Below are 56,415 nucleotides of genomic sequence, written 5' to 3'. Positions count from 1 at the left end.
CACCGGCCCTTCGGTGGCGACGAAACAATGGCGTGTCGGGTTGTGCGCGACCCAGAGCTGCATGTTGGTCGAGTCCGTCGCGTAGCGGATGTTGACCGGGTCGTAGAGCAGGGCGCCGGCATAGTCGCGGCGCTTCAGCTCGGCACGAATGCGGTCCAGCCGGTATCTGCGCGTGGCGGGCAGATCGGGCGCGGCGATGCCGGCGGCGGCCCATTCCGCCTCAGCTGTCTCGCCATAGCCCAGCACATGCTGGTTGAGCGAGGCCGCCTTCCCGCGCGAGGCCTCGCGCAGCGCTTCGACCGAGCCTGGTTCGAAGGGCATGATCTTGCGGTGGCGGCCGAAGCGTTGCGTGTCCATTCGTTCCCCTGAAACCTACTGCGCGGCCTTCTTGTGCAGTTTGGTGATTGTGACCTTGCGCGGCGGGAAGCTGAGTGCCTGCGGCACTTCAATAGTGCGGTGGACGGTGTCCATCGCGTAGCCGGCCCTCGCCAACTCTTCGAAGACGTCCGAGGACGATTCCCTGTCGTCGGTAAGCACAAGCACCGCCGGTTCGCGGATCGATCTGGCGAAATCCGGCGTCTCGTCGTCGAGCGCGATGAGACCGGCATCGACCAGGCGCAGATTGCCGACCCAGAACCAGCTCGAGACCACGGTCTTGACCGGCCCGTCGGCATTGATCTGGTCGTAGAGCGACCGGTAATCCATGCGCACGATACCGCCGCGGCTGTCGCCGCCATGCAGGTGCATGTACCAGCTCAGCGGCAGTACAAGGATGGCAAGCACTGCGCCGACGAAGACGATGGTGGCTTGCGTTTTCCGGCCCTTCTGGCCCATGGCGTCGAAACGCATGGCAAGGGCCGCGGGCAAGAGGATAAAGACGGGAAGCATCCAGCGGTCGCGAAACTGCGTGATGCCGGCTGCCAACACGACCGTCACCATGACCAACAAGCCAAGGACGATCGCCCGCCACAACAGCTTTTCCGGCCATCTTACCGGCTGAGGCGGCTCCGTCCGTTTCCTTGTCGCCAGGACATAAGCGACGGCAAAAATCGCTACCGGCAATACAGCGAAATTGGCGATCGCATTGACCAGTCTGCGGATGCCGAGAAATGCCGTATGCGCGACGCCGCCGCCTTCGGCCACGCCCAGGCCCCCTTGATGCGAGAGCAGATCCTCCAGATGCGTGAGGCTCCAATAAAGCGTCGGCAGGCAGGCCAGGACCGCCAGCGCCACGCTGATCAGGAAACGGCGGTCGAGGATCGCCTGGCGCGTTTCGCGAACCGAAAGAGCCGCCAGGAACAAGGCGGCGAGGAAGATGACGATGTTGTATTTCGACAGCATCGCGGCAGCCGCCGCCAGGCCCAACAACGCGTAGGCGATGGCCGATCGCCGCTTCTCGACCTCGACCAGCGCCAGAAGCAGCACCGAGGTGAAACAGAATATGGCGACCGAGTGGGTGAGGGCGTGCTGCATCTCCCAGAAAATCTGTGGAAACAGAAGCAGCCCGAACATGCCGGCCGTAGCGGCGCGGTTCGAGTAGCCGAGGCGGCGTATGGCGGCGAAATAGGCGACCAGCCCCGCGGCCAGCAGGCCGTATTTGACGATCTTGAGGGCAAGGACGCTGGTTCCGACCAGCGAGGCCGCGAGCATCGCCAGCCAGGTGTACAAAGGCGGCTGCGAACTGCCGTAGCCGGCGGCCAGGAACCGCATTTCCATCAATTGCTCGGAATCGTCGACGCCGACACCCGTGCCCGCAGCATGGGACAACAGGGCCATCACGACGATCTGGGTCAGGCAGTAGAGGAGGACCGAGGCGACCGCGGCGCTGAATGGACCGACCCGTTCATCGCACAGCCAATCGGTCCATTTCTCTAGCTGCCGCAAGGGGGTGGTCTTCTCATGCTGATGCGCCGGTAGCGGGCTCGGACCATGCCATAGCAACCGACGCAATCCAACAATTCGTAGGGCTTCAGGTCCGCATCTTCTCGCCGCTCGGGTCGAAAGGCGGCTCGACATTGATGCGGGCCGGGCGGCGATGGCCGAGGATTTCGATCTCGAACAGGCCGGCGCTCTCGTCCTCGGCAAGGGCCGCGGGGACATAGCCCTGCGCCATCGACTTCTGGACGTAATGCGCGTAGCCGCCCGACGTGACCCAGCCGACGACGCGCCAGTCCCCGTCGACGATGCCGCGCACGGCGGAAGCGCCTTCCGCGGCTTTCGAGCCACGCACTTCCTTGCCGGATGTGTCGAAGCGCGGCGCGCCATAGCCATGCGGCTTCTCGACCGTGCCGTAGTCCTTGCCGACCTTGGCCCAGATCGGCTCGTCGCCCATCACGTCGGCATCCGCCGCGTCTACGATGAAGGAGACCCGGCGCAGCTTCGGCCCGTCGGCATGCTCCTTCGCTGACGCTTCGCGGCCGATGAAGTCGTTCTTCTCGAGCTTGATGAAGCGGTCCATCGAGCCCTCGAACGGTCCGTAGATCGGGCGCAACTCGCGGAACCAGGTCGGGAAGTTCTTTTCCAGGCGCATCGACAGCAGAGCGCGCATGCCGAAATCGACCAGGCCGAATTCCGCGCCCGCTTCCTTGATCGCCTTGTAGACCAAGCGTTGATAGGCGGGCGCCATCCAGATCTCGTAGCCGAGGTCGCCGGTATAGGTGATGCGGTTGACCATGCAGGGCGCGCCGCCGACCGCCATCTCGCGGAAGTCCATGAAGCGGAAGGCCTTTGTCGACACGTCGACATCGACCAGCTTCTGCAACAGGTCGCGCGACTTCGGCCCGGCGATCGACAGGCCGACCAGCGTCTGGTCGAAGCGGTGGATGCGCACCTCCGACGCCCTTGGGCCGTCCTTCGGCAGGTGTTTCTCGAACCAGCGCATATGGTATTTCTGCGCGGCGGAAGAGCCCCAGATCATGAAGCGGTCCTCGCCGGTCTTGGCGATGGTGAAGTCGCCGATCAGCTTTCCGAATTCGTTGACCATCGGGGTCAGCACGATACGGCCGACCTTCGGCATGCGGTTGGTCATCAACCGGTTGAGGAAATCCTCCGCGCCCGGTCCCGAGACCTCGTATTTGGCGAAGTTGGCGATCTCGGTGACGCCGACCTTGTCGCGCGTGGCGCGCACTTCCTCGCCGATCGGTCCGAAATCGTTGGAGCGGTGGAAGGAGACGATGTCCTTGGGCTCCGTGCCCTTCGGCGCGAACCAGAGAGGCGTCTCCAGGCCCCAGGAGTCGCCCATCACGGCATTGTTGGCGAGCATGATGTCGTAGAGCGGGGTCGTCTGCGCCGGGCGGGCGGCGGGAAGCTCCTCGTTGGGGAAGCGGATCGAGAAGCGGCGCGAATAATTCTCGCGCACCTTTGCGTTGGTGTAGCGCAGGCTCGCCCATTCGCCGAAGCGGGCGACGTCCATGCCCCAGACGTCGAAGCCCGGATCGCCATGCACCATCCAGTTGGACAGCGCCAGGCCAACGCCGCCGCCCTGGCTGAAGCCCGCCATGACGGCGCAGGCGCACCAGAAATTGGTCAGGCCCTGCACCGGACCGACCAACGGGTTGCCGTCCAGCGCGAAGGTGAAGGGGCCGTTGATGATCTGCTTGATACCGGCCTTCTCGATGCCGGGGAAATGCTTGAACCCGATTTCCAGCGACGGCGCGATGCGATCGATGTCGGGTTGCAAGAGCTCATGGCCGAAATCCCACGGGGTGTTGACCGGCGACCACGGCTTGCAGGCCTTCTCGTAGGTGCCGAGCAAGATGCCGTTGCGCTCCTGGCGGGTGTAGATCTCGCCCTTGAAGTCGAGCACGCCGATCATCTCGCGGCCGGTCGACTTGTTGAATTCCTCGACCTCAGGCATCGGCTCGGTCAAGAGGTACATGTGCTCCATGGCCAGCACCGGCAGCTCGACGCCGACCATGCGGCCGATCTCGCGCGCCCACAGGCCACCGCAATTGACGACATGCTCGGCATGGACGGTGCCCTGTTCGGTGACGACGTTCCAGGTGCCGTCCGGCTGCTGCGTGAGGTCGACGACGCGGTTGCGCAGCACGATCTCGGCGCCGAGCTTCTTCGCAGCCTTGGAGTACGCGATGGTTGTGCCGGACGGGTCGAGATGGCCTTCGACCGGGTCCCACATGGCCCCTACGAAATTGGTCTCGTCCATCAGCGGGAACATCGCCTTGGCTTCCGAAGGCGTGATCAACTCGGTGTCCATGCCGAGATAGCGGCCCTTGGCGTGGGCCAGCCGCAGGAAGTCCATGCGCTCCGGCGTGTCGGCCATCATGACGCCGCCGGTCAGGTGCAGCGAGCAGGACTGGCCGGAAATCTCCTCGATTTCCTTGTAAAGCTGCACGGTGTAGGCCTGCAGCTTGGCGACGTTCGGGTCGCCGTTCAGCGTGTGGAAACCGCCCGCCGCATGCCAGGACGAGCCGGAGGTCAGCTCCGAGCGCTCGATCAGCATGATGTCGGTCCAGCCGGCCTTGGCGAGGTGATAGAGCACCGAGCAGCCGACGACGCCGCCGCCGATGACAACCGCTTTTACGTGGGATTTCATGAAGATAGGTCCGTGTTTGAAAATACTGGTTCGAGTGATCGAGGGGTGAAAACAAAACGGAGATCCGATGCCGCGATGTTTTCGGTCAGCCTCCCGTCAAGCGCGGCGAGGATGGTTTCACAGACGGAAGCACGATGTTTCAGGACGTCATGGTTCCAAACACGCAGGATCGAGTAACCTTCGGCCTGCATGAAGTCGTCGCGGCGCCGGTCATATGAGCTGTCGGCATGTTGGGATCCATCGACCTCCACGACGAGCCAACGCTCGCGGCAAGCGAAGTCCGCAAAAAAGGGGCCGATGGAGAATTGGCGCGTGAAGCGATAGCCGCCGAGCTTGCGTGCCTTCAGTTCAAGCCAAAGCAATGCTTCCGCCTGGTTGCCGGCTTGCCGCAGATTTCGCGCCCGCTGGGTCGTGCCAACTTTGCGGCGACTGCGGGTTTGAGCAGCGCCTTCCCCCACTCCGTCGCCGCTTCGCGGCGCCACCTCTCCCCCCTCCGGAGGGAGAGGAAGGGCGCCAACTGGAATCGCCTCGCGCCTTTCCTCTCCCCCGTCGATCGGGGGAGAGGTGTCGAGCGCAGCTCGACGGAGTGGGGGTCGACTATTCATCCTCAACACAGATGATCAGAAATCCGTCGGCGCGCCGCCTTCGGCGCGGCGCTTCTCGACGAAGTCATTGAGTTCCTCGCGGATGGCCGGATCCATATAGGGCTCCTCGTAGGAGGCAAGGCGCTCCTTCCAGACCTTGTTGGTCCGCTCCATCGCCGTCGGCGAACCAGCCTCGGTCCAGGTCTCGAAGTTGCGCCAGTCGGACACGATCGGCGAATAGAAGGCGGTCTTGTAACGCGCCTGCGTGTGCGGGGTGCCGAAGAAATGGCCGCCGGGACCGACCGACTGGATGGCGTCGAAGCCGAGCGCGTCCTCGGAGAGGTCGAGCGGGGTGAGGAACTCGGCCACCATCTGCAAAAGATCTATGTCGAGGATGGTCTTTTCGTAGGAGCAGCGCAGGCCGCCTTCAAGCCAGCCGGCGCCGTGCATCATCAGGTTGCCGCCGCCCTGGATGGCGCCCCACAGCGAGAACACGCTTTCATAGGCGGCCTGGGCGTCGACCGTGTTGGCGGCGCAGGTGTTGGAGGTGCGGTAGGGGATGTTGTAGCGGCGGGCAAGCTGGCCGCCGACAAGCTGCGCCTTCATATATTCGGGCGTGCCGAAGGCTGGCGCGCCGGACTTCATGTCGACATTGGAGGTGAAGCCGCCATAGCCGACCGGCGCGCCCTTCTTCACCATCTGCGCGAAGGCGACGCCGGAGAGGGCCTCGGCGTTCTGCTGCACCAGCGCGCCGGCGACGGTGACGGGCGCCATGGCGCCCGACAGCGTGAACGGCGTGACGATCACGACCTGGCCCATGCTCGACATCTGGATGATGCCTTCCATCATCGGCACGTCGAGCTTGAGCGGCGAATTGGTGTTGATGATGGTGAAGACCGAAGGCTCCTGCATCAGTTGCTCGCGGCTGATGCCGCGTGCGATGCGGGTGATCTCGATGCCGTCGACGTTGCGCTCCTTGCCGAGCGAATAGATGTGGAAGACCTTGTCGGTCAGCGTGGCGAGATCGCGGATGCATTCCAGGTGCCGGACCGACGGATGGATGTCGATCGGCTCCACCGGATAGCCCCCGGTGCAGTGCAGGATGTTGTGCATCTGCGCGAGGCGCAGGAAGTTGCGGTAGTCGGCCTGGTTGCCGGGCCTGCGGCCGCGGTCGAGGTCGGAGCAGTTCGGCGCCGACGCCATCATCGACAGGATGACGTTGTTGCCGCCGAAACGCAGATTGTGCGCCGGGTTGCGGGCATGCAGCGTGAATTCCGACGGACAGTGCGAGACAAGCTCGAGGATCATGTCGCTGTCGAAGCGCACGCGCTCCGAGCCTTCGCGCACGTCCGCGCCATGCGCCTTCATGATGCGGCGGGCTTCGTCGTGCAGGACGTCGACGCCGATCTCCTTCAGCACGCGCAGCGAGGCGAGGTGGATCGATTCCAATTCGTCGTCGGACACGAGCCTGGTCGGCGACAGCGGGTTCTTCAGCTGCCGGAAGGCGGGCTGCTCGAAAGCGGCCGAGCCGCCGGCGCGCTTTCCCGCGCGGCCGCCACGGCGGGCGCGATCTGTTGCCAATGCCGGTTCGGCGGGATGGAGGGCGGCAGTCATGAGAAGCCTCGTGAGGATGCGAAATTGGCGGCATAATGAACTGGCGGCAATGTCGCCGGTGAGGAGGCGGCGACCACTAGGGCGAGGGAAGCGACATGACGGAAGGGGAGCGGACTGGATCGCCGAATTGCTTCCGCTGAGGCATCAGGAGGGCTCTCGCCACTGATAATGATGCCGTGATTGTTCAAGTGCGAGCCACGATGACCGCTTCCGTCCAGACCGCCGAAGATCGACCGCAATGGGCAGCCCTTGCCGGGGTCACGGCCGCGCTCGCCATGTTCGGCGCGGCGCAAGGGTTGAGCTCGCCGCTGTTCACCCTGCTGATGCAGGGCCAAGGCTTTTCGCCGGGCTTGATCGGACTGTCCGCGGCCATGATGCCGGTCGGGCTGATCCTGTCGGCATCCTTCGTGCCGGCGGCCGTGCGGCTGGTCGGCGCGCGAAACCTGGCGGTCGGCTGCTCCCTGCTTGGTGCACTGTGCTTCCTGGCTATTGGCTATCTGCAGAACTGGGTCGCCTGGTACGTCATCCGCTTCATCATCGGCGTGGTCATCAACCCGCTCTATGTGCTTGGGGAGGTCTGGGCGCTGTCACTGGCGCCGCCATCGCGGCGCGGGCGTGTCATGGGCGTGTTCAACACGCTGATGGGCGCCGGCTACGCGGCGGGGCCGTTTACCCTGACCCTTGTCGGCACCGCCGGCTGGGCGCCTTTCGGCGTCGGCATTGCCGGTTTCGCCCTTTGCGCGGTCATTCTGCGCCTCGTCTCCTCCAAGCTCACCGGTTTCGAGGACGATGGCCAGCCCGCCGGTAGTCTTGTCGGTTTCGCGCGGCTCGCACCGGCGCTGCTTTTGGCCGTGCTGGTCTCCGCCGCCGTTCAGCAGAGCACTTATGCGTTGGTGCCCGTCTTCGGCGCGGGCTACGGCCTGCCCGAAGCGGCGCTTGCCGCCCTGGTGATGATGCTTTCGCTGGGCAACATCGTCCTGCAGATCCCGCTTGGCCTGCTCGCCGAACGCTTCGGCGGGCGGCCGATGATCCTCGCCTGCGCGGTGGCGACGACGGGCTGCGCGATCCTGTTGCCGCTGCTGATCGCCACGCCGCTGATCTGGGGCGTGCTGCTGGTGATGGGGGCGGTCGGCTACGGCGTCTACACGATGGCGCTGGTCGAGCTCGGCAGCCGCTTCAAGGGCTCGCTGCTGGTCACCGGCAATGCAGCCTTCGCGTTGCTGTGGGGCGTCGGCGGCATTGTCGGCCCGCCCGGCGCCGGGGCCCTGATGCAGGCGATCGGCCCGCTCGGGCTGCCTGCCGTCATCGTTGGGCTCGACGTTCTGCTGGTGGCGTTCGCCTTGTACCGTACCTTGCAGCGTCAGCGCTCCTGACAGGGACTGGCTGGAACATGCGCTTTCGCCGCCAGTTGGCTCTTACGGCAGCCGGCCATACCGGCTAAGCCTCCAGGCGATTGGAGCAAGACCGATGGCTCTGGCTGGTTCGGAGAGCGGCGAGACGGTGCAGTGGGCCGCGATCACCGGCGTGATCGCGACCGTGTCTGTCTTCGCCATCGCGCAAGGACTTTCCTATCCGCTCCTCAGCTTCATCCTGCAGCGTCAGGGCGTTTCGCCGGCGATGATCGGGCTGTCGGCGGCGATGACGCCGGTCGGCTTCATCCTGTCCTCGCCGCTGATCCCGGGATTGGCGCGCCGGTTCGGGGCAGGGCGCACCGCGCTCACTTGCGCCGCGCTCTCGGCGCTGGTGTTGGCGCTGGTCGGCTGGACACAAAATGTCTATCTGTGGTTTCCGCTGCGCCTCCTGATCGGCGTCGTGACCAACCCGCTCTATGTCTTGAGCGAAATCTGGGTGATTGCGCTAGCGCCGCCGGCGCGGCGCGGCCGCGTCATGGGCATCTATTCGACAATCATCTCGGCGGGCTTCGCGACCGGCCCGCTCTGCCTGCTTGCCGTCGGCACCGAAGGCTGGCCGCCTTTCCTGGTCGGCATTCTGGCCTTCCTCTTCTGCGGCGGTTGCCTGGCCGTGGTGGTGAAGCGGCTGCCGAAGGTCGACGAGGCCGATAACAAGGTGTCGGTGCTGGGCTTCATACCCTTGGCCTGGTTGCTTCTGTCGGCGGTCGTGGTCGCGGCCGGGTTCGAGCAGGCTATACTCGCGCTGCTGCCGGTCTATGGAACGCATCACGGCATTCCCGAGGCGCGCATGTCGGCGCTGCTGTCAGTGATGATCGCCGGCAACATCGCCATGCAGGTGCCGCTCGGCCTCCTCGCCGAAAAACTGACGGCGCGCCTGGTGCGGTTCGGCTGCGTGGCGGTGACCATCTTTGGATGCGCGCTTTTGCCGGCGCTGATCGAGACGCCGCTGATCTGGGGCTGCGTCTTTATCTGGGGCGCCGTTTCCTACGGCATCTACACGATGTCGATCATCGAGCTCGGCGAACGCTTCACCGGCTCGGCGCTGGTCGCCGGCAATGCCGCCTTCTCGCTGATGTGGGGTTTTGGCGGCATCATCGTGCCGCCGCTCACCGGTGGCGTTATGGATGTCATCGGCGCCGCCGGCCTGCCGGTCACGCTTGGCGCAATCTGCGCGGCGCTGGCGGCGGCGACGATCGCGCGCCGGCGGGTTTTGTAATCGGTCCCGACATGGCTCTTGAATATCAAGGCAGCGAACGCGATGTAGGCGGGGCCGCCAGATTGAGACCTGCATGACCAGCACGATGACCAGAACCCAGCCCGAGTTGACCGCCAACGATCCCTACCTCTGGCTTGAGGATCGCAACGGCAAGGAAGCGCTGGACTGGGTCCATCGCCAGAATGCGCTGGCGGTCGCCGAACTGCAGGGCGATCCTTCCTATCAGGCGACATTCGAAACCGCGCTCGACCTGATGACCGCGGAGGACAATATGCCGGTCGGGGCCGCGCTTGCCGGCTACGTCTATAATTTCTGGCAGGACAAGACCAACGCGCTTGGACTGTGGCGGCGCACGTCCGTCGCTTCCTACAAGACCGACAAGCCGGAGTGGGAGACGATCATCGATTTCGACCAACTCTCGGCGAAGGAAGGCATCAAATGGGTGTTCGGCGGGGCGAGCCGGCTCTATCCCGATTTCAACCGCTGCCTGCTCCACATGTCGCCCGATGGCGGCGACGCCAGCGAGATGCGCGAGTTCGATATCGCGACGAGGTCCTTTGTCGATGGCGGGTTTTCCGCGCGCGCCTCCAAGTCGGGCTTTTCCTGGCTGGACAAGGATACCGTCATCGTCTCCGCCGCTTTCGAGGAAGACGACAAGACGCAGTCCGGCTATCCGCGCGTGATCAAGCTGTGGCGGCGCGGCACCAAGCTCGAGGACGCGACGCCGATCTTCGAAGGCGAAAAGCACCATCTCGCGGTCGGTGGCGGCGTGGAGCATGACGGCGACAAGCGGCATGTGCTGCTCGGCAAGACGCTCGACTTCTTCACCTCGCACAGTTTCCTGCGGCTGGCTTCGGGCGAGAACCGGCGCATCCCGCTGCCCGACGACGCCACCGACACGGCGATCTTCAAGGGCCAGCTTATCTTCGGCGTGCGCAGCCCCTGGACGGCGCCGGACGGCACGCGCTGCCTGCCGGATGGGCTCTATTCGGTTGATTTCGATCGCTGGATTGAAACGGGTGCGTTCGAACGGATCGAGACGCTCCTCGAACCGGAGCACCGCGTTTCCATTGCGGGCCTCGCCAGGACGCAGGACCGGCTGTTCATCAACCTGATGGACAATGTGCGCGGTAAGGTCATCGCCTGCGACCGCGCCGCAGATGGCTGGTCGCTGAAACGGATCGCGCTGCCCGACAACGGCAATGTCGGCATCAGCCATGTCGAGCATTTCGGGTCGAGCGTCTCCTTCTCCTTTACCGATTTCCTGACGCCAAGCTCGATCATCTGGTCGGACGACAATGGCGAGACGCTTAAAACGGTGAAGTCGCAGCCGGCCCGCTTCGACGCCTCGCCTTATGTTTCGGAGCAGTTCGAGGCGCGCTCGAAGGACGGCACGATGATCCCGTATTTCGTGGTGCGGCGCCGCGACCAGAAAGGGCCGGTGCCGGCATTGCTCTACGGCTATGGCGGTTTCGAGGTGCCGTTGCTGCCGGGCTATGCCGGCATCCGCGGCAAGCTCTGGCTGGACAAGGGCAACGCCTATGTCCAGGCCAACATCCGCGGCGGCGGCGAGTTCGGTCCGGCCTGGCACCAGGCCGCGCTCAAGGGCAAGCGCCAGAACGCCTTCGACGATTTCGCTGCCGTCGCCGAGGATGTGGTCAAGCGCGGCATCACCACGGCGGCGCAGCTCGGCATCCACGGCGGCTCCAACGGCGGCCTGCTCACCGGCACGTCGCTGACGCAGCGGCCGGAGCTGTTCGGCGCCGTCATCATCGACGTGCCGTTGCTCGACATGCTGCGCTACACCGAACTGCCGCCCGGCGCCTCGTGGATCGCCGAATATGGCGACCCGTCGAAGCCGGAGGAGGCGGCCTGGCTCGGCGCCTATTCGCCCTATCAACATATCGCGGCCGATGCCGCCTATCCGCCGGTGCTGTTGATGACGTCCACCGCGGACGACCGGGTCCACCCCGGACATGCGCGCAAGATGGCGGCGCGGCTGCAGGAGGCAGGTCACGGCCAGACGCTGTTCTTCGAGGAAACCGAAGGCGGCCATGGCGGGCGCGGCGACCGCCGGCCGCAAGCGGCGCAGACGGCGATGCGCTATATGTTCCTCAAGCGGTCGCTCGGCAAGACTGCCTGACTGGAACCGCTTGAATTTTGGGGCTCAGGCGGCATAAGCTGCCGCCATGATCCGCTTCAGCACATCAGGCGCCTTCGGGGTCGCGGTGACGCCGTCACCGCGGACGTTGCGCGCCGAGCTTTTGCGGCTGTGCGCCCGCATCGGCTATTCGCCGCCTGCCTTCCTCTGACGAATCCGCCTCCGGCTCCCGCCGGATTGGTTCAAGAGGAAAGATCAAACCCATGACCTATCAGAATTATTCGCTGAAGCAGCTTCAGCAGATCGATGCCGCGCATCACCTTCATCCCTTCACCGACCACAAGGAACTGCGTGAGGCAGGCTCGCGCATCATCACCCATGCCAACGGCCCGTTCATCTACGATGCCGACGGCACCGAAATCCTCGACGGCATGGCGGGCCTGTGGTGCGTCAATGTCGGCTATGGCCGCGACGAGCTGGCCGAGGCGGCTTACGCGCAGATGAAGGAGCTGCCTTACTACAACTCCTTCTTCAAATGCTCGACTCCCACTCCGGTGTTGTTGTCGAAGAAGCTGGCGGAACTCGCGCCCAAGCATGTCAGCCAGGTCTTCTACGGCTCGTCCGGCTCGGAGGCCAACGATACGGCGCTCAGGCTCGTCCGCCACTATTGGGCGCTCGAAGGCAAGCCCGAGAAGAACCGCATCATCTCGCGCAAGTCGGCCTATCACGGCTCGACGATCGCCGGCACGTCGCTGGGCGGCATGGAGCCGATGCACAAGCAGCTCGGCGGCGCGGTGCCCAACATCGTCCATGTGATGATGCCCTATGCCTATGAGCTCGCTCTGCCCGGCGAAAGCGACCATGATTTCGGCATCCGCGCGGCGAAGGCGGTCGAGGATGCAATCCTCGAAGCCGGCGCCGACAAGGTCGCCGCCTTCATCGGCGAACCGGTGATGGGCGCGGGCGGAGTGAAGATCCCGCCGATGAGCTACTGGCCGGAAGTCGAGCGCATCTGCCGCAAATACGATGTGCTGTTGATGCTGGACGAAGTCATCACCGGCTATGGCCGCACCGGCGAGTGGTTCGCGGCACAGACGTTCGGGGTCGAGCCCGACACCATCACCACCGCCAAGGCGCTGACCTCGGGCTACCAGCCGCTGTCGGCGCTGCTGGTCGGCGATCGTGTGGCGAGGACGCTGGTCGAAAAAGGCGGCGAGTTCTATCACGGCTACACCTATTCCGGTCATCCGGTGGCCTGCGCGGTGGCGCTCAAGAACCTCGAGATCATCGAGAAGGAAGGGCTGGTCGAGCGGGTCAAGAACGACACCGGCCCCTATTTCGCGCAGGCGCTGCAGGAACGCATCGCGGGCCACAGGCTGGTCGGCGAGGTGCGCTCGATAGGCCTGATGGGCGCGATCGAGATCGTCAAGGACAAGGCGACCAAGGAACGCTATCTGCCGTCAGGAAGCGCTGCCGTCGTCGTGCGCGACCATGCGGTCGCGAACGGCATGATGATGCGGGCCACCGGCGACACCATGATCCTGTCGCCGCCGCTGATCTGGACGCGCGACACGATCGACATGGCTTGCGAGCGCATTGCCAAGGCGCTCGACCTGGCGGACGCGGACCTGCGCAAGCGCTGAAGAACGGTCGGGCGTCCGGTGTTCGGGCGCCCGACCGCCACCATCCGCGCCAGGTACGGGGAACAATGCATGCGCCCGCGCGTAATAGACTGGGCCTGAGAGACGGGTCCGGCTGAGGACTTACGCGATGAAGAAAACCCGCAAGACCCGTGGCGCAAGGAAAGCCGCGCTGATCGGCGGCGACCTGATGTTGGCGCCGATGGTGATGATGATGCGCATGCCCCTGCTTGTCGCGGATGCGCAAAGCGACCGGAAACTCGGCAGGGAAACCGTGCGAGCTGTTACTGAAAAGACTGCTGCCGCGGCCCAAGGCGCCATCGCAGCACAGGTTTCGCTTCTGCAATCGGCCGCCCGGTTCTGGCCGGAGGTGCTGTCGGGACGCGTTCCGTCCCTGGTCAACGGCGAGGCCGCGCGACAATCCCTGGGTGCCGCCCTCAAGCCCGCCGGCCGTACCGTACGGGCGAATTTCCGGCGTTTGTCCAGCAAGAGCTGATCTCGGCCGGGACCATTTCCACTGTTGTTGGATTGCCTTGAGAAACGCAAAAACCGCGCTCCAAAAGGAACGCGGCTCTGCCAGATACGCATGGCATTTCGCGACAAGAATACTTGCGAAACTTACGGGCTCCGGTACGCGAGACCTGATCCGGAGCGCCGGGCAGACGCGATGTCCGCCTCGCAGTCCGTTTTAAAGGCACATCGTTACCGGTGAGTTAGCGAGACCTTAAGCAAATCTAAATTTGCCGGCTTCTGGCCGGCGGATATCGAAAATAACCTTAGAAAATCAGTATCTTACGCCTGGTTTCCGCGCAGGAAATTAATAATTCCGGAAAAATCGGCGCCGGCATGACCTTGCGCGTTGAACAAGGCATAGAGCTGCGTGGCTTCGGCGCCGAGCGGGGTCACGGCGCCCGCGCCCTGCGCGGCTTCCTGCGACAATTTCAGGTCCTTTAGCATCAGGGCCGCGGCAAAGCCGGGCTTGTAGTCGCGGTTGGCCGGCGAGGCCGGAACAGGGCCGGGGACCGGGCAATAGGTGGTCAGCGACCAGCATTGGCCCGACGAGGTGGAGGCGACGTCATACAGCGCCTGGTGCGACAGGCCGAGCTTTTCGGCGAGCACAAAGGCTTCGGCGACGCCGATCATCGAGATGCCGAGGATCATATTGTTGCAGATCTTGGCCGCCTGGCCCGCGCCGTCGCCGCCGCAATGGACGACGCGTCCGGCCATCGGCTTCAGGATCGGCTCGGCGGCGGCAAAAGCGTCATCCGAGCCACCGGCCATGAAGGTGAGCGTGCCGGCGGTGGCGCCGCCCGTGCCGCCGGAGACCGGGGCATCGATCGACTGCAAGTCATGTTTCCCGGCAATCGCATGCGCCTTGCGTGCCGATTCGACATCGATCGTTGAGGAATCGATGAACAGCGCGCCTTTCTTCGCCTTGGGTGCGATGTCCTCATAAACCGACAGCACATGCTTGCCGGCCGGCAGCATGGTGATGACGACATCAGCGTCCTTCACCGCGGCGACGGCATTGGCCATGACTGTAATGCCGTGCTCCTTCGCAACCGTGAGGTTTTCAGACACAAGGTCGAAGCCCAGCACCGCATGCCCCGCCTTGACGAGATTGGCGGCCATCGGATTGCCCATGTTGCCCAAGCCGATGAAGGCGATCGTCGTCATAGTGGTGCTCCCAGGTTAGGCAGTAGGCAGTAGGCAGTAGGCAGTAGGCAGTAGGCAGTAGGCAGTAGGCAGTAGGAGTCTATTCGGGTGCGAGCTTGATAATAAGCTGGCGAAGCATTTTTCCGATGGCCTCGGTGACTGACAGCATATGATGGACCTCATTGCGAGTGGCCAGGCCGATGCGTTCAGCGATCTGGAGATGCGTCTCAAGCTCCTTAAGAGAGCCTTGGGCTATCCTGAGAAACTGTTGGTAAGAGCCGGTGTTGTCTCGGCCGTAACCTTCAGCAATGTTTGCAGGAATAGACGTGGCTGAGCGACGAACTTGGCTGGTCAGTCCATACAACTCCTCTTTTGGCCATGCCTTGGTCAAGGAGTAGGTAGCGACGGCCAAGTCCACGGCCTGTTGCCAGACGATCAAATCCTTGTACGAGTTGATCTCGCCGGTCATCTTTCCCTACTGCCTACTGCCTACTGCCTACTGCCTACTGCCTACTGCCTACCAATCAGCGCCCGCGCGATGATGACGCGCATGATCTCGTTGGTGCCTTCGAGGATCTGGTGGACGCGCAGGTCGCGGACCAGCTTCTCGATGCCGTAATCGTGCAGATACCCATAGCCGCCATGCAGTTGCAGCGCCTGGTTGGCGATGTCGAAGCCGATATCGGTGACGAAGCGCTTGGCCATAGCCGACCATTTGCCGGCGTCGGGCGCCTTGCGGTCGAGCTTGGAAGCGGCGGCGTAGAGGAAGATGCGGGCCGCCTGCAGCTCCGTCTCCATGTCGGCCAGCCTGAACTGCAGTGCCTGGAACTGGTTGATCTGGGAGCCGAAGGCCTTGCGCTCGGCCGTATAGGCCAGCGCCTTGTCGAGCGCCGACTGCGCGCCGCCCAGCGAACAGGCGGCGATGTTGAGCCGGCCGCCATCGAGCCCCGCCATGGCAATGCCGAAGCCGGCGCCTTCGGCGGCAAGCAGGTTCTCGGCCGGCACCTTGCAGTCCTCGAAGACGACCTGGCGTGTCGACTGCATGTGCCAGCCCATCTTGTGCTCGTTGGCGCCGAAGGAAAGGCCAGGTGCGTCCTTCGGCACGACGAAGGTCGAGATGCCTTTCGGACCGTCGGCACCGGTGCGCGCCATCACGACATAAAGGTCGCTGTCGCCGGCGCCGGAGATGAACTGCTTGGCGCCGTTCAAGACATAGTCGCCGCCGCTCTTCACCGCGCGCGTCTTAAGCGCCGCTGCGTCCGAGCCCGAGCCGGGCTCGGTCAGGCAATAGCTCGCCAGCCATTCCATCGAGGTCAGTTTCGGCAGGAAGCGCTGGCGCTGCTCGTCGCTGCCGAAGCGGTCGATCATCGAGGCGGCCATGTTGTGGATGGAAATGAAGGAGGAGAAGGCCGGGTCGGCGTGGGCCAGAGCCTCGAAGATCAGCACCGCATCGAGCCGCCCAAGCGCCGAGCCGCCGACATCGTCGCGCACATAGATGCCGCCGAGGCCGAGCGGCCCGGTTTCGCGGATCACATCGGCGGGGAAGTGCTTTACCTTGTCCCAGTCGAGCGCATTGGGCGCGACGCGGTCCGCCGCGAAGGCCTGGGCCATCTCCTGGATGGCGCGCTGTTCCTCGTTGAGTTCGAACTGGCCAGTGTCCGCATCGACTGTCGCGTCCATGGCGTGCTCCCTGTCGTTTCAGGCCTTCTGGCCTGTCGTTTTTGGCTTTGCGCACCATCCAATCTAGACCAATGATGCCGCCGCGCAACCCGGCTTCCTGCGGACCGGCTGTGCGTGAAATGACCAACGGAGCTCGTACGTGCCGACAATTTTCGATGAGTTGCTGGACCGGTTCCACACATATCTCGCCGGCGTCGACAATAATCTGGTCGCGGACGAAGTCGCGCGCATCGGCTGGGACATGCCTGTCCGTTCGCTCGAACCGCGGGCGCTTGGCTGCCTTGGCTATCTCGATCGCGTCGCCGAGCTTGCGTCGGCCGACGCCAAGCCGCTGGCGCGATTCGTTGCCGACCATCGGGATGAGTTACGCTGGGGGCAGACCTATACCGCCGCCGATTTCGGGCAGGGCTTTGTCGACAGTTACGGCTGGCTGGAAGTGTTCGGCACGCGCGGGCATTTCGTCAATGACGCGGTTGCGGCCGGGCTGCTGATCCTCGGGCCGGACATCGTCTATCCCGACCATCACCACATCGCCGAGGAAATCTACGTCCCGCTGACCGGCGGCACGGAATGGCGGATGGGCGAAGGCGGTTTCCATACTCGCGACGCCGGCGAGGTTATTCACCACGCCTCCAACGTCAGCCATGCCATGCGCACGGGCACGGAACCGCTGATGGCTCTCTATCTCTGGCGCGGCGGGCCGCTGGCGCAGAAGTCGACGATCGGCTCGGGAGGCAGGGGCTGATGGCCAAAGCGATCATGCTGCAGGGCACCGGCTCGGATGTCGGCAAGACCGTGCTGGTCGCGGGGCTTTGCCGCGCCGCGAAGAATCGCGGGCTGAAGGTCAGGCCGTTCAAGCCGCAGAACATGTCGAACAACGCCGCCGTCGCCGACATTCCCGGCGGCGACAAGGCCGGCGAGGGCGAGATCGGCCGCGGGCAATGGCTGCAGGCGCTGGCCTGCGGCGTCCGGCCGACTGTCCATATGAACCCGGTGCTGCTCAAGCCGCAGAGCGATATCGGCTCGCAAGTGGTGGTTCAGGGCAAGGTCTTTGGCGAGGCCCGGGCGCGCGACTACCAGGCGATGAAAGCCGGACTGATGGACGCGGTGCTCGATTCCTGGGCCAAGGTGGGCGAGGGCGCAGACCTCGTCATCGTCGAGGGCGCGGGCTCGCCAGCCGAGATCAACCTCCGCAGCCGCGACATCGCCAATATGGGCTTTGCCACCCGCGCCCATGTGCCGGTGATCCTGGTCGGCGACATCGATCGCGGCGGCGTCATCGCGTCGATCGCCGGCACGCATCTCATCCTGCCGGAGGAGGACCGGCGCATGATCGCCGGCTATCTCATCAACAAGTTCCGCGGCGACGTCTCGTTGTTCGACGACGGGATCAAGGCGATAGAAACCTTCACCGGCTGGCGCTGCTTCGGCGTCGTGCCGTGGCTGAGGGCCGCCGTCCGGCTGCCTTCGGAGGATTCGGTCATGCTCGAGCGCCTCGCTTCCGGCGAGAAACGGGCGCTGAAGGTGGCAGTGCCGATGCTGGCGCGCATCGCCAATTTCGACGATCTCGACCCGCTCAAGGCCGAGCCGCAGGTCGAGGTCGTGTTCGTGCCGCCGGGCAGGAAGCTGCCGGAAGATGCCGGGCTGGTTGTCGTCCCCGGCTCGAAGTCGACGATCGGAGACCTGCTCAAATTCCGCGAGAACGGCTGGGACCGGGATCTTCTCGCTCACCGCAAGCGCGGCGGCCATGTCGTCGGCATCTGCGGCGGCTACCAGATGCTCGGCCGCATGGTGCGCGATCCGGAGGGCATCGAAGGCAGCGTCACCGAAGCCGAAGGCCTCGGCCTGCTCGATATCGAAACGGTGATGGAGCCCGAAAAGACGGTGCGCAATTCAAGCGCGCAGTCGGTGCAGTTCGGCCTGCCGCTCGAAGGCTATGAAATCCATCTCGGCCGCACCACCGGCCCGGACACGGCGCGGCCGTCGACGATCCTCAACGGGGTCGAGGACGGCGCGGTTTCCGCCGACGGCAAGGTGATCGGCACCTATCTGCACGGGCTGTTTTCCGCCGACGCCTTTCGCGCCGCCTACCTGGAGAGCCTTGGCATGAGGGGAGGCGGCATCGACTATCGCGCGGACGTCGAGAGGGCGCTGGACGAGGTCGCGTCGGAGCTCGAGAGACATGTCGACTGTGACGCGATTTTTGGGCTGGCGCGATAGGCAGACCATAGAAATCCATTCGGTGACGTCAAGGCGTTGCAACGGTGCAGAATTCTGCTCCGCTGCATCCCTCGCGCGAGGTCACGGAATGGATCCTCGGGTCTGCGCGCGTCGCTTCGCTCCTTGCTTCGCCCGTGGATGACGAAGCGCTGTTGCCAATCCCCAACGTCGGTGAGACTTCCTACGCCTTTTCCCCCGCCTTCGGCCAATAGGTGCCGAAGGACCAGACATTGCCTTCCGGGTCGAGGCAGATGAACTCACGGCTGCCATAGTCGCGGTCAACCGGTTCCTGGATGATTTTCGCGCCGGCCTGCTTCGCCTTGGCATAGGCGGCATCGGCGTCGCCGACGGCGATGTAGATGGACTTGCCGCCGCCACCGCCGGGCTCGCCGACCATCTTGCCATAGTCGTCGTCGCGTGCCGTGCCCAGCATGATCATCGAGGAGCCGAAGGTCAGCTCGGCGTGGTGGACGATGTCACCTTCGCCATAGCGGGCGCGGACCTCGAAGCCGAAGGCTTCGCCCAGCCAGTCGATCATCTTGGCGGCGTTTCTGTAGCGCAGCGCAGGATAGATACGGGGTGCTTCGGTTGACGAGGGCATGGCGATCTCCTTGTTCGTGTCGATGAACCCAATCTCGACCAAGGCTGTTCCGGCGTCTTGAAGAAATGTTACCTCAGCTCAGGCCTAGATCGACGCCGCGAGCGCCTTCGGTGTTTCGCCGGCAAGCTGGCGGAATTCGCGCACCAGATGCGCCTGGTCGGCATAGCCGCAATCGGCGGCGATGCCGGCCCAGTCATCGTCCTGCTGCTTCGACAGGGAAAGCGCGCGGTTGAAGCGCACGATGCGCGACAAGGTCTTCGGGCCTATGCCGATCGCGTCGGTGAATTTGGCCGCCAGGTGCTTGCGGCTCCAGCCGATCTCGCCGGCAAGCGCCGCAATGCGGGTGCGGCCGCCCGATGCGATGACCGCCCTGTAAGCCCAGGCGATTTCGGACGAAAGCGCATTCGCCTCCGCAAGGCGGGCGGCGATGAAGCCCTCGGCTATGTCGAAGCGCGCGTTCCAATCCGATGCCTCGCCAAGCCGTGCGCGCAATGCCATGCCGTCAGGGCCCAGCGCGTCGTCCAACCCGACCATGCGGTCGCGCAACTCGCTCATCGGGAGGCCGAAGAACCGCCTGGCGCCAAGCGGCGTGAAATTGACCTGGACGCAGCAGGAGCCGCCGAAGGATTCGATCATGACCGGCCCGGCATACAGACCTGCGGCGAAACTGGCGTAGCGATCGTTGTCGCCCGGGCTGTGGCCGAGCCCGATGGCGAAGGCTTCGGCGAAGCTGATCACCAGCGGCACGGTCAGCGAAGCATATTCGACGATGCGGAAATGGCCGGGCAATGTCTCGCGATAGCCGCAGATATCCGTGACGATGCCCGCCAGCGAGGCGGCGGGCTTGCGCCGCACCATCTCGAAATGGAGGGTGGGAGAGCGGTTATCCTGTCGATGGCGCTCTGTCTCGTCGGACATGCCGAGAGCCTATCAGAACATGCTCGCAAGAATCAAAAGCGCCCGGCAGGGCCGGGCGCTCCGAGTTGCCTGAGATTGGCTATCAACGGTTTAGGCACCGCGCATCAAACAGCCGGCGGCAAGCACGATATAGGCGATGAGCATGATCCAAACGGACGCAAGCGGAATGAATGCAAGAACGCCAAGAGCGGCGAGAAGGCCGATGACGGCGATGACCAACGAAATAATGAACACGATCTGGGTGGGTGCACTGAGATTCATGTCTGGTCCCTCCAACATGATTCGCAACACCCGAATTCTACCAGCATACGCCTCACATACCAATGAGCCGGCGTAAGGGATTGGCCGGGTCGCCTAGCAGCTTCACAGCGAGCGCCAGGCAGACGACCACCAGCAACGGCTTGATCAGTTTGGCGCCGATGCGGATGGCAAGGCTCGCGCCGACACGGGCGCCGATGAACTGCGCCACGCCCATCATCAAGCCGATCTTCCAGTCGATGACGCCGACGGCGGCAAAGACGACGAAACCGCCGATGTTGGAAGCGAAGTTGAGCAGCTTGGTATGCGCCGTCGCCTTGAGCACGCCGTAGCCGGCAAGGGTGACGAAGGCGAGCATGTAGAAGGAGCCGGCGCCAGGACCGAAGACGCCGTCATAGAAGCCGACCAGCGGCGGGACGATCAGCCCGAACAGGAAAGGCGACAGCCGCTCGGCGCGGTCGACGTCGTCCATGTTCGGCTTCAGCGCGAAATAGAGGGCGATGGCGATCAGGAGCAGCGGCAGAAGGGCGCGCAGGAAATCGCCGGGCACGACGGTCGCCAACAGGGCGCCGACCGCGCCGCCGACAAGCGCCAGCAGCGCCGACGGCAGCTGGCGGCGCAGGTCGACCTGACCGTTGGCGGCATAATGGATGGTGGCCGAGCCGGAACCGAACATGCCCTGCAATTTGTTCGTGCCAAGTGCCGCGACCGGCGAAAAGCCGGCGAGCAGCAGCGCCGGAATCGTGATCAGCCCGCCGCCGCCGGCGATCGAGTCGACGAAGCCGGCGCCAAAGGCGGCGGCGATGAGGACGAGGACGGTCTGCAGGGTAAGGTCGATCATCGGGGAGGGGTGCTTGGAAGGAAGCCGCAGCTTCCATCACGCTCCACCAGTTTGCGCAAGACCAATTCCACGCCAGATCGGTTCGACGTTTCAATACGCCGAACCGCTCTATTCTTCTTTCCCGCAATTCCAGATGGAAAACAGCTTCACACTTTTCCTGGAATTGCTCTAACAATCCAATCGGAATCGCAAAAGGGAGCTTGGTGGCGATGGCGCTGCTCGACCAGATACGTTCGATCTTCGACGGTGACCCAGGTGTGCGCAAGGTGGCGGACGACCCGGTGCTGTCGGCGGAACTCTTGATGCTGTTCCGCATGATCCTGGCCGACGGCTCGGTCTCGGAGAGCGAGATGATCGTCTTCCGGCGCATCTGCAGCGAAGCCTTCGGCATCCCGGAGGCCTCGATCGACAGCGTCATCGAATATCTCAACGATTTTGGCTACGAGACCAACGGCTCGCAGGCGATCGCGCTGTTCCGCGACCTCGATGTCGAGCGCCGAAAGCTGCTTGCGCGCCACATGGCCGAGATCGCCAAGGCCGATGCCAAGCTGGCGGAGAGCGAAGTCCGGCTCCTGCGCCGCACACTCGACCTGCTCGATATCAGTCCGGTCGATGTGGTGAAGTCGGAGGACTAAAGCAATTCCAGGAAAAGCGTGAAGCGGTTAGGCTCGGCGACTTCGCCGTAGCCTTCCGTCCGGAATTGCGGCAAACAAGGAGGCTGAACTACCCCTGTTCCTGCAGGCGCCGCGCGATGGCGCGGTGGAGGTCGGGCGCCGCCGCGACCAGCGCCTGCGCCGCTTCCGAGCGCGGATGGTCGAGCACATCGGCCGCCCGGCCGCGCTCGACGATCTTGCCTTCGTGCATGACCAGCACCTCGTCGGCCATGGCGCGGGCGACCGTCAGGTCGTGCGTGATGAAGAGATAGGCGATGCCGAGCTTCTGGTTGAGCTCGGCGAAAAGGTCGAGGATCTGGGCGCGGATCGAGACGTCCAGCGCCGAGACCGGCTCGTCGGCGACCACCAACTTCGGCCGCGTGATGATGGCGCGGGCGATCGACAGGCGCTGGCGCTGGCCGCCGGAGAACTCATGCGGGTATTTGTCCATGTCGCGCGGCCCAAGGCCAACTTCATCGAGGGTATGCGCGACCATCTCGCGGCTCTCGGCCTTTGCCGGCTGCTTTTCCAGAAGATGCAGCGGCTCGGCCACCAGCTTGTCCACCTTCTGGCGCGGGTCGAAGGAGCCGTAAGGATCCTGGAACACCACCTGCATGTCGCGCCGGGCCGGCCTCAACGCCGATTCCGGCCTGTCCGTGATGACCTCGCCGCGAAAGCGGATCGTGCCCGCCGTCGGCTTGTCCAGCGCGAGGATCATGCGGGCAAGGGTGGACTTGCCGCAGCCCGAGCGGCCGACCAGCGCCACCGATTGGGCGGGCTCGATGGTGAGCGAGACATCGTCGACGGCACGGATCGATTGCGCCGGCCGAAACAGAGATATGCGCCGTCCCGGATAGTCCCGGCCGACGTTTTCGACTTCAAGCAGGGGTTTTGCCGAGCCGGCAAGGTGCGGTTTCGGGCGCGCCGGCACATGCATGGAGGCCAGCGCCAGCTCGCGCGTGTAGGGGTGGAGCTGTTCCGACAGTGTGCGCGCGGTGTCGCCGGCTTCCGTCACCTCGCCGCGGCGCAGGATGGTCAGGCGATCGGCCATCTCGGTGACGACAGCGAGGTCGTGCGAAATGAGCAGCAGGCCGATGCGGTTCTCGCTGACCAGATCGCGCAGCAGGTCGAGGATCTGCGCCTGCAGCACTACGTCGAGCGCCGTCGTCGGCTCGTCGGCGATCAGCAATTTCGGTTTAAGCGCGCAGGCGATGGCGATGACGACGCGTTGGCGCTGGCCGCCCGACAGTTCGTGCGGGTAGCGCGATAGTGGGAATTTGGCCTCCGGCAGCCCGACGCGGTCGAGCATCTTTCGCGCGCGGTCCTCGGCTTCGGCGCGGCCCGCCCTGGTGTGCCAGCGGATGCCTTCGGCGACCTGCTCGCCGATGGTCTTGACCGGGTTCAGCGCTGTCATCGGTTCCTGGAACACCATGCCTATATCGTCGCCGCGCAGGGCGCACATCTGAACTTCGCTCGCGGCAAGGATATCGATGCCGTCGAAGGCGACGCGGCCTTCGGCGCGGGCCAGATGCGGCAAAAGCCGCATGATCGTCAGCGCCGTCATCGATTTGCCGGAGCCGGATTCGCCGACCAGGCCAACCACCTCGCCGGGCGCGATTGTCAGCTCGACGCCTTTGAGGATCGGCGTATCACCGATCGAAAGCGACAGGTTTTCGATCTCGAGCAGGCTCATCGGCGCCGCCGTGATTTCGGATCGAGGATATCGGCAATGCCGTCGCCGAGCAGGTTCAGCCCAAGCACGGTGACGACGATCGCCATGCCGGGGAAGATCGCCATCCAGGGTGCGGTCACCATGCGCGTCTGGGCGTCGAACAGCATGCGGCCCCAACTCGGCATCGGCGGCTGGGCGCCGAGGCCGACATAGGAAAGCCCGGCTTCGGCCAGGATGCCGAGCGCGAACTGGATCGTGCACTGGACCAGCAGCAGCGTGGCGATGTTGGGCAGGATGTGCTCGATGCTGATGCGCGTCATGCCCTTGCCGGCGGCGCGTGCGGCAAGGATGAACTCGCGCGGCCAGATGGCTAAAGCGCCGGCCCGCGCCACGCGGGCGAAGACCGGGATGTTGAAGATGCCGATGGCGATGATGGCGTTGACGGCGCCCGGGCCGAAGATCGCGGTGATCATGATTGCCGAGAGCAAGGCCGGAAAGGCGAAGACGAGATCGTTGACGCGCATCAGCGCCTCGTCGACTATTCCGCCGCGCGCCGCCGCGAAGGCGCCAAGCGGCACGCCGATGCCCATGCCGATGCCGACCGCGACCAGCGCCACGGCGATCGAATTGCGGGCGCCGACCATGATCATCGACAGGATGTCGCGGCCGAAATGATCGGTGCCGAACCAGTGCGCCCAGGAGGGCGCCTGCGTCTTGTCGGCGATCACCAGTTTTGTGACGTCGTAAGGCGTCCACAGGAATGAGACGAGCGCGACGGCCACGATCAGCAGTGTGATGACCAAACCGATCAGGAAGGAACGGTTGCCAAAGGCCTTGGCCAGCACGCCGGCAAGGGTTTCCTCGGGCAGATCGACGCGCATGGTCATTGCCGGCCCCTGAGGCGCGGGTCGACGATGGCGTAGGAGAAGTCGACAACGAGGTTGATCAGGATCACGGCGGCGACCAGCAGCATGACGATGCTCTCGACGACGATCAGGTCGCGCTGGGTGATGGCCTGGAAGATCAGCCGGCCCAGCCCAGGCAGGTAGAAGACATTCTCGATGATGATGGTGCCGGCCAGCAGGAAGGCGAATTGCAGGCCGAGGATGGTCAGCACCGGGATCATGGCGTTGCGCAGCGCGTGGCGCCACAGCACGGCGCGATAGGGCAGGCCCTTGGCGCGCGCGGTGCGGATATAGTCTTCGTTGAGCACCTCGATCAGCGCCGAGCGGGCGACACGCGCCAGGATCGCCGCCTGCGGCAACGCAAGAGCGACGGCCGGCAACAGCAGGGACTTCAGCGCCGTCCAGATACCGGCGCTCCAGCCCGGAAAGCCGCCGGCCGGCACCAGACGCAGCCAGACGGCGAAGAGGTAGATCAGCATCAGAGCGAACCAGAAATTGGGCACGGCGACGCCGAGCTGGGCGGCGCCCATGGCGAGCGTGTCGCCGGCGCGGCCCTGGCGGCTGGCGGAGAAGACGCCGACCGGAATGGCGATGACGGTCGATAGCGCCAGCGCGATCAGCGCCAGCGGCAGGGAGACGACGACGCGCTCACGCACGAGGTCGATGACAGGCACCGAATAGGTGTAGGAGCGGCCGAAATCGAGGCTGAGCAGCCCTGCCGCCCAATGCAGGTAGCGCAGGACCAGCGGCGCGTTCAGCCCCATCTGGTCGCGCAGCAATTCAACCTGCTCGGCGCTGGCATTCATGCCCAGCATCAGGCGCGCCGGGTCACCGGGCAGGATCTCCATGACCGCGAATACCACCATCGAGGCCAGCACGAGCGTGAGGGCCGCGATGATGAGGCGCTTTACGAGGTATGCGGTCATGGAGGCGATCGGGCGATCGCGCCGGCCTCAATCCGTCCACTTCACCTTGGTGAGATCGTCAGCCTCGATCGGCCAGTTCGTCCACATGCCCTGCAGCTTGGCGTCCCAGACGCCGATCTTCGGCAGTTCGAACAGGTACACGGCGGGGACGTCGTGCGCGAGAATCTTCTGCGCCGCACCCAGCAGCTCCAGCCTCTTGTCCTTGTCGACCGTGGCGCCGAGCTGCTCGATGACATCGTTGAACTTCGGATTGTCATACTGGAAATAGTAGCCGGGCCGCGAATAGATATCGATGTCGTTCGGCTCGACATGGGAAACGATCGTCAGGTCGTAGTCCTTGTTGGTGAAGACTTGGCTCAGCCACTCCGCCCATTCGACCGGAATGATCTGCAGATTGACCCCGATCTCCTTCAGTTGGGACTGAATCACCTGGCCGCCATCGCGTGCGTAAGGTACGGGCGGCAGCTTGATCGTGGCCGAAAAGCCGTTCTCCAACCCCGCTTCCTTCAGATACTCCTTGGCCTTGGCGATGTCGTGCGGGTAGATGCCGGTGAGATCGACATAGCCCGCATCGCCTGGCGAAAAATGAGAGCCGATCGGCTTTCCAAGACCGTTCGAGGCTGCATCGATGATGGCACTGCGGTCGATCGCCGAGGCGAGCGCCTGCCGCACCGCAAGCTTGTCGAAGGGCGGCTTCTTGTTGTTGATCGATAGGATTGTTTCGCCCTCGGTCGAGCCGATCACGACGCTGAAGCGCGGATCTGACTGGACCTGTGCAAGCGCGTCCTGTGCGGGCATGTTGGCGAAAGCCTGGATATCGCCCGAGAGCAAGGCGGGGACGGCCGCGGCGGCGTCGGGAACGATGCGGAATGTCGCCTTGTCGAGCGCGGCGGGCGTACCCCAGTAGTCCGGGTTCTTGACGAGCGTGATCTCGGAACCCTTGGCCCAGTGATCGAGCTTGAACGGACCGGTGCCGATCGGCTTGTCCTTATTGCCGTCGGCCGATCCCTTCCCCACGATCACCGCCGCAACCTGGCCCATGTCGTAGAGGAAATTGCCCTGCGGACCGTCGAGAGTGACCTTGACCGTCGCTGGATCGACCGCCGTGACATCGGCGATGTGCGCAAAGAGCGGCTTTTGCGGATTGAGCGTATCCTTGGCGCGCGCTCGGTCCAGCGAGAATTTCACGTCGTCGGCGCTGAAGGCCGAGCCATCGTGGAACTTCACGCCGGAATGCAGCTTGAACGTGTAGACCTTGCCGTCGTCGGAGACGGCCCAGGTCTCGGCGAGACCGGGCTGAACCTGGCCGTTGTCGTCGATGCGCGTCAGCCCTTCAAAGACATTGGCATAGGTGATTTCGCCGATGGCCGCGGCCGCGCCGGCAGTCGGATCAAGATGCGGCGGCTCAAGCACGATGCCGAGCGTGAGATCGGTGCGGGCGGCAAAGGCCGACGTGGCGGCGGCAAGCGACAGCACGGCCGCGGCCAGGATGGTCTTCCACAGTTTCATCGCTGAACTCCCATTGCTCAAACGTGCTCAAGCTGGCGGATAGAAGCGTGATTTCGCGCGCGAGTAAATCGCGTTTCATGCTGCCTTGCCGCGCCGGGGGAAAAGTTTTTCCAGCTCGTCCCGATCAGTCCGTCGTTCCTCTCAAAAGCACATTGAGGCCGATCGCCATCACCTTGGCCGATTCCACCATGTCGGCGATGCCCACCCATTCGTCCGGCCTATGCGCAAGGTCGAGAATGCCCGGGCCATAAGCGATGCAATCGTAGAGGTGGCCGATGCGCGCGACATGCTTCTGGTCGTAGGTGCCGGGCGAGATCACGTAGTCGGGCTCGCGCTCGAACACCGCCATGATGCCTTTCGCGACAGCCTGCACCACAGGCGCGTCGCGCTCGGTCATCAGCGGCAGCACCTCCATCAGGTCGCGGATCTCGTAGTCGAATTTCTTGCGCTCGCGCTTCAGCCGCTCGAGGATGCCCGTGACTTCGCCTTTGACGGCGGCGATGTCCTCTTCGAGCAGAAAGCGCCGGTCGATGGTGAGCCGGCAGGAATCCGGTACGTTGGGCGAGGGAAGCCCCGGCCGGAAATCCTCGGTCTGGCCGCCATGGATGGAATTGATGTTCATGGTCGAGCGCCTGGCGCCTTCCGGCACCACCGGCATGCGCGTCATCTTGCGGTCGAGGGCCGGGAACAGCTCGTCCTCGAAGGCCTGCAGCACGGCGCCCATATGGCGTACCGCATTGTCGCCGAGGAACGGCATCGAGCCATGCGCGATCTCGCCCTTGGTCTCGATCTCGGCCCACCAGACACCGCGATGGCCAAGGCAGATGCGATCCTTGTTCAGCGGTTCGGGGATGATGACGTGGTCGACTTTCGGCTTCGAGAAATAGCCGAGCCGCGCCAGATGGGCGACGCCGCCGAAACCGCCGGATTCCTCGTCCGCCGTGCCCGATATCTCGATGGCACCGGGGAAATCGGGATAGACCTCCATGAAGGCTTCGACGGCGATGACGGAGGCGGCCAGGCCGCCTTTCATGTCGCAGGCGCCGCGGCCATAGACCCTGCCGTCCTTCACCACGCCGGCAAAGGGATCGACGGTCCAGCCCTCACCGGCCTCCACCACGTCGATATGCGAGTTGAAATGCACGCAGGCGCCGGGCGAGCGGCCGTCGAAGCGGGCGACGACATTGACGCGCGGGTAGCGGTCGCTGTCGCCGGGCGCGCCTTCGGCACGGATGAACTCGGTTTCGAAGCCGCGTTTCCTGAGACGCGCGCCAAGAAACTCGGCGCATGGCCCGTAGACCTCGCCTGGCGGGTTGACGGTCGGAAAGCGGATCAGGTCCGCGGTCAGCGCGACGAGGTCGTCGACCCGGTCCTCGACCGCCTTGAGAAGTCGTTCATTCATCCGGCGGATTGAAGAAGGAACGCAGCGCTTTTGCAAGCAAGCAGTCGCTCATTGCCACACGACGGTCCGGGCATGGCCCAACGCCCGCCTAAACTTCAGAGGGTGCGTGTTGCTGCGGCAACTATACCGGGAAAATCGTTCAAATTCATCGCATTGGATTGGCAGAATCGTCAACGAGTGTGTGCTACTTAACGCATCTGCCGGCAAAAAGATGGAAAAACCGCGCGAATGGCAGGGGGCAATCAAAGGGGTTTGATCGCATGAAAAAGTTCGTTCTCATGGCAACCGTGCTGGCAACCGCGTTGTTCGGCATGTCCGTCGCAAGCCGGGCGGCCACGCTGGTCGCCAATATCGACGTCTCGTCGCAGACCATGACCGTCAGCAAATACGGCCAGGTGGTCTATCGCTGGAGCGTATCCACTGCGCGCAAGGGCTATTTCACCCCGCGCGGCAGCTACCGGCCGCAGTGGACGGCCCGGATGTGGTATTCGCGCAAGTACGAGATGTCGCCGATGCCCTATTCGGTGTTCTTCCACGGCGGCTACGCCATTCACGGCACCGGGTCGGTGAGAAACCTCGGGCGCCCGGCCTCGCACGGCTGCGTGCGCCTGCATCCGGCCAACGCCGCGACCTTCTATGCGATGGTCAAGGAAGTCGGCTTCGGCAACACGCGGATCGTCGTCGCCAACTGATCCGGGGCTGCGGAGCGACCGGTTACTGGCCGGCTGTCGCCTTCGCCTGTCCGCGCTTGCGGCGACGCCCGCTGATTTCCCAGCGCTTGTGGAACCACATCCACTGTCCAGGGTCCGCACGCACCCAGCGCTCGACCACATCGGTGAGCAGCTGGGTGGTGGCAGCGACGTCGACGCTGCCGCCTTCGGTGCGCGGCAAGGTCAACCGGTCCTCGATTTCCAGACGGAAGCGGTTGCCCGGCAGCCTGACGCAGCGGGCGGGGTAGACATCGCAGTCATAGTGACGGGCCAGCATGCCGAGCATCGGGTTGCTCTGGCACCGGCGGCCGAAGAAAGTCGTCTCCACGCCGCCCGAGAATTTCTGATCGACCAGCACGCCGATATTGCCGCCCCTTTCCAGGATGGCGGCAAGAGCGAAGGACGCGCCGGCGGCGGAGGGCAGCAGGGCGCCCATCGAGGAGCGGCGCGTCGAGTGGATGTAGTCGGCGAGATAGGGGTTGTTCGGCGGGCGAAACAGCGCCGTGATGTTCATGCCGAACGTGGCGGCGGCCACCGGCAGCAGCTCGAAATTACCGAGATGGCCGGTGAACAGGATATGCGGCTTCTTTTCGCCGGCGATCTCGAGGAAATGCTCGACGCCGCGCACCTCGACCCGGCCCGGCTTCGAAGCGTTCGGATCGAAGTCGAACAGCGCGTCGAGGAAGATGTACTCGGCCGCGAGGCGGGCCATGTTGCCCCACATGTCGCGCGCGATGGCTTCGATCTCGGCGTCGCTCTTTTGCGGATAGGCAAGGCGCAGATTGTTGACCGCAACGCGATGGCGCCCGACCATCGGGCCGATGCGGCGGGCGATGCGGTCGGCGAAGTTGAGCGCGCTGTCCGGCGGCAGAAGGCGCAGCAGCGAGAGCAGAACGATAGCGAGCTTCGCGACCAGCCAATGCTCCAGCTGGCGCAGTCGCCGGCCGTAGCGGAACATGAAGTCCCGGCGGGCTTTCCTGAGCACCTTGCCGACCATCTGTCCTAGGAAACGCGCAGGATGATCTTGCCGAAGACGTCGCGGCCTTCCATGCGCTTCAGCGCGGCGTCGATGTCGTCGAAGCCGACTTCGGTATCGATGACCGGGGCAACGAGCCCCGCTGCCATCTTCTGCATGGCGTTGGCCATGTTCTCCATGCGGCAGCCGAAGGAGCCGAGCAGTTTCAGCTGCTGCTGGAAGAGCTGCATCAGGTTGACCTGCGTCGACACGCCCGAGGTCGAACCGCAGGTGACGAGACGGCCGCCGCGCTTTAAGGACAGCATGGAGCCGGCGAAGGTGTCGGCGCCGACATGCTCGAACACGACATCGACGCCCTTCTTCCTTGTCAGCTTGCGCACCACGCCTTCGAAACGATCCTCGCGGTAGTTGATGACATGGTCGGCGCCAAGCGCCTTGGCCTTGTCGATCTTGTCGTTCGAGCCGACCGTGGTGATCACCGTGCAACCCATCTTCTTGGCGAGTTGGATGGCAGCGGAGCCGATGCCCGAGCCGCCGGCATGGACGAGAATGGTTTCGCCCGGTTCCAGCTTCGCGTTGTCGAACAGCATGTGCTCGACCGTGCCGAAGGTGACCGGCGCGACCGCCGCGCCGATTTCGGTGACGCCGGGAGGCGCGGGCACCAGAAGGCGCGCCGGCAGGTTGATCTTTTCCTGGGCAAAGCCGTCGAGATGGAAGCCATGGACGCCGGAAACATGCTCGCAGAGATTGTCGCGGCCTTCGCGGCAGGCACGGCAGAGCCCGCAGGTGCGCGCGCCGTAGATCGACACCAACTGTCCCGGCAGAAGGTTGGAGACGCCCGGTCCGACCGCCTCGACCTCGCCGGCGGCCTCGGCGCCGACGACCAGCGGCAACTTGCGCTTGGCAAACGCCATGCCGCGCCAGCCCCAGACGTCGATATGGTTGAGCGCCACCGCCTTGATGCGGAGCGTCACTTCGCCCAGCGAAGGCGGCGGGGGAGGCGGCAGGTCCACCGTTTCAAGGCGGCGGTCCTCGATAAGTTGCAATGCGCGCATGTGGCCTGTCAGGTTCTGCTCTAAAGCGCGATGCGCTTTAGTTTCTTTGTTTATGCATGTCGTTGTCGCAAAACCGATTTCACTTTTGCGCGACATGCATTAGCGGAAAAAGTCCGATTAGACCGGTTCCCGCGCCATGACAAGGCAGGTGTTCTGGCCGCCGAAGCCGAAGGAATTCGACAAAACCGTGCCGACCTCGGCGTTGCGCTTCTTGTTCGGCACGACATCGAGCACGATAGCCGGATCGGGATTGTCGTAGTTGATGGTCGGCGGGATGACGCTTTCGCGCATGGTCAGCAACGAAAAGGCGGCCTCGACCGCGCCGGCGGCCGACAGCGTGTGGCCGATCATCGACTTGTTCGACGAGATCGGCATCGAGCCGATGCGCTCGCCGAAGACGGTGGACAGCGACAGGTGCTCCATCTTGTCGTTTTCAGGCGTCGAGGTGCCGTGCGCGTTGACGTAGTCGATCTCGTCTTCGCCGAGGCCCGCATCGGCAAGGGCGGCGCGCACGGCGGCGATAGCCGGCGAGCCATCGGGCTTGGAGCGGGTGCGGTGGAAATCGTCGGCCTTTTCGCCGCAGCCGCGCATGATGCCGAGGATCGTCGCGCCGCGCGCCAGGGCGGCTTCCAGCGATTCCAGCACGAGCGCGCCGGAGCCTTCCGCCAGCACGAAGCCGTCGCGGTCCTTGGAGAAGGGTTTTGAGGCCTTCTCGGGAATATCGTTGTGGGTAGAAAGCGCCGAGAGCAGCGAGAAGCGGATCAGCGCTTCGGCGGTTGCCGAGCCGTCGGCGCCGATCGACAGCGCCTTGTCGCATTCGCCGCGCCGGATCGCCTCGACCCCGAGCTGGATGGCGGTGGCGCCCGAGGCGCAGGCGGTCGACAGCGTGATCGGCAGGCCGCGCGTGCCGAAGCGGTCGGCCAGCCGGTCGGCGATCGAGCCGAACTGCGTGGTCTCGAAGACATCCAGCTCCTTCAACCCGCGCGCTACGCGCAGCAACCTTTCGGCGCCAGCGTCCTGCTTGTCGGAATTATAGAGCGAGAAGCGGTCGGTCCAGTCGAGCTCGACCGGCGGCGAGGCCAGGAACAGCGGGCCACCGAAATCGCCGGACTCCAACCCAGCTTCCGAGACGGCCTCCTGGGCCGCGGTCTCGGCCAGCTCGTAGGTGAGGTGGCTGGCGCCCTTAGAGCTCGACGGCAGGAAGTCGACCATGCCGGAAATGCGGGTGTTGAGCTGATCGACCGGAAAGCGGGTGATCGGATGGATGCCGGATTTGCCCGAGGTCAGCGCCGCCCAGTTGTCTTTCTTGCCGACGCCGAGCGAGGTCACCACGCCGATGCCGGTCACGGCGACGACAGGCCTGCCCATATGGTCTCGGAGATTGGCCATGTTTGCGTCTCTTTCTAGGCGGCCTTGATCAGCCCCAGGCCCTCGAATTGGTGATAGCCGATCGCCGTTGCAAGGACGCTATTGGGCGCGCCCTCGAATTGCCGCTCCACTGTGGCATCGAAGACAGGGTAGGCGGCCTTGCGGTCGACGGCCATTGCCGCGAGCGCAACCGCAAAGGGGAATTGAGCCTCCTTCATATGGCCGGTCAATGTCGAGAAGGCACGCACGGCCAAGGCCGGGTTGGCGTCGAGCACCGCCTTTTCGGCCGCCGTGGCGGCGTGGGCGCCGGAGGCGGCGGAAATCGTCAGCAGATCGCCGTCGGGAAGGACGGCCTGCTTCAGCAATGCGGCGATTTCGGCATTCAGTTCGCCGCGCCGGCGCCTGGCGCGGCCGGAGATGACGGGGCCAAGCTCGGCGTAGATCTTGCGGCCGCGGTTTTTTGCGTGCTCGCGCTGTTCCAGCACCAGGAAGGCGCCGCCGGAGCCCGTCACCACACCGCCGCCTTCGGCGCCTTGGCGTTGCCAGACCGGCTTCCATGGGCCGCGATGCAAGTAACCGGCCAGCTCATAGCCGAGCAGCATGTCGGAATGCTCGGTCTGAAAGGCGCCGCCGACCAGAACATGGGTCGACTGTCCCGAGCGGATGCGCGCGGCCGCCGTCTCGACAGCCGAGACGCCGGCGCCTTCCTCCCCCATGAAGGTGCGAGAGGAGCCGGTGACCTTGTGAACGATCGAGATGTTGCCGGCGAGCAGGTTGGAGAGCTGGGCCAGGAACAGGGTCGGCCGCAGTTCCGTGGTCAGCTTCTCGTTGAGCAGCACGTCGCGGTCGTTGCGGCTCTCGGAGGCCGCGAGGATCGCGGCATCGACGGCTTCGTCGCGCTCGCCGCCACCGGCCGCCACCACCATGTCCATGGTCGCGCAAAGCTCGTCGTCGCCCTTGATGCCGGCGTCATCCAGCGCCAGGCCGGCGACATAGGTGCCGAGGCGCTGCCAGGTTTCCATCTGGCGCTGGTCGCCGCGCTTGGCGATCTGCAGGTTCCAGTCGATCTCGGGCAGGGGATGGATGGTGTAAGGCGCAAAGCGCTCTGCCTCGAGCACCGGCTCAAGGCCCGGTCGGGTGAGCTTCTGCCAATGCGCATCCGGACCCTCTCCAAGCGAAGAGACAAGGCCGATGCCGGTGATGACGACGTCGTGAGAACTCATGGGCGGCTGTTGTGGGTCAGCTGGCAGGGCGCGTCAAGACTGCGCCCGAGCCGGCTCAGGCGGCCTTGGCCGCGACCAGCGCGTCGATCTTGGCGCACAGGTTCTTCATGACGAAGTAGTCGTCGGTCGAGGCCTTGCCGTCATTGACCTCCTGCGTCCACTTCTCGAGCGGCACCTTGATGCCGAATTCCTTGTCGATGGCAAAGACGATGTCGAGGAAATCGAGGCTGTCGATGCCGAGATCGTCGATGGTATGGCTCTCGGGCGTGATGGTGTCGATATCGATCTCGCTGGTGTCGGCAATGATCTTGGCGACTTTCTCGAACGTGGTGGACAAGGGCTCTTCCTTCGGTTGCGGGCGGAATCTGTCCGCATCTTGTTTGGGCGCTGTCTAATCGGTTTTTCCCGGCAGGAAAAGGCCTGATGCGCCGGGGCAGATGGGATGCCGGCTTTGGGAACGCAAGAAGGGCCGCCGGTCGATCCGGCGGCCCTCCCCATTTTACGCAGCGTCAGCTTTCTATTCCGATGCATGTCGTTGTTCCAAAACCGGAACCACTTTTGGGCGACATGCGTCAGTCGCGGAGCTTGACCAGGTCGTTGAGCAGCCCGCCCGTCCCGTTGTGGACGGTGAGCCGCTCGACCTTGCCGGCGATGGTTTCCAGAGCCTCGAGCTCCTTCAGCCGCAGCATCACCGGGTTCTCGGCCATCACCTTGGCGGTGTTGAGCAGCGAACGCGTGGCGTTCGTCTCCTCGCGGCGGCGGATGACGTTGGCCTCGGCCTGCTTCTCGGCCGCGACCACCTGGTTGAGGATCTCGCGCATATCGCCCGGCAGGATCACATCCTTGAGGGCGATATCGCTGACCTCGACGCCGATCGCGGCCATGTCGTCGCGCACCTTGGCCGCCGCGTCCTCGTCGACCGTCACCTTCTTGTCGAGGATCTGGTCGAGCGTGAGCGCGCCAAGCGTCTTGCGGAAGGCATACTGCAGGGCGCGGTAGAGGGCTTCGGAGAAGTCCTTCACCGTGCTTACCGCCTTGACCGGATCGACGACCCGGTATTCGGCGGCGATGTTGACGCGGATCGTCACGCGATCCCTGGTCAGCATTTCCTGCCCGGCGACATCGAGCGACTGCCGCTTGATGTCGACGACCTTCACCTGGACCATGCGGCCGACACTCCAGAAGGCGTGCACGCCCGCTTCAAGCGTGCGGGAAAAGACGCCGTCCACGAAGAGCAGCCCGACCTGACCGTCCACGACCGGATTGACGAAGATGTGCTCCGTCTTCCGGGCCTGGCCGATCCGGCGCATCAAGTCCGGATCGACGGCGAGATCGGCTGCCGTATCGACGGCCGTCACCTTCCACGGACCGGCATCCGTCCACAGCACGAGCTTGCGGTCCGGCGACAGCACGGCATGGAGCGCGCCGTCGCGCTCGATGACGGCGACGTCCGTGCGCCCGGTGCGAGCGACGGTGAAATGACGCGCGGCCACGTCCGGGAGCTTGTCGAACAACGCCTTCTCGTATGCCGAAACGAATTCGGGGTTCTTCAGGTCGTGCCTGGAGATTTCCAGGTTTCCGCGCCGGTTGGCGAGCCAATGTTCGCCCGGCATCAGGATCGCCTGGATCTCGCCCTTGTAGAGGGCGACGGCACGTTCGTTTTCCTTCACGAGGACGCGCTGGCGTCCAAGAAGCTTTTCGAGAATGGTCTTCATTGTCTTACTCCTGTCGGGCATGGCCCCATGCGAGGCGTCACGTCATGCGTCGATCATCCTTTCGTTTTCTCGTTTCACGTCGTCGTACTTCATGTCCTGGGCACGAATGATCCAGGGACCGGTGGCATCGATCCGCGGCGGGCCTTCGGGAGCGGATCGCGGGGCGGCGAAGCGGGCGCCGGAAGCCGAAGCTTCCCTTGCCGGCCGCGCCGCGCCTTGATCGTCACCGCGGGCCTGGCCGCGAGCCGATGGCGCAGAACATCGCCGCCGGGCAAGGCCTAAGCCCTGCCGTCGTTGAAGTCCTCGCATTCCGGTCCCCGGACCGATTTTCGAATAACACCGTGCAGGGTGCTGGCTTTCGAGGCCAATGGAGAAGGATTCGAACCTTCGACCGTCAGATTATGAGTCTGATGCTCTACCCAACCTGAGCTATCCGTGGTGCTGATGAAGGGACTCGAACCCCCGACCTCCGGACCCCAATCCGGCGCTCTCCCTCTGAGCTACATCCGCGATCCCAATCCCCGAAACGGCGCCGTATACAGGGCGGCAAAGCCGCCTGCACGGGCGGAGACGAAAGCTCCAACCGTTGTGCTCGCTTCGGTTTTCATGACCGGGAGCGCGCCTATAGACCCTGCGACGGGTTGTCGCAAGTGGCATGTCGCGGCGGATTTGCAGCTTCTTCCAGATGTGGCATTTCGGCCACGGTAGCGAGCCGCGCCCTCAGAAAGTGACGCGGCCGAGCACCTTGAGGCCGTCGCCTTCCGGCGCCACCACCACGGCTTCGCCCTCGCGCGGCGTTACGCCGGTGAGCGCCTCGATGTTTTCCAGATGCGTGACCAGCACCAGATTGTCGGAGCCGGAATAGCCGCGGATCTCCTTCATGACCGCTTCCATTTGCGCGGCCTTTTCGGCCGGGTCGGTTTTCAGCAGGTCGAGCGGCGCGAAGGGCTGCGGCTCGGATTCGAAAGCGATGCGGGCAGTGTCGAGGCAGCGGCAGTAGCGGCTGGAGAGCACGTGATCGATCGGGGCCGCGCGCGCCGCGACCAGCGCGCCGATGCGGCTTGCCTGCTGCTTGCCGCGCTCCGACAGGTTGAGCTGCGTGGCGCAATTGCCGATGTCGAAATTGGCCGGGTCGGCAGCTCCGGTGACGAAGGCATGGCGAAGCAGCACGACATGGCCGCCATCGCGCAGCAACGCCCAGCCGGCGTCCGTCGCGTGTGCAAGGCTCGGAGCGGCCAGGAGAAAAAGCGCCAGAACAATTCGCAGCATCGGAAGTCCTTTGGCGGCCCGGCGGGGGGCCAAGACCGTGATCGGCATATAGGGATCGCAAAGCCGGCCGGAAAACAAGCAGCGGCCCTGGAGATAGGCGCGCGGCGCCAATTGCATGGCGAACAGGGCTCGCCTATCACGGGAAAAATGTCTCCGCCCACAAAATGACTCCGCTTACCGAAACCGTCCTCTTCGTCTTCAGCCTTGCGGCGCTCGGCTACCTGGCCGGGCTCACCTTCTATCTGAAGCCGGCGAGCGGGGAGGGCATTTCCGAATTCGCCGTCAACGTGGCGATGCCGTTGCTGCTCTTCCAGACCATGGTCAAATCGGATTTCCATGGCGTCACGCCTTGGTCGCTGTGGTGCGCCTATTTCGCGGCCGCGGCCATCACCTGGGCCGCGGGCCATCTGGTGATGACGCGGCTGTTCAAGCGAGATGCGCGCGCGGGCATCGTCGGCGGCGTGTCGTCGGCCTTTTCCAATGTCGTGCTGCTCGGCGCGCCCTTCATCCTCGGCATCTTCGGCGCCAGCGGCTTCGAGGTGCTGTCGCTGCTGGTCTCGGTCCACCTGCCGATCATGATGATGGCATCGATCGTGCTGTTCGAGATGTTCGGGCGCGGCAGCGGCGAGACGATCCATCCGCTGCGCGTCGTCAAAAGCTTCCTCAGGCGGCTGTTCGTCAATCCGCTGATCATCGGCATCCTGGCGGGGCTCGCCTGGCGCCTCACCGGCGCGCCGCTGCCGGACCTTATCGAACGGCTGGTCGACACGCTCGCCGGCACGGCCGGTCCGGTGGCGCTGTTTGCCATGGGGCTCAGCCTGCGCCGCTTCGGCATCTCCGGCAATATCCGGCCGGCGCTGGCATTGTCTGGACTGAAACTGTTCCTGATGCCGGCGCTGGTGCTGGTGTTCGTGTGGCTGCTCGGCCTGCCGCCGCTGACTGCCAAGGTCGCCGTGGTGGTCGCAGCACTCCCTTCGGGCATCAATTCCTACCTGATCGCCGTCCAGTTCAACACCGGCCAGGCGCTGGCCTCGAACCAGATGACGCTTGCCACCGCAAGCGCGGTGGTGACCACGTCGTTCTGGTTGACGGTGGTCATCCACGTCTTCGGATAAGGGATGTCGTTATTCAACTGAGGCCGGCCTGCAAACACCGATTTCCCGCGCTTCCGGTGCTCACGTACTTTAGGTACGCTCCGCTCCGGTTCTCGGAAATCGCTATTTTCGGCTCGGCCTGACCTGAATCTCAACATCCCTCCACCAATCTCGCACGCAAGCAATCCGCGCTCGCCTTTGCTGGCCCAACCCCTATATGCCATCTTGTGATTGCTTGCCCGCCTTTCCCTAGGTAAGAGCAATGCGCCGGCGTGCGGCTCTTGAGCACGCTTCAACGGATATCCAGAAAAACGGCCGATCAGCGCGCCGAACGGAGGCCAGACCATGCTTCAGAAAACCAGTCATTTCATGCGCCAGGCCAATCTCATCAATGGTGAATGGGTGCAGGCCGACAGCGGCCAGACCATCGACGTCAACAATCCGGCGACGGGCCTCAAGATCGGCACCGTGCCGAAGGCCGGCAAGGCCGAGACCCGCCGCGCCATCGAGGCCGCCGAGGAAGCCTTCAAGAGCTGGCGCAAGACCACCGCGCTCGAGCGCTCGAAGCTCCTGCGCAAGCTGCATGACGCGATGATGGACAATCAGGACGTGCTGGCCGAGTTGCTGACCATCGAGCAGGGCAAGTCGCTCGCCGAATCCAAGGGCGAGATCGGCTCGGCCGCGGCCTACATCCTGTGGTTCGCCGAGGAAGGCCGCCGCGTCTATGGCGACATCGTGCCGTCGCCATGGGGCGACCGCCGCATCCTGGTGACCAAGGAGCCGGTCGGCGTCATCGCCGCCATCACGCCGTGGAACTTCCCGTCCTCGATGCTCGCCCGCAAGATCGGCCCGGCTTTGGCCGCCGGCTGCACCGCGGTGGTCAAGCCGGCCTCGCAGACGCCTTATTCGGGCCTCGCCTGGGGCGCGCTGGTCGAGGAAGTCGGCTTCCCGAAAGGCGTCGTCAATGTCGTGACAGGTTCGGCCGGCGAGATCGGCGACGAAATCTGCGCCAATCCGCTGGTCAAGAAGATCACCTTCACCGGCTCGACCGAGGTCGGCAAGATCCTCATCCAGAAGTCGGCAACGACGGTCAAGAAAGTGTCGATGGAACTCGGCGGCAACGCGCCGTTCCTGGTCTTCGACGACGCTGATGTCGACCGGGCGGTGGCCGGCGCCATCACTGCCAAGTACCGCAACTCCGGCCAGACCTGTGTGTGCACCAACCGCTTCCTGGTGCAGGCCGGCATCTACGACAAGTTCGTCGAGAAGCTGGCCGCGGCCAGCAACAACCTCAAGGTCGGCTCGGGCCTCGAGGAAGGCGTGCAGCAGGGACCGCTGATCGACGAGAAGGCTGTCGAGAAGGTCGAGGAATTCATTGCCGACGCTACCTCGAAGGGCGGCAAGGTCGTCGCCGGCGGCAAGCGCCATGCGCTGGGCGGCTCATTCTTCCAGCCGACTGTCATTGCCGACGCCACGCCGAAGATGCGCTTCATGAAGGAAGAGATCTTTGGGCCGATCGCGCCCGTGTTCAAGTTCGAGACCGAGGAAGAGGCGGTCGCCTTGGCCAACGACACCGAGTTCGGCCTCGCCGCCTATTTCTACACCGGCGATCTCGGCCGCGCCTTCCGGGTCATGGAAGGCCTGAAATACGGCATGGTCGGCGTCAATGAAGGCCTGATCACCACGCCCGAGGCGCCGTTCGGCGGCGTCAAGGAATCCGGTCTCGGCCGCGAAGGCGGGCATCAGGGCATCGAGGACTATCTCGATACCAAATATGCCTGTTTCGGCGGCCTCGGACTCTGATATCGATCCCTGGGACAGGGCAGGCGTTTGGCCTGCCCTTGCCGGATGATGCGCCGTCGGCCTAAATCCACGGATCAGGAAATGACATTTCGGGCATGGCGATGAAAGACGGCGAGGTCTTCGGCACGGCGCAGGCGGGCGAGGCTGTGCGCCGCTTCACCATTCGCGGCGGCGGCATCACCGCCAACATCATCGGGCTGGGCGCCATCGTCCAGGATCTCAGGCTCAGCGGCCACGATGCGCCGCTGGTGCTGGGCTACGACCGTTTCGAACCCTACGAGACCGACCGCGCCTTCTTTGGGGCCGTCGTCGGCCGCTTTGCCAACCGCATTGGCGGCGGCCGCTTCACCATCGCCGGCAACCGCTACCAGACCGAGCAGAATTTTCTCGGCAAGCACACGCTGCATGGCGGCTCGGAAGGCTTTTTCCACCGGCCGTGGACCGTCTCGCTGCACGGCCGCGATTTCGTGACGCTGACATTGCACGATCCGGACGGCACCATGGGATTCCCGGGCGCGCTCGACGTCACCTGCACCTACCGGCTCAAGATCCCCGGCACGCTCAGCATGGAACTGACCGCGACCTGCGAGGAGCCGACGCTCTGCAACCTCGCGCAGCACTCCTATTTCAATCTCGACGATGGCGGGGCGGGCGACATCCTCGACCATCGGTTGATGCTCAACGCCGGCGCCTACACGCCCGTCGATGACGAGATGATCCCGACCGGCGCGGTGAAGCCGGTCGACGGCACGCCTTTCGATTTCCGGCAGGCGCGGGCGCTGCGCATGGAGATGGAAGGCGAGCAGCTTCGCTATGACCTGAATTACTGCCTGGCCTCCAGCCGCGGGCCGCTACACCAGGCTGCCTGGGTGCAAGGCGCCAATTCCGGCGTCGAGATGGAAGTGTGGACCACCGAACCGGGACTGCAGCTCTATAGCGGTCAGTTCGTCGCGCCGACATCGCCGGGGCTCGACGGTCGCCGGTACAGGGCGTTTTCGGGCCTTTGCCTCGAAGCGCAGACCTGGCCTGACGCGCCGAACCGGCCCTATTTCCCGCCGGCGACGCTGTGGCCGGGACAGATCTATCATCAGGTCACGGAATATCGGTTCCGCTTACCTTAAAGTTTGCCGATGTTGAAGTGATGTCTGCATAAGCTTCGACAGCGCTTAACTGTCGAAGGCCATCCGCAAAGTCTCGAACGGAGCCAGCGCACCGCGAACCTGTACGACCGCGGCGGCGACTTTATGCGCGCGGCGAGCGGCGTCGGCGGGCGCGTGGCCGGCAACCCGCGCAGCGAGATAGCCGCCATTGAAGGAATCGCCGGCTCCCGTGGTGTCGACGGGGGCGGCCACATGCACCGCGTCGACAGTTTGTAAAGCGCCGTTCAGCGCAATCAGGGCCGGCTGCTCGCCATTCTTGACCACGACCTCGCCGGTCAGCTTGCCAAGGCGCTCCGCCGTTGCCTGTGGCGTCGGATCCCCGAACAGCATCTGCTCGTCAGGAAAAGTCGGCAGCGCGATGTCGCAGACCGCAAGCGCATCGTTGATCGCGGCTTGGGCTATCTCACGGCTTGGCCACAGACGTGGCCGATAGTTCGGGTCGAAGGCGACGAGCGAGCCGGCGGCCCGGGCCGCAACTATAGCCGTCAGCAAAGTTTTCCGCGCGGCCTCGTCCAGAATTGCCAGGGTGATTCCGGAAAAATAGACAAGCGCCTTGTTTTCAAGGCTTTTTGCGAGCGCGGCCGGATCCGAGGCGAGTTGGCGCGCGGCCGCGTCGCTTCGCCAGTAGGTGAAGGCGCGCTCGGCGCCGGTGAGCGTTATGGCGTAAAGGCCGGGGCGAGCGTCGGCAATGACCGGACTGTTGCCGACGCCTATGCCGTTCTCGGCAAGGAAGGCGATCTGATCGCGCGAGAAGGGGTCGTCGCCGAAGGCCGACACATAGGTCGCGGGCCGATCCGGGCTCAAGGCGTGCAACGCCCAGAGCGTGTTGAAGGTATCGCCGGCGAAACCCATGCGCCAGTCCGGGCCGGTCTGGCCCGACAGTTCCAGCATGCATTCGCCGATCGACGCGATACCCTTGGCCATGCCGGGCTTGTCCCTTCCTAAGATCCTGTTGCTGTAGCTTTTTGCGGCCGGCAGCGCCATGCTTGGCTAGCGGCGAATTTTGCGCCAGAAGCGATTTCCCACAGGCAGGGCGGGACGCCACAAACGGCCCGCGACGTTAGCAGCCGAAGAGGAACGGGTTTGGCATCGATATGGCGTTACATTCTTGCGGGTCTCGGCCTGGCCGCTCTGCTGATCGGCATCGTGGCCGCGGTCTATCTGACGCTGCCGCAATCGGCGTCCGGCCCGGACATTTCACGCTCCAAGAAGACGGCGAACGGCCTGTTCGTCGCGAGCTTCGAGCCGGAACGCGGGGTGATCCGGCAGGGCGAGCTGCAGTCCTGGCTGCTGACGCTGAAGACCGCCGCCGGCGCGCCGGTGGAGGGGGCAGCCATCACCGTCTCCGGCGGGATGCCGCAGCACGATCACGGCCTGCCGACCAGTCCGCAGGCGACCGATTACCTCGGCGACGGACGCTACCGCATCGACGGCGTGAAGTTCACGATGAGCGGCTGGTGGCAGCTGCACTTCGGTATTTCGGCGGCGGCCGGGTCCGATTCCGTCGTCTTCAACGTCGTGTTGTGAGCGGGCGATGAAGCGGCTGGCCAGCGTTGCAGGTCTGCTCGCATTGGCGACGCTCTTGCTCCTCGGCGGTTGCGGCAAGCCGCAGTTCAGCGATGCGGAGAAGAAGACCATCGCCTCACTGGCGTTGAACACCTTGCCCTCGCTCAAACCCGACACCACGAACCAGTATGCGGATGTGCCGGCGGCCGCCGCGCTTGGCTCGACGCTGTTCTTCGATGTAGGCATGAGCCGCGACGGGACGGTGTCCTGCTCGACCTGCCACAAGATCGACCGCCAGTTCCAGGACGACCTGCCGCAGGCAGTCGGCGTCAGCCGCACCAACCGCCGCACCATGCCGCTGGCAGGCGTGGCGCGCGATCCCTGGTTCTTCTGGGACGGCAGGCGCGACAGTCTGTGGGCGCAAGCGCTGACGCCGCTGGAAAATCCGCTGGAGCAGGCGGGAAACCGCGCCGCCTTCGCGCATTACATCAGGAAGCGGTTCGGCGAGCGCTATGAACGCATCTTCGGGCCGCTGCCGGACCTTTCGACCGTGCCGGCCAACGCCAGCCCGCTCGGCACGGATGCCGAGAAGGCGGCGTGGAACGCCATGTCCCCCGCCCAGCAAGACGACATCAACCGCGTCTATGCCAGTATCGGCAAGGCGATCGCCGCCTTCGAACGGTCGATCGAGCCTCAGCAAACGCGTTTCGACCGTTTTGCCATCGATCTCGCGACCGGCGCCAAGCCGGTAGGGGATGCGGTGTTTTCGCCGGAGGAGGTTCTTGGGCTGAAGCTGTTCATCGGCAAGGCCAATTGCGTCACCTGCCACAACGGGCCGCGCTTCACCGACAACTCCTTCCACAACACCGGCGTGCCGCCCGTCGACGGCTTGCCGCCGGACCGCGGGCGTGTCGATGCCGTGGCGCAGGTAGAGGCCGACCCTTTCAACTGTCTGGGCAAATTCCGTGACGGCGACGAAAGCGCCTGCCGCGAGCTGCGCTTCATGGTCAAGGACGGTCCGCAGATCATGCGCGCCTACAAGACGCCGTCGCTCAGGGGCGCCGCAAGCCGGCCGCCCTACATGCATGCCGGCCAGTTCTCGACACTCGACGAGGTGGTGGCGCATTATTCGAAAGCGCCGCTTGCCGTCGAAGGCGTTTCCGAAGTGCACTCGCTCGACCTTTCCGAGCGCGAGCGGGCGGCGCTGGTGGCTTTCCTGAAAACGCTGTCGGATTAGCGATCCTTCACCGTTTCCATCGCCACGAAGGTCGAGGTCTGGGCGACGTGGGGCAGGGCCGATATGCGCTCGCCGAGCACCCGCCGATAGGCGGCGATGTCGGTGGTGCGGACCTTCAACAGATAGTCGAAGCTCGAGGCCATCATGTGGCACTGCTCGATCTCCGCCACGCCCTGCACCGCGCGGTTAAAGGCGTCGAGCGCAGCCGAGCGCGTGTCCGACAGTTTCACCTGGACGAAGGCGACGTGGCCTTCACCCATGCGCTCGCGGTCGATGACTGCGCGGTAGCCTCTGATATAGCCGTCCTTCTCCAGCCGCTTCACGCGTGCCTGAACTGGTGTCTTCGACAGGCCGACCTTGCTTGCAAGTTCCGACATGGAAAGCCGGCCGTCGCGCCCAAGCGCGGCCAGGATGTTGCGGTCGATGCGGTCCAATTGGTCTTCAGTCATCGATATTGCAGTCAATACGATTGAAAGGATACCTATATGATAGATCGAACGGACTGCCTTGTCGATTTCTTTGGACCGGCTGAAATTTCGCAGCTGTGTTAGCTTGCGCCATTCGGTCCGGTGATCGCCAGACCGCTCACTCACGCTCGCTTTCACGGACCCGACATGCCGCTCGACGCCATCCGCCAGCAGATCCGCGCCAATTATTTGCCCGACGAAGACGAGGCGGTGAAGCGCCTTTCGGCGACGGCGGGCTTGTCGGCCGAGGAGCGCAAGGCGATCTCGGCCCGCGCGGCCGACCTGGTGCGCGCGGTGCGCGGCTCGACCGATCCCAGGCTGATGGAGGTCTTCCTCTCTGCCTACGGCCTGTCGACCAAGGAAGGCGTGGCGCTGATGTGCCTGGCCGAAGCGCTGCTGCGCGTGCCCGACACCGAGACGATGGACGACCTCATCGCCGACAAGATCGCGCCGCATGACTGGTCGGCGCATTCGGGCGGCTCGAGCTCGATCTTCGTCAACGCCTCGACCTGGGCGCTGATGCTGACCGGCCGCGTGCTCGACGAAGGCGAGGGCGGCATCGAAGGCACGCTGCGCGCCATGGTTCGCAGGCTGGGCGAGCCGGTGATCCGCAAGGCAGTGGCCGCCGCCATGCGCGAGATGGGCGAGCAGTTCGTGCTCGGACGCACCATCGCCGAGGCGATCAAGCGCGGCCGGCCGATGACGCAGAAGGGCTATCTCTATTCCTTCGACATGCTGGGCGAAGCGGCCCGCACGGAAGCCGATGCGCTGCGCTACCACCGCGCCTATGCCGACGCGATCTCCTCGCTCGATTCCGGCTCCAACGGGCCCGACATCCGTTACAACCACGGCATATCGGTGAAGCTCTCGGCGCTGCACCCGCGCTACGAAGAGGCGCAGAAGGAAAAGATGCTGCCGGTGATGGCCGAGCGGCTTCTGTCGCTGGCGCTAGCGGCGCGGCATTCGCGCATGGGCCTCAACATCGACGCCGAGGAGGCCGACCGGCTCGACCTGTCGCTCGACGTCATCGAGCGCGTGCTGGCCGAGCCGGAGCTCGCCGGATGGGACGGGTTCGGCGTCGTCGTCCAGGCCTACGGGCCTCGCGCGGCCTTCGCCATCGACTGGCTCTATGCGCTCGCGAAAAAATACGACCGCCGGATCATGGTGCGGCTGGTCAAAGGCGCCTACTGGGACACCGAGATCAAGCGGGCGCAGACGCTCGGCCTGTCCGGCTATCCGGTCTTCACCCGCAAGGCCAACACCGACGTTTCGTATCTGGCCTGCGCGAAAAAGCTGCTGTCGATGACCGACCGCATCTACCCGCAGTTTGCCACCCACAATGCGCATACCGTGGCGGCCATCCTATCGATGGCGAATGACCGCGACAGCTTCGAGTTCCAGCGCCTGCACGGCATGGGCGAAGCGCTGCACGAGACGGTGCGCCAGGCCGAAGGCACGCGCTGCCGCATCTACGCGCCGGTCGGCGCGCATTCCGACCTGCTTGCCTATCTGGTGCGGCGTCTGCTGGAAAACGGCGCCAACTCCTCCTTCGTCCACCAGTTGACCGACGAGGAAGTCGAGCCGGAGGAGATCGCGCGCGATCCGCTCGATGCCGTCGAGACGCAGGGGCCGGCCGCCAATCCGGCGATTGCGCGCCCCGCCGCGATTTTCGGCGCCGGACGCCGCAATTCCAGGGGCTTCGACATCACCGATCCGGTGACGCTGGCGGCCATCGACAAGGCGAGGGTGGAATTCGCCGGAACGGACCGCTGGCACGCGAAGCCGGTCACGCGCGCCGCCGGCTACGGCAAGCCGCGCCAGATCGTCAATCCGGCAAAGCCCGACGAGGTCGTCGGCACCGTGCACGAGGCGGCGGCCAAACAGGTGGCGACCGCCGTGCGCATCGCCGTCGACGCGCAACCCGCCTGGGCGAAGCGCCCGGTTGCCGAGCGCGCCGCGATCCTCAACCGCGCCGCCGACCTCTACGAAGCCAATGCCGCCGAATTCTTCGCTCTCGCCACCCGCGAGGCCGGCAAGTCGCTGGCCGACGGCGTCGCCGAGGTCCGCGAGGCGGTCGACTTCCTGCGCTATTACGCGACCGAGGCGGCGAATGCCGAAGCGGGCACGCAAGCGCGCGGCGCGATCGTCTGTATCTCGCCGTGGAACTTCCCGCTGGCGATCTTCACCGGCCAGATCGCCGCGGCTTTGGTCACCGGCAATTCGGTCGTCGCCAAGCCGGCCGAGCAGACGCCGCTGATCGCCTTCCGCGCCGTCGAGATGCTGCGCGAGGCCGGTGTGCCGGAGGACGTCATCCAGCTTCTGCCGGGCGATGGCCCGTCGGTCGGCGCGCCGCTCACCGCCGATCCGCGCATCGCCGGTGTCTGCTTCACCGGCTCGACCGAGGTTGCCAAGCTGATCGAGAAGCAGCTGGCCGAAACCGCGGCGCCCGATGCCATGCTGATTGCCGAGACCGGCGGCTTGAATGCGATGATCGTCGATTCCACCGCGCTGCCGGAGCAAGCGGTGCGCGACATTCTCGCCTCGGCCTTCCAAAGCGCCGGCCAGCGCTGCTCGGCGCTGCGCGTGCTCTACGTCCAGAAGGACGTCGAGAAGAAGATGCTGGAGATGCTGAAGGGCGCGATGGAAGCGCTCACTATCGGCAATCCCTGGGCCATCTCGACCGATGTCGGCCCGGTCATCGACGATGAGGCGCAAGCTTCGATCAGCGACTATTGCAAGAAGAAAGGTCTGGAGGGCCGGCTGATCGCGAAATTGGAAGCGCCGGCAACCGGCCGTTTCGTCGCGCCGCATGTCTTCCGCGTCAAAGGCATAGAGGAAATGGAGCGCGAGGTGTTCGGCCCGGTGCTGCATGTCGCGACCTTCGATGCCGACGAGATCGACGCGGTGATCGCCGCCATCAACCGCAAGGGCTACGGCCTGACCTTCGGCCTGCACACCCGCATCGAGGGCCGCGTCCAGCATTTCGTCGACGGCATCCATGCCGGCAACATCTATGTCAACCGCAACCAGATCGGCGCCGTCGTCGGCTCGCAGCCTTTCGGCGGCGAGGGGCTGTCGGGCACCGGCCCAAAGGCCGGTGGGCCGCATTACCTGCGCCGTTTCCGCAAGGGGCCGGAGGCAGGCACCGAGGTTGGCGAGGGTCACAAGGTGACGGCGACGGAGCTTGCCGACAATTTGCCGGATCCGACGCTCGGCGGCTGGTCGACGCGGCCGGATCGCGTGGCGATCCTGAGGAAGCATCTGCGTGGCAAGGGCGCGGCGGCAATCGCCGCCGCAGCAAGCCTCGATTTCGGCCAGGTCGACCTGCCGGGACCGACCGGCGAAGCCAACACGCTGTCGCTGTCGCCGCGCGGAAGGGTGCTGTGCCTCGGCCCGGATGCCGAGACGCTGCTTTCCCAGACGATCCAGGCACTCGCGGCCGGCAATGCCGTGCTGGCGGTAGCGCCGGGCGCTCCGGCGGCGCTGTCGGCGCTGACCGGCAAGGGCCTGCCGCTGGCGGCCATCGACGGCCGGCCCGATCCGGTCGAGGCGCGCTCGCTGCGGGTCGATGTCGTCGCCTTCTCCGGCACGCCAGAGGCGGCACGGATCGTGCGCAAGGTGATCGCCGAGCGCGCCGGGCCGATCGTGCCGCTGGTCAGCGAGGTGCTCAACCCGGCGGCTTACGCGCATGAGCGCGCGGTCTGCGTCGACACGACGGCCGCAGGCGGTAACGCCAGCCTGCTGGCGGCTGCATAACAGGCGAGCAAGGCTGGAAGCGCCGTCGCGAACCGGCGACGGTCAGGCGCCTTCGACGACCGAAAAGCCCTCGAATTGGGGATGGCCGAGATAGTGCACTTTCGAGCCGCCGGCATTGCGATGGGCGGCGCGGAAGTTCTCCGATTTCGTCCAGGCGACGAAATCCTCCTGGCTTGCCCAGACGGTGTGCGAGGCAAACAGCGTATAGCCCTCGGTCTCGTTGACCGGGCCGCGCAGCAGGTGGAACTCCCTGAAACCCTGCATTTCGGAGAGGCTTGAATCGCGGTTCTTCCAGACGTCCTCGAAGGCTTCTTCCGAGCCGTTCTGGACCTTGAAGCGGTTCATGGCGATATACATCTGGTTCCTTTCGAAATGGACGAATTCTTAGGATGGCGAAGTTTCAAAAAGGGCCGATCCGCGCCTTGAACACCCAACTTGATTTTCCGGTCTCGGGTGGAATGGGAGGGAACGGTGCCTGCTTGCGCACCAGTGTCAAAGCGAACTGATCGAGCTCGGCGGACCCTGAACTCTCAGCGAGCTGCAGGTCGCTGACGCTGCCGTCGGCCGCGACGACGAAAACCACCCTGGCATTGTTGCGAGCCTTGGCCTGGATCGATTTCGAAACGCGACGGTTGGCGCGGGCAAGCTTCTTCTGGATTTCACCGCTGTAGCGGGATTCGAGCGCATTGCCGGCGGCCTGTTTCTTACCCTTGCTGGCGATGACCGGCGCATCGCGCGTGTCGCCATCCGCCGTGCCGCGCGGTTCAACGGTTTCACTTGGCCCCGCCGATCCGGCTGGTGCGCTCGATGTCGCGCTCGGGACCGGTGATTGCTCGGGCTCGGCAGGGGGCGCTTGTGTGCTTTGCGGCTCGATCGCGGGCGTCGGCTTGCCGTCCGTGGGGACGCTCCGATCATCCTGGTGCGGCATGGCGGCCGCCAGGATATCCGGCGTGGGGGCCGGCTCCTTGGAGGCTTCCGGCGGAGGCTGAGGCGTCACCTGTTCACTGACCGGCTGCGGCGGAGCGGGCTGGACGGCTTGGCGTTTTGCCGGTTGCGGATCCGGCACCAGGGTAACATCCACCGCGCCGGACGCCTGGTCATCCAAGGCGCTGCCGATGACGTTGGCACCGGACTGGTCGGCGCCCTCGGCCCTGATCGGGTCCGCGGAGTCGAATGTTCCCGCGGGTGCGATCAGAAACGCCGCCGCGGCGGCGCCGTGGAGCAGGCCGGAGACGATGATCGCCACCGTCCATCTGCGATCTCGCGCGGATTGCCGCGTCCGCATGAGCGGCTCGGCCGGCTTGATCGCCAGTTCACTGCCTGCATCGGAAGGGTGATCGATATCCTGCATGTCTCGCGCCGAGACCTGCCGCACGCGACAAGGAATTGTCAAATCAAGATCGGTTGCCGCCCATGGCGGTGGACCGGAGGCAGGCCACGCCATTGCGTCAAGCGGGAAGGCCGGATGCAGTCCCACCCTATACGCCGAAAGCGATTGCGGTCCTGGTCGAGGTCTTCAGGCCGCGCATGCAGGCCGCCGGTTCGACGCCGGTGCCGGCGCATTGCGTCGCGCTGTTGATCAGCACGCGGCTGAGCTTGCCGCAGTCGGCGCCGGCGAGGTCGAAGCGCGTGACCTTGGTCTTGCCGGCCGGCAGGTCCTTGAAATCGAGCACCGTGAGACGGTCGACGATTCCGGCCTCGTTGAACAGCGCAATCTCGAAAGCCGCCTTGGACAGGTCGGCGCCGAGCGTGTTGTTGACGACGAAGGTAAGCCGGCAGCCCTTGTCCGAAGGCTGCGCCGCATTGAGCTCCAGGTTCAGGGCCGGAGCCGGCGCGGACTGGGCCCACGCCGGCACCATCGCAAACGTCGAGGTCAGCAGACGAAAGGATGCCGTGAAGCGTTTCATGTCTTCCTCAACCCCCAAAGCGCATGGTTGCCGCCAGCTTCAGCGTGACGCCGGGTTCGTAGAGGACGGCGGTCGTGCTTCCGTTGAGCGGGTTGGTGTATTTGACGTCGAACAGATTGTCGGCGCGGAAGTCGAGCTTGAGATTGTCCGTCGCCTGGTAGCTGGCGAAGGCGTTGACCAACGTATAGTCCTTGGCCACCGGATTGCCCTTGGGCTTGCCATTGTACTGCACTTCGCCGCCGACGGTCAGCTTGTCCTCGAGGAAGCGCAGGCCGAGCTGGGCCGTCACCTGGGAAGAGGGGGCGGTGGCCAGGTCGGCGCGCTCGCCTTCATAGGAGATGGTGTGGCCATTGATGATGGAGGCGGACAGGCCGGCATAGCCCCAGCCGGCGTCGTAGACGCTTTCCAGCTCGAAGCCGTTGATCTTGGCCTTGGCAAAGTTCTGGTACTGGAAGCAGATCGGAATGCCCGGGCCGAACGGGCAGCCGCTGGTCGGATCGAAGGGCGAGAGCGTCACCCCGTCGATGTAGTCGTCGACATTGTTGTTGAAGTAGGCAGCCTTGAGCCGCAGCGCGTCGCCGCCCTCGATGATATCGTTCTGCTTGTAGTTGACGCCGAACTCGACGGTCTTGCCGGTCTCGGGCTTCAGGTTCGGGTTGGGCAGGAACGGGAAGCTGACGCCGGCCGGATGGTTGCCGCTGATCAGTGTCTCGGTCAGCGAGGGCGAACGATAGCCTTCCGCATAGGTGCCGTAGAGTTGCAGGCCGGCCAGGCCAGCGCTTTCGAAGGGCGAGACGCCGATGGTGATGCGCGGCGATACCCGGTCGCCGGAGGTCTCATTCGTGTCGTCCTTCAGGCTGTAATTGTCGTAACGCAGGCCGCCAATGACCTCGAGCCACTCCCAGGTCAGCTTGTCCTGGATATAGGCGCCGGAGACGTTGCGCTTGCCCGATGGCGTGTAGAAGTTGTCGCCCCCGGCCGTGCCGCCAGTCTCGACATCGTCGCCGACCCAGTCGCCGCCATAGGTCAATTCGTGCGCGACGCTCGCCGTCTCGAAGCGCGACGTGTTCCAGATGTCGATGCCGGTCGTGCCGACATCGAAAGTGGACAGCGAGCCGGCCGGCAGCACCACGGGCAGGCCGGTGGTCGGATCGAAGCGATTCTGCGCGGTGAGCGTGGTCAGGTCGAGAACTGTCTTGTTGTAGGAAGCGTTGATGTGGAGGTCGAGCCAGCTCCTGGCGTCGTCGGTGATGTTGTAGCGGGCCGTGAAGGTGTTCGACTTCAGATCGACGTCATTGGCCGGCACGCCACCGCTGGTTTCCGTCCATCCGTCGCCCGAGCCGACCCAGCCGAGCTTCAATTCGCTGTCCTCGGTCGGGCGTATGGTGGTCTTGAGCAGGCCGCTCAACACGTCGAAACCGGTGCCGGCAACGGTATCGCCGCCGCCATTCTTGTAGTCGTCGTAGTCGCGGTAGACGATGTTGCCCAGAACGTCCCAGTTCTCGTTGATCCGGTAGGCGCCGGTGGCACTGGTGGTCCAGCCCTTGCCGTTGCTTTCATAGCGCCCGGTCAATGATCCGGCCCATGTCTCTTCCGGCTTGAGGAGATCGGCGGCGTCTTTGGTATCGAAGAAGACGACGCCGCCGATGGCGCCGGAACCGTAGGTATTGGCGACCGGACCGCGGATGACGTCGACCGACTTGATGAGCTCGGGATCGACATAGAAGGTCGACTGCGTGCCGTGGTCCGAGCGCTGGAAGTCCTGTCGGGCGCCGTCGACGATGACCGCGACGCGGCCGAAATCCTGCAGGCCGCGGATGTTGATGCTGGAGCTGACGCGGCGCGCGTCGGCCTGCACGGCGACGCCGGGCACGCCGAGCAGCATTTCGTTCGGCGTGGTCGCCATGCGGCGGTCGAGCTGCTCCTGGTCGACATGGCTGGCCGAGGCCAGCGACTGGATCGCCGTTTCGCCCGTACGGCTGATGACGAGGATCTTGTCGAGCAGGGTTTCTTCGGCCGCGGCCTTTTCATCAGCCTCTTTTTTCTGATCGGCCTGCTGCTGGTCGGCCGCCGGCTGCGCGGCCTGCTGCGCTTTGGCGGCGGGCCCGCCAAGCGCGATCACCGCCGAACCGGCCATCAATATCGCCATCGCCCGCGCCAACGATCGGAAGCCCGGGCCCGCGCTGTCGCCCGCCAGGCCCGTCCGTCCCCAAGTCACCAACCCCATGCCCCAACTCCAGATTCAGGCTCACAGCTGGCTGGCCAGTGGCTCGCTCGCATTTTTGATCACGTCCGGCGTCTTAAATCTTGACTCATTTAGTCCGGTAATGCACTGACTAGTAAACATGATTATTCGAGTCAAGAATTTAATCGGCATTTTATGAGGCTGCGGCCAAGGTGGCCGTCAGAGGAAAGGACCGACCCGATGAACACGCACAATCCCAACGATTTCCGCTATCGCGTCCGCCGCCCGGAGGACACGCAGATGCGTTACGAAAGGGTGCCGTTGGCGGTGAGGACGCTGTCCAGCAACACGCTGTTCCAGGGTGAGCACGAGATCGGCATCGAGCATCACGGCGCGCTTTACCGCCTGAAGATCACCCGCCAGGGCAAGCTGATCCTCAACAAGTGAGGATCGGCGGTGGGGCAGGCGAGCACAGATCAGGCATCACAGGTGGAAGACATTGCAGGTGGAAGTCATGGACCAGCGCGTTAAGCCGTCGCCGGAGGAAATCCGGCGGGCGCGAGAAGAAAATCCGAAAATCCGGGAGCGCGATCTTTCGGCGCAATTGGGCATTTCGGAAGCGGAGCTGGTCGCGGCGCAGTGCGGCGTCGGCGCTGTCCGCGTCGAGCCGCGCGTCAACGATCTGCTGACCGGCCTCGAGGCGGTCGGCGAGGTGATGGCGCTGACCCGCAACGAAAGCGCCGTGCATGAAAAGATCGGCGTCTACGACAAGGTCGTCACCGGCAACCACAACGCTATGGTGCTCGGCGAAAACATCGACCTGCGCATCTTCCCGAAGGTCTGGGCGCATGGCTTTGCCGTAGACAAACGCGACGGCGGCGATATCCGCCGCAGCCTGCAGTTCTTCGATGCGGCGGGCGAGGCGGTGCACAAGGTGCATCTGAAGCCCGCATCCAATCTCCGTGCCTACCAGAAATTGGTGACGAGCCTCGAATCGTCGAACCAGGAGCCGACCGTCGCGATCCTCCCAAGCGCGGCGGAAGGGGAGGGTGAGGGGCAGGGTTCTGCCGCCTCGATCGACGATCTGCGCGACCGCTGGAGCCGGCTCACCGACGTGCATCAGTTCTTCGGCATGCTGAAGACGCTGAAGCTCAGTCGCCGCGAGGCGGTGCGCATGGTGGGCCAGGACTATGCTTGGCTGCTCGACAACGACGCGGTGACCGCCATGTTCCATCACGCGGCGGCAGGCGAGATGCCCATCATGTGCTTCGTGGGCAACCGCGGCTGCATCCAGATTCATTCCGGTCCGATCAAGTCGGTCAAGCCGATGGGGCCGTGGATCAACGTGCTCGACGAAACCTTCCATCTGCACCTGAGGACCGACCACATCCACGAGGTCTGGGCGGTGCGCAAGCCCACCAAGGACGGTCATGTCACGTCGCTGGAGGCCTACGACGCCAATGGCGACATGATCATCCAGTTCTTCGGCAAGCGTCATGAAGGCGAAGGCGAGCGGGAAGACTGGCGCCTTCTGGCCGAGAACCTGCCCCGCATCCCCAATCCGACCGCTGCATGAGGTAGCACCCAATGCGCTTTGTTCTCAGTTTCCGCGCGGCGCTTGCGCCGATGCTCGGCGCCTTGCTTGCGTTCATCGCGCCGCCGGCCGGCGCTAACGAGGGGGTGGCCGCCTTTTCGGACGCCTCGCGGATCGCCTCCATAGGCGGCTCGATCACCGAGATCGTCTACGCGCTCGGCGAGGAAGGCCGTCTCGTGGCCCGCGATTCGACCAGCAACTATCCCGAGGCGGCGGCGAAGCTGCCGGATGTCGGTTACATGCGCGCGCTCTCGCCCGAGGGCGTCCTGTCGGTCAATCCGACCGGAATCCTGGCGCTGCACGGCAGCGGTCCGAAAGAAGCGGTCGACGTGCTGAAGAAGTCGAGCGTGTCGTTCATCGAGGTGCCGGACCACTACAATCATGAGGGCATTCTCGAAAAGATCCGCATCGTCGGCAAGGCGCTGGGGGTCGAGGCGAAGGCGGAGAAGCTCGCCGCGGAGACGGACGCGAAGCTGACGGCGGCGGAAAATCGGACGGCTGCGATCAAGGCGCGCAAGCGCGTGCTGTTCGTGCTGTCGACGCAAGGCGGCAAGATCCTTGCCGCGGGCAGCGACACGGCGGCCGACGGCATCATCAAGCTTGCCGGCGCGGTCAACGCGGTCGAGGGCTTTTCCGGCTACAAAGGGATGACCGACGAGGCGATCGTCAGCGCAAGGCCGGATGTCATCCTGACGATGAAGGGCGGCGGACCGCCGATCTCGGAAGAGGAGCTGTTCGCCAACCCGGCCGTCGCCTCGACACCGGCGGGCACCAGCCGCAAGATGATCAGCATGTGGGGCGGCTACCTGCTCGGCTTCGGCCCGCGAACCGCCGAAGCCATCCACGACCTTGCGGTCGAGCTCTATGGCAACCAGGTCACGGACTGAGCGGCGATGGTCGAACAGTCCATTGCCGGCGCGGGCAGGGTGATGGGGGCGGCCGATGGCGACCGCTCGGCCCGGGCAAGGTTAGTCATCCTGCTCTTGTGCCTGGCGCTCGCGCTCTGCGTGTCCCTGTCGCTGACGTCAGGCGCCTCCGACGCCTCCGCCGTCCGCGTCATCCGCGACTGGTTTACGGGCGCCATGCCCGCCGACGCGGCGCTGGCCGCGCGCGACCAGTTGATCGTCTACGACATCCGCATGCCGCGCGTGCTGCTCGGCGGGCTGATCGGCGCCGCACTCGCCGTCTGCGGCGCGGTGATGCAGGGGCTGTTCCGCAATCCACTTGCCGATCCAGGCCTGATCGGCGTTTCCGCCGGCTCCAGCCTCGGCGCTGTGGCGATCATCGTGCTCGGCACCACATGGCTTGCGCCCGTCACGCTTGCATTGGGCACGCTCGCGCTGCCGCTCACCGCCTTCTTCGGCGGGCTGGCGGTGACGTTGCTGCTCTATGCCATCGCCACGCGCCAGGGGCGGACGTCGGTCGCCACGATGCTGCTTGCCGGCATCGCCATCAGCGCTCTTGCCATGGCGCTCACCGGCATCCTCATCTTCATGGCCGACGACCGGCAGTTGCGCGACCTGACCTTCTGGCAGCTCGGTTCGCTTGCCGGCGCGACATGGCCGAAGATCGGCACCGTGGGGCCGGTGATCGTGCTGGCGCTATCGGCGATGCCGCTCCTGTCGCGCGGCCTCAACGCGCTGGCGCTGGGCGAAGCGACCGCGGGTCATCTCGGCATTCCGGTGCAGCGGCTGAAATACACGGCCATCGTCGCGGTGTCGGCGGCGGTCGGCGCTTCGGTCGCGGTCAGCGGCGGCATCGGCTTCATCGGCATCGTCGTGCCGCATGTCCTGCGGCTGGCGATGGGCCCGGACAACCGCTATTTGCTGCCGGCTTCCGCTCTGCTCGGCGCCTCGCTGCTTCTGCTAGCCGACGCGGTCGCCCGCACCATCGTCGCGCCGGCCGAATTGCCGATCGGCATCGTCACGGCGGTTGCCGGCGCGCCGTTCTTCCTGTGGATCCTGCTGCGCAAGCGCGGCGTCATTGATCTGTGAGCCTGCCATGATCGAAGCGCGCGACATCTCGGTGGCGATCGGCGGCAAGCGCATCGTCTCGCATGTCGATTTCGCGGCGCGGCCCGGCGCGGTCTCGGCCATCGTCGGACCGAACGGGTCCGGCAAGACGACCCTACTCAAGGCGCTGACCGGCGAGCTCGCCTATACCGGCACCGTCACGCTCAACGGCCGCGACCTGTCGGCCATGAGGCCTGTCGAGGCAGCCACGCTGCGCGCGGTGCTGCCGCAATCGACGGCGCTGTCCTTTCCCTTCACGGTGCGCGAGATCGTTCGCCTCGGCCTGATCGGCGGGCGCTCCGGCGTGCTGCCCGGCGAGGATGCGCGTTTGCCGGAGCGGGCGCTGGCGCGCGTCGACCTCGACGGTTTTGCCGGCCGCTTCTACCAGGAGCTTTCCGGCGGCGAGCAGCAGCGCGTGCAGCTTGCCCGTGTGCTCTGCCAGGTCTGGGCGCCGGTGCTCGAGGGCAGGCCGCGCTATCTCTTCCTCGACGAACCTGTCTCCAGCCTCGACGTCAAGCACCAGCTCATCATCATGAACATCGCCCGCGACTTCGCCCGGCGCGGCGGTGGCGTGGTGGCGATCCTGCACGACCTCAACCTGACGGCCATGTACGCCGACCGGATTTTCGTGCTCTCCCACGGCCAGCTGGCCGCCGCCGGGGCACCGACGGACGTGCTCAATGACGAGCTGATCGAGAAAGTGTTCGACTGCCGGCTCAAGGTCGGCGCGCTGCCGGTGGGAAGCATTCCGTTCGTATTGCCGCAGTCGGCGGCGTAGGCTTGGCGGCAAACTTCGTCATCCACGGGCGGAGCAAGGAGCGTAGCGACGCAGCGCAGACCCGAGGATCCATTCCGTGACATCAACCGAAGAAAGCAGCGGCCCAGAAGGAGCGCTGGCGCTAACGCCGCCAGTTCTGCATCGCTGCGGCACTCGAACGTTACGGAATGGCAACTGTGTTCACGCGAATGCGGTTTTATCGCGCATGATGGCGTTGAGGACGACCAGGAGCTTCCTTGC

51 protein-coding genes and 2 tRNA genes (1 of these 53 only partly in view) are annotated in these 56,415 nt (G+C 64.8%); 21 read left to right on the top strand and 32 right to left on the bottom strand.

Going from position 1 to position 56,415, the window contains the following annotated elements; translation table 11 throughout:
- The 5 genes from FJ957_RS29490 to FJ957_RS29470 all read right to left on the bottom strand — a co-directional run.
- Positions 1-357: the 5' portion of a Xaa-Pro peptidase family protein gene (locus FJ957_RS29490; RefSeq protein ID WP_140836403.1), read on the bottom strand. Its footprint begins 984 nt before the window's first position; the window shows 357 of its 1,341 coding nt (coding positions 1-357); it begins with the start codon at positions 355-357; its stop codon lies off the left edge, out of view.
- A gap of 15 nt (positions 358-372) precedes the next feature.
- Positions 373-1,884 carry a glycosyltransferase family 39 protein gene (locus FJ957_RS29485; protein WP_181180761.1) on the bottom strand — a complete coding sequence of 504 codons (1,512 nt, stop codon included), beginning with the start codon at positions 1,882-1,884 and terminating at the stop codon, positions 373-375.
- An 85-nt stretch (positions 1,885-1,969) separates the two neighbouring features.
- A complete protein-coding gene (locus tag FJ957_RS29480) occupies positions 1,970-4,552 on the bottom strand; it encodes an FAD-dependent oxidoreductase (protein WP_140836399.1) in 2,583 nt (860 codons plus the stop codon).
- Positions 4,549-5,010, bottom strand: a complete 462-nt coding sequence (locus tag FJ957_RS29475) for a DUF559 domain-containing protein (RefSeq protein WP_246685999.1) — start codon at positions 5,008-5,010, stop codon at positions 4,549-4,551. Before FJ957_RS29475 ends, FJ957_RS29480 begins: the two co-directional genes overlap by 4 nt.
- Positions 5,011-5,172: 162 nt before the next feature.
- Positions 5,173-6,750 carry a trimethylamine methyltransferase family protein gene (locus FJ957_RS29470; protein ID WP_140785868.1) on the bottom strand — a complete coding sequence of 526 codons (1,578 nt, stop codon included), beginning with the start codon at positions 6,748-6,750 and terminating at the stop codon, positions 5,173-5,175.
- Between the two features lie 200 nt (positions 6,751-6,950).
- Between FJ957_RS29470 and FJ957_RS29465 the strand changes: the two genes are divergently transcribed.
- The 6 genes from FJ957_RS29465 (at position 6,951) to FJ957_RS29440 (ending at position 13,615) form a co-directional block, all read left to right on the top strand.
- Positions 6,951-8,123 carry an MFS transporter gene (locus FJ957_RS29465; protein ID WP_140836395.1) on the top strand — a complete coding sequence of 391 codons (1,173 nt, stop codon included), beginning with the start codon at positions 6,951-6,953 and terminating at the stop codon, positions 8,121-8,123.
- A gap of 94 nt (positions 8,124-8,217) precedes the next feature.
- Complete coding sequence (locus FJ957_RS29460) at positions 8,218-9,378, top strand: MFS transporter (protein WP_140836393.1); 1,161 nt, start codon at positions 8,218-8,220, stop codon at positions 9,376-9,378.
- A 73-nt stretch (positions 9,379-9,451) separates the two neighbouring features.
- Entirely contained in the window at positions 9,452-11,521 is a 2,070-nt protein-coding gene (locus tag FJ957_RS29455; RefSeq protein ID WP_140836390.1) for a prolyl oligopeptidase family protein, read from the top strand.
- 46 nt (positions 11,522-11,567) lie between these two features.
- A complete protein-coding gene (locus tag FJ957_RS29450; protein ID WP_041003987.1) occupies positions 11,568-11,690 on the top strand; it encodes a hypothetical protein in 123 nt (40 codons plus the stop codon).
- Between the two features lie 52 nt (positions 11,691-11,742).
- Positions 11,743-13,122 carry an aspartate aminotransferase family protein gene (locus FJ957_RS29445; RefSeq protein WP_140785864.1) on the top strand — a complete coding sequence of 460 codons (1,380 nt, stop codon included), beginning with the start codon at positions 11,743-11,745 and terminating at the stop codon, positions 13,120-13,122.
- 127 nt (positions 13,123-13,249) lie between these two features.
- The gene (locus FJ957_RS29440) at positions 13,250-13,615 is read left to right on the top strand and encodes a hypothetical protein (protein WP_140836388.1); all 366 of its coding nucleotides are present in this window, start codon (positions 13,250-13,252) and stop codon (positions 13,613-13,615) included.
- A 296-nt stretch (positions 13,616-13,911) separates the two neighbouring features.
- Here the strand turns inward: FJ957_RS29440 and mmsB are convergent, their stop codons facing one another.
- The 3 genes from mmsB to FJ957_RS29425 form a co-directional block, all read right to left on the bottom strand.
- Complete coding sequence (mmsB, locus tag FJ957_RS29435; RefSeq protein WP_140836386.1) at positions 13,912-14,796, bottom strand: 3-hydroxyisobutyrate dehydrogenase; 885 nt, start codon at positions 14,794-14,796, stop codon at positions 13,912-13,914.
- 79 nt (positions 14,797-14,875) lie between these two features.
- Complete coding sequence (locus FJ957_RS29430) at positions 14,876-15,244, bottom strand: four helix bundle protein (protein WP_140836384.1); 369 nt, start codon at positions 15,242-15,244, stop codon at positions 14,876-14,878.
- A gap of 41 nt (positions 15,245-15,285) precedes the next feature.
- Entirely contained in the window at positions 15,286-16,455 is a 1,170-nt protein-coding gene (locus tag FJ957_RS29425; RefSeq protein WP_140836382.1) for an isobutyryl-CoA dehydrogenase, read from the bottom strand.
- Positions 16,456-16,594: 139 nt separating this feature from the next.
- On the opposite strand from FJ957_RS29425, the gene FJ957_RS29420 reads away from it, so the two are divergent.
- Together FJ957_RS29420 and FJ957_RS29415 are read left to right on the top strand one after the other, a co-directional pair.
- Complete coding sequence (locus FJ957_RS29420) at positions 16,595-17,200, top strand: dimethylsulfonioproprionate lyase family protein (protein WP_140836380.1); 606 nt, start codon at positions 16,595-16,597, stop codon at positions 17,198-17,200.
- On the top strand, positions 17,200-18,675 hold the full coding sequence (locus FJ957_RS29415) for a cobyric acid synthase (protein WP_140836378.1): 1,476 nt from the start codon (positions 17,200-17,202) through the stop codon (positions 18,673-18,675). The genes FJ957_RS29420 and FJ957_RS29415 overlap by 1 nt, the downstream gene beginning before the upstream one ends.
- Positions 18,676-18,856: 181 nt before the next feature.
- Here the strand turns inward: FJ957_RS29415 and FJ957_RS29410 are convergent, their stop codons facing one another.
- The 4 genes from FJ957_RS29410 to FJ957_RS29395 form a co-directional block, all read right to left on the bottom strand.
- Positions 18,857-19,276 carry a VOC family protein gene (locus FJ957_RS29410; protein ID WP_140836376.1) on the bottom strand — a complete coding sequence of 140 codons (420 nt, stop codon included), beginning with the start codon at positions 19,274-19,276 and terminating at the stop codon, positions 18,857-18,859.
- 84 nt (positions 19,277-19,360) lie between these two features.
- Positions 19,361-20,194, bottom strand: coding sequence for an AraC family transcriptional regulator (locus FJ957_RS29405; protein ID WP_140836374.1), 834 nt, complete (start codon positions 20,192-20,194; stop codon positions 19,361-19,363).
- A gap of 90 nt (positions 20,195-20,284) precedes the next feature.
- The gene (locus tag FJ957_RS29400; protein ID WP_108702979.1) at positions 20,285-20,455 is read right to left on the bottom strand and encodes a hypothetical protein; all 171 of its coding nucleotides are present in this window, start codon (positions 20,453-20,455) and stop codon (positions 20,285-20,287) included.
- A gap of 52 nt (positions 20,456-20,507) precedes the next feature.
- Positions 20,508-21,293: a TSUP family transporter gene (locus FJ957_RS29395; RefSeq protein ID WP_140836372.1), complete on the bottom strand. Its 786-nt coding sequence runs from the start codon at positions 21,291-21,293 to the stop codon at positions 20,508-20,510.
- Between the two features lie 203 nt (positions 21,294-21,496).
- Here FJ957_RS29395 and FJ957_RS29390 point away from each other — a divergent pair, with 203 nt between their 5' ends.
- Positions 21,497-21,928 (top strand): TerB family tellurite resistance protein, encoded by a 432-nt coding sequence (locus FJ957_RS29390; protein ID WP_140836370.1) that lies wholly within the window; start codon positions 21,497-21,499, stop codon positions 21,926-21,928.
- An 88-nt stretch (positions 21,929-22,016) separates the two neighbouring features.
- On the opposite strand, the gene FJ957_RS29385 is transcribed toward FJ957_RS29390, so the two are convergent.
- The 5 genes from FJ957_RS29385 to FJ957_RS29365 all read right to left on the bottom strand — a co-directional run bounded on the left by FJ957_RS29385 (position 22,017) and on the right by FJ957_RS29365 (position 28,360).
- On the bottom strand, positions 22,017-23,639 hold the full coding sequence (locus FJ957_RS29385; RefSeq protein ID WP_140836368.1) for a dipeptide ABC transporter ATP-binding protein: 1,623 nt from the start codon (positions 23,637-23,639) through the stop codon (positions 22,017-22,019).
- Positions 23,636-24,505: an ABC transporter permease gene (locus FJ957_RS29380; RefSeq protein WP_140836366.1), complete on the bottom strand. Its 870-nt coding sequence runs from the start codon at positions 24,503-24,505 to the stop codon at positions 23,636-23,638. Before FJ957_RS29380 ends, FJ957_RS29385 begins: the two co-directional genes overlap by 4 nt.
- Positions 24,502-25,449 carry an ABC transporter permease gene (locus FJ957_RS29375; protein ID WP_140836364.1) on the bottom strand — a complete coding sequence of 316 codons (948 nt, stop codon included), beginning with the start codon at positions 25,447-25,449 and terminating at the stop codon, positions 24,502-24,504. The genes FJ957_RS29380 and FJ957_RS29375 overlap by 4 nt, the downstream gene beginning before the upstream one ends.
- Positions 25,450-25,476: 27 nt before the next feature.
- Positions 25,477-26,958 (bottom strand): ABC transporter substrate-binding protein, encoded by a 1,482-nt coding sequence (locus tag FJ957_RS29370; protein ID WP_140836360.1) that lies wholly within the window; start codon positions 26,956-26,958, stop codon positions 25,477-25,479.
- A gap of 124 nt (positions 26,959-27,082) precedes the next feature.
- A complete protein-coding gene (locus FJ957_RS29365; RefSeq protein WP_140836355.1) occupies positions 27,083-28,360 on the bottom strand; it encodes an acetylornithine deacetylase/succinyl-diaminopimelate desuccinylase family protein in 1,278 nt (425 codons plus the stop codon).
- Between the two features lie 260 nt (positions 28,361-28,620).
- On the opposite strand from FJ957_RS29365, the gene FJ957_RS29360 reads away from it, so the two are divergent.
- Positions 28,621-29,052, top strand: a complete 432-nt coding sequence (locus FJ957_RS29360; protein WP_140836351.1) for a L,D-transpeptidase — start codon at positions 28,621-28,623, stop codon at positions 29,050-29,052.
- A 22-nt stretch (positions 29,053-29,074) separates the two neighbouring features.
- On the opposite strand, the gene FJ957_RS29355 is transcribed toward FJ957_RS29360, so the two are convergent.
- The 9 genes from FJ957_RS29355 to FJ957_RS29315 form a co-directional block, all read right to left on the bottom strand.
- A complete protein-coding gene (locus tag FJ957_RS29355; protein WP_140836347.1) occupies positions 29,075-30,067 on the bottom strand; it encodes a lipid A biosynthesis lauroyl acyltransferase in 993 nt (330 codons plus the stop codon).
- A gap of 5 nt (positions 30,068-30,072) precedes the next feature.
- Positions 30,073-31,101, bottom strand: a complete 1,029-nt coding sequence (locus FJ957_RS29350) for a zinc-binding dehydrogenase (protein ID WP_140836345.1) — start codon at positions 31,099-31,101, stop codon at positions 30,073-30,075.
- Between the two features lie 117 nt (positions 31,102-31,218).
- Complete coding sequence (locus FJ957_RS29345) at positions 31,219-32,490, bottom strand: beta-ketoacyl-ACP synthase (RefSeq protein WP_140836343.1); 1,272 nt, start codon at positions 32,488-32,490, stop codon at positions 31,219-31,221.
- A 14-nt stretch (positions 32,491-32,504) separates the two neighbouring features.
- On the bottom strand, positions 32,505-33,692 hold the full coding sequence (locus FJ957_RS29340) for a beta-ketoacyl-ACP synthase (protein WP_140836341.1): 1,188 nt from the start codon (positions 33,690-33,692) through the stop codon (positions 32,505-32,507).
- A gap of 55 nt (positions 33,693-33,747) precedes the next feature.
- Positions 33,748-34,029: an acyl carrier protein gene (locus FJ957_RS29335; RefSeq protein WP_027167184.1), complete on the bottom strand. Its 282-nt coding sequence runs from the start codon at positions 34,027-34,029 to the stop codon at positions 33,748-33,750.
- Positions 34,030-34,264: 235 nt separating this feature from the next.
- Positions 34,265-35,407 carry a slipin family protein gene (locus tag FJ957_RS29330; RefSeq protein WP_140836339.1) on the bottom strand — a complete coding sequence of 381 codons (1,143 nt, stop codon included), beginning with the start codon at positions 35,405-35,407 and terminating at the stop codon, positions 34,265-34,267.
- A 364-nt stretch (positions 35,408-35,771) separates the two neighbouring features.
- Positions 35,772-35,841, bottom strand: a tRNA-Met gene (locus FJ957_RS29325).
- Positions 35,842-35,843: 2 nt separating this feature from the next.
- Positions 35,844-35,917: transfer RNA gene (locus FJ957_RS29320), tRNA-OTHER, on the bottom strand.
- Positions 35,918-36,127: 210 nt separating this feature from the next.
- A complete protein-coding gene (locus tag FJ957_RS29315) occupies positions 36,128-36,676 on the bottom strand; it encodes a histidine phosphatase family protein (protein ID WP_140836337.1) in 549 nt (182 codons plus the stop codon).
- Between the two features lie 164 nt (positions 36,677-36,840).
- Between FJ957_RS29315 and FJ957_RS29310 the strand changes: the two genes are divergently transcribed.
- From FJ957_RS29310 to FJ957_RS29300, 3 genes are all read left to right on the top strand, one after another.
- The gene (locus tag FJ957_RS29310; protein WP_140836335.1) at positions 36,841-37,791 is read left to right on the top strand and encodes an AEC family transporter; all 951 of its coding nucleotides are present in this window, start codon (positions 36,841-36,843) and stop codon (positions 37,789-37,791) included.
- A gap of 324 nt (positions 37,792-38,115) precedes the next feature.
- Entirely contained in the window at positions 38,116-39,573 is a 1,458-nt protein-coding gene (locus FJ957_RS29305; RefSeq protein ID WP_140647661.1) for an NAD-dependent succinate-semialdehyde dehydrogenase, read from the top strand.
- Between the two features lie 95 nt (positions 39,574-39,668).
- The gene (locus FJ957_RS29300; protein ID WP_140836333.1) at positions 39,669-40,694 is read left to right on the top strand and encodes an aldose epimerase family protein; all 1,026 of its coding nucleotides are present in this window, start codon (positions 39,669-39,671) and stop codon (positions 40,692-40,694) included.
- Positions 40,695-40,739: 45 nt separating this feature from the next.
- On the opposite strand, the gene FJ957_RS29295 is transcribed toward FJ957_RS29300, so the two are convergent.
- The gene (locus tag FJ957_RS29295) at positions 40,740-41,657 is read right to left on the bottom strand and encodes a sugar kinase (RefSeq protein ID WP_140836332.1); all 918 of its coding nucleotides are present in this window, start codon (positions 41,655-41,657) and stop codon (positions 40,740-40,742) included.
- Between the two features lie 159 nt (positions 41,658-41,816).
- Here FJ957_RS29295 and FJ957_RS29290 point away from each other — a divergent pair, with 159 nt between their 5' ends.
- Both FJ957_RS29290 and FJ957_RS29285 read left to right on the top strand, forming a co-directional pair.
- A complete protein-coding gene (locus FJ957_RS29290) occupies positions 41,817-42,260 on the top strand; it encodes a FixH family protein (RefSeq protein ID WP_140836330.1) in 444 nt (147 codons plus the stop codon).
- Positions 42,261-42,267: 7 nt separating this feature from the next.
- Positions 42,268-43,476, top strand: a complete 1,209-nt coding sequence (locus FJ957_RS29285; RefSeq protein WP_140836328.1) for a cytochrome c peroxidase — start codon at positions 42,268-42,270, stop codon at positions 43,474-43,476.
- Here FJ957_RS29285 and FJ957_RS29280 read toward each other — a convergent pair.
- A complete protein-coding gene (locus tag FJ957_RS29280; RefSeq protein WP_140836326.1) occupies positions 43,473-43,925 on the bottom strand; it encodes an Lrp/AsnC ligand binding domain-containing protein in 453 nt (150 codons plus the stop codon). The genes FJ957_RS29285 and FJ957_RS29280 overlap by 4 nt on opposite strands.
- A 165-nt stretch (positions 43,926-44,090) precedes the next feature.
- Between FJ957_RS29280 and putA the strand changes: the two genes are divergently transcribed.
- Positions 44,091-47,699 (top strand): bifunctional proline dehydrogenase/L-glutamate gamma-semialdehyde dehydrogenase PutA, encoded by a 3,609-nt coding sequence (gene putA / locus FJ957_RS29275; RefSeq protein WP_140836324.1) that lies wholly within the window; start codon positions 44,091-44,093, stop codon positions 47,697-47,699.
- A gap of 42 nt (positions 47,700-47,741) precedes the next feature.
- Here the strand turns inward: putA and FJ957_RS29270 are convergent, their stop codons facing one another.
- The 4 genes from FJ957_RS29270 to FJ957_RS29255 all read right to left on the bottom strand — a co-directional run bounded on the left by FJ957_RS29270 (position 47,742) and on the right by FJ957_RS29255 (position 51,755).
- Positions 47,742-48,056, bottom strand: coding sequence for an antibiotic biosynthesis monooxygenase (locus FJ957_RS29270; RefSeq protein ID WP_140647668.1), 315 nt, complete (start codon positions 48,054-48,056; stop codon positions 47,742-47,744).
- 43 nt (positions 48,057-48,099) lie between these two features.
- Complete coding sequence (locus FJ957_RS29265; RefSeq protein ID WP_140836322.1) at positions 48,100-49,050, bottom strand: TonB family protein; 951 nt, start codon at positions 49,048-49,050, stop codon at positions 48,100-48,102.
- A gap of 127 nt (positions 49,051-49,177) precedes the next feature.
- Positions 49,178-49,606: a hypothetical protein gene (locus FJ957_RS29260; protein WP_140836320.1), complete on the bottom strand. Its 429-nt coding sequence runs from the start codon at positions 49,604-49,606 to the stop codon at positions 49,178-49,180.
- Positions 49,607-49,613: 7 nt separating this feature from the next.
- Complete coding sequence (locus FJ957_RS29255) at positions 49,614-51,755, bottom strand: TonB-dependent hemoglobin/transferrin/lactoferrin family receptor (RefSeq protein WP_140836463.1); 2,142 nt, start codon at positions 51,753-51,755, stop codon at positions 49,614-49,616.
- A 276-nt stretch (positions 51,756-52,031) separates the two neighbouring features.
- Here FJ957_RS29255 and hemP point away from each other — a divergent pair, with 276 nt between their 5' ends.
- The 5 genes from hemP to FJ957_RS29230 all read left to right on the top strand — a co-directional run bounded on the left by hemP (position 52,032) and on the right by FJ957_RS29230 (position 56,175).
- The gene (gene hemP, locus FJ957_RS29250; protein WP_040981784.1) at positions 52,032-52,238 is read left to right on the top strand and encodes a hemin uptake protein HemP; all 207 of its coding nucleotides are present in this window, start codon (positions 52,032-52,034) and stop codon (positions 52,236-52,238) included.
- Between the two features lie 67 nt (positions 52,239-52,305).
- The gene (locus FJ957_RS29245; protein WP_140836318.1) at positions 52,306-53,367 is read left to right on the top strand and encodes a hemin-degrading factor; all 1,062 of its coding nucleotides are present in this window, start codon (positions 52,306-52,308) and stop codon (positions 53,365-53,367) included.
- A gap of 11 nt (positions 53,368-53,378) precedes the next feature.
- On the top strand, positions 53,379-54,272 hold the full coding sequence (locus tag FJ957_RS29240) for a hemin ABC transporter substrate-binding protein (protein ID WP_140836316.1): 894 nt from the start codon (positions 53,379-53,381) through the stop codon (positions 54,270-54,272).
- A 6-nt stretch (positions 54,273-54,278) separates the two neighbouring features.
- The gene (locus tag FJ957_RS29235; RefSeq protein ID WP_140836314.1) at positions 54,279-55,379 is read left to right on the top strand and encodes an iron ABC transporter permease; all 1,101 of its coding nucleotides are present in this window, start codon (positions 54,279-54,281) and stop codon (positions 55,377-55,379) included.
- A gap of 7 nt (positions 55,380-55,386) precedes the next feature.
- Positions 55,387-56,175: a heme ABC transporter ATP-binding protein gene (locus tag FJ957_RS29230; RefSeq protein ID WP_140836312.1), complete on the top strand. Its 789-nt coding sequence runs from the start codon at positions 55,387-55,389 to the stop codon at positions 56,173-56,175.
- The last annotated feature ends 240 nt before the right edge of the window (positions 56,176-56,415 follow it).

The sequence above is a fragment of the Mesorhizobium sp. B2-4-6 genome, from assembly GCF_006442775.1.
Lineage (GTDB): Bacteria > Pseudomonadota > Alphaproteobacteria > Rhizobiales > Rhizobiaceae > Mesorhizobium.
Note: the sequence above shows the minus strand (reverse complement) of the source record. Positions and strands in the feature narration are given on the sequence as shown.

Excerpts from the sequence above, each read along its gene's own strand:
- FJ957_RS29440 (WP_140836388.1), top strand. The coding sequence starts at position 13,250 with ATGAAGAAAACCCGCAAGACCCGTGGCGCAAGGAAAGCCGCGCTGATC.
- hemP (WP_040981784.1), top strand. The coding sequence starts at position 52,032 with ATGAACACGCACAATCCCAACGATTTCCGCTATCGCGTCCGCCGCCCG.
- FJ957_RS29450 (WP_041003987.1), top strand. The coding sequence starts at position 11,568 with ATGATCCGCTTCAGCACATCAGGCGCCTTCGGGGTCGCGGTGACGCCG.
- FJ957_RS29480 (WP_140836399.1), bottom strand. The coding sequence starts at position 4,552 with ATGAAATCCCACGTAAAAGCGGTTGTCATCGGCGGCGGCGTCGTCGGC.
- FJ957_RS29300 (WP_140836333.1), top strand. The coding sequence starts at position 39,669 with ATGGCGATGAAAGACGGCGAGGTCTTCGGCACGGCGCAGGCGGGCGAG.
- FJ957_RS29340 (WP_140836341.1), bottom strand. The coding sequence starts at position 33,692 with ATGAGTTCTCACGACGTCGTCATCACCGGCATCGGCCTTGTCTCTTCG.
- FJ957_RS29445 (WP_140785864.1), top strand. The coding sequence starts at position 11,743 with ATGACCTATCAGAATTATTCGCTGAAGCAGCTTCAGCAGATCGATGCC.
- FJ957_RS29285 (WP_140836328.1), top strand. The coding sequence starts at position 42,268 with ATGAAGCGGCTGGCCAGCGTTGCAGGTCTGCTCGCATTGGCGACGCTC.
- FJ957_RS29305 (WP_140647661.1), top strand. The coding sequence starts at position 38,116 with ATGCTTCAGAAAACCAGTCATTTCATGCGCCAGGCCAATCTCATCAAT.
- putA (WP_140836324.1), top strand. The coding sequence starts at position 44,091 with ATGCCGCTCGACGCCATCCGCCAGCAGATCCGCGCCAATTATTTGCCC.
- FJ957_RS29280 (WP_140836326.1), bottom strand. The coding sequence starts at position 43,925 with ATGACTGAAGACCAATTGGACCGCATCGACCGCAACATCCTGGCCGCG.
- FJ957_RS29235 (WP_140836314.1), top strand. The coding sequence starts at position 54,279 with ATGGTCGAACAGTCCATTGCCGGCGCGGGCAGGGTGATGGGGGCGGCC.
- FJ957_RS29455 (WP_140836390.1), top strand. The coding sequence starts at position 9,452 with ATGACCAGCACGATGACCAGAACCCAGCCCGAGTTGACCGCCAACGAT.
- FJ957_RS29310 (WP_140836335.1), top strand. The coding sequence starts at position 36,841 with ATGACTCCGCTTACCGAAACCGTCCTCTTCGTCTTCAGCCTTGCGGCG.
- FJ957_RS29425 (WP_140836382.1), bottom strand. The coding sequence starts at position 16,455 with ATGGACGCGACAGTCGATGCGGACACTGGCCAGTTCGAACTCAACGAG.
- FJ957_RS29265 (WP_140836322.1), bottom strand. The coding sequence starts at position 49,050 with ATGCAGGATATCGATCACCCTTCCGATGCAGGCAGTGAACTGGCGATC.
- FJ957_RS29270 (WP_140647668.1), bottom strand. The coding sequence starts at position 48,056 with ATGTATATCGCCATGAACCGCTTCAAGGTCCAGAACGGCTCGGAAGAA.
- FJ957_RS29395 (WP_140836372.1), bottom strand. The coding sequence starts at position 21,293 with ATGATCGACCTTACCCTGCAGACCGTCCTCGTCCTCATCGCCGCCGCC.
- mmsB (WP_140836386.1), bottom strand. The coding sequence starts at position 14,796 with ATGACGACGATCGCCTTCATCGGCTTGGGCAACATGGGCAATCCGATG.
- FJ957_RS29360 (WP_140836351.1), top strand. The coding sequence starts at position 28,621 with ATGAAAAAGTTCGTTCTCATGGCAACCGTGCTGGCAACCGCGTTGTTC.
- FJ957_RS29240 (WP_140836316.1), top strand. The coding sequence starts at position 53,379 with ATGCGCTTTGTTCTCAGTTTCCGCGCGGCGCTTGCGCCGATGCTCGGC.
- FJ957_RS29465 (WP_140836395.1), top strand. The coding sequence starts at position 6,951 with ATGACCGCTTCCGTCCAGACCGCCGAAGATCGACCGCAATGGGCAGCC.
- FJ957_RS29295 (WP_140836332.1), bottom strand. The coding sequence starts at position 41,657 with ATGGCCAAGGGTATCGCGTCGATCGGCGAATGCATGCTGGAACTGTCG.
- FJ957_RS29345 (WP_140836343.1), bottom strand. The coding sequence starts at position 32,490 with ATGGCCAATCTCCGAGACCATATGGGCAGGCCTGTCGTCGCCGTGACC.
- FJ957_RS29385 (WP_140836368.1), bottom strand. The coding sequence starts at position 23,639 with ATGAGCCTGCTCGAGATCGAAAACCTGTCGCTTTCGATCGGTGATACG.
- FJ957_RS29375 (WP_140836364.1), bottom strand. The coding sequence starts at position 25,449 with ATGACCGCATACCTCGTAAAGCGCCTCATCATCGCGGCCCTCACGCTC.
- FJ957_RS29380 (WP_140836366.1), bottom strand. The coding sequence starts at position 24,505 with ATGACCATGCGCGTCGATCTGCCCGAGGAAACCCTTGCCGGCGTGCTG.
- FJ957_RS29315 (WP_140836337.1), bottom strand. The coding sequence starts at position 36,676 with ATGCTGCGAATTGTTCTGGCGCTTTTTCTCCTGGCCGCTCCGAGCCTT.
- FJ957_RS29350 (WP_140836345.1), bottom strand. The coding sequence starts at position 31,101 with ATGCGCGCATTGCAACTTATCGAGGACCGCCGCCTTGAAACGGTGGAC.
- FJ957_RS29365 (WP_140836355.1), bottom strand. The coding sequence starts at position 28,360 with ATGAATGAACGACTTCTCAAGGCGGTCGAGGACCGGGTCGACGACCTC.
- FJ957_RS29260 (WP_140836320.1), bottom strand. The coding sequence starts at position 49,606 with ATGAAACGCTTCACGGCATCCTTTCGTCTGCTGACCTCGACGTTTGCG.
- FJ957_RS29230 (WP_140836312.1), top strand. The coding sequence starts at position 55,387 with ATGATCGAAGCGCGCGACATCTCGGTGGCGATCGGCGGCAAGCGCATC.
- FJ957_RS29255 (WP_140836463.1), bottom strand. The coding sequence starts at position 51,755 with ATGGCGATATTGATGGCCGGTTCGGCGGTGATCGCGCTTGGCGGGCCC.
- FJ957_RS29460 (WP_140836393.1), top strand. The coding sequence starts at position 8,218 with ATGGCTCTGGCTGGTTCGGAGAGCGGCGAGACGGTGCAGTGGGCCGCG.
- FJ957_RS29355 (WP_140836347.1), bottom strand. The coding sequence starts at position 30,067 with ATGGTCGGCAAGGTGCTCAGGAAAGCCCGCCGGGACTTCATGTTCCGC.
- FJ957_RS29370 (WP_140836360.1), bottom strand. The coding sequence starts at position 26,958 with ATGAAACTGTGGAAGACCATCCTGGCCGCGGCCGTGCTGTCGCTTGCC.
- FJ957_RS29400 (WP_108702979.1), bottom strand. The coding sequence starts at position 20,455 with ATGAATCTCAGTGCACCCACCCAGATCGTGTTCATTATTTCGTTGGTC.
- FJ957_RS29415 (WP_140836378.1), top strand. The coding sequence starts at position 17,200 with ATGGCCAAAGCGATCATGCTGCAGGGCACCGGCTCGGATGTCGGCAAG.
- FJ957_RS29430 (WP_140836384.1), bottom strand. The coding sequence starts at position 15,244 with ATGACCGGCGAGATCAACTCGTACAAGGATTTGATCGTCTGGCAACAG.
- FJ957_RS29330 (WP_140836339.1), bottom strand. The coding sequence starts at position 35,407 with ATGAAGACCATTCTCGAAAAGCTTCTTGGACGCCAGCGCGTCCTCGTG.
- FJ957_RS29410 (WP_140836376.1), bottom strand. The coding sequence starts at position 19,276 with ATGCCCTCGTCAACCGAAGCACCCCGTATCTATCCTGCGCTGCGCTAC.
- FJ957_RS29405 (WP_140836374.1), bottom strand. The coding sequence starts at position 20,194 with ATGTCCGACGAGACAGAGCGCCATCGACAGGATAACCGCTCTCCCACC.
- FJ957_RS29470 (WP_140785868.1), bottom strand. The coding sequence starts at position 6,750 with ATGACTGCCGCCCTCCATCCCGCCGAACCGGCATTGGCAACAGATCGC.
- FJ957_RS29245 (WP_140836318.1), top strand. The coding sequence starts at position 52,306 with ATGGACCAGCGCGTTAAGCCGTCGCCGGAGGAAATCCGGCGGGCGCGA.